At 60.8% G+C, this 57671-nt stretch carries 45 protein-coding genes and 4 pseudogenes (2 of these 49 only partly in view); 23 read left to right on the forward strand and 26 right to left on the reverse strand.

The features are described 5' to 3' along the window. On the reverse strand, positions 1-508 hold the 5' end (the start) of the coding sequence (locus tag BLU76_RS04565; RefSeq protein ID WP_092221602.1) for a non-ribosomal peptide synthetase. Its footprint begins 4967 nt before the window's first position; only the first 508 of its 5475 coding nucleotides appear in the window; the start codon lies at positions 506-508; its stop codon lies beyond the left edge, outside the window. Between the two features lie 38 nt (positions 509-546). Next, positions 547-6984 carry a non-ribosomal peptide synthetase gene (locus tag BLU76_RS04570; protein WP_092221604.1) on the reverse strand — a complete coding sequence of 2146 codons (6438 nt, stop codon included), beginning with the start codon at positions 6982-6984 and terminating at the stop codon, positions 547-549. Positions 6985-7292: 308 nt separating this feature from the next. On the opposite strand from BLU76_RS04570, the gene BLU76_RS04575 reads away from it, so the two are divergent. Genes BLU76_RS04575 through BLU76_RS04585 form a run of 3 tightly spaced genes read left to right on the forward strand, consistent with a single transcriptional unit; the run spans position 7293 to position 13449 of the window. Then, positions 7293-8177 (forward strand): ABC transporter ATP-binding protein, encoded by an 885-nt coding sequence (locus BLU76_RS04575; protein ID WP_092221606.1) that lies wholly within the window; start codon positions 7293-7295, stop codon positions 8175-8177. Then, entirely contained in the window at positions 8174-11269 is a 3096-nt protein-coding gene (locus BLU76_RS04580; RefSeq protein ID WP_092221607.1) for a hypothetical protein, read from the forward strand. Before BLU76_RS04575 ends, BLU76_RS04580 begins: the two co-directional genes overlap by 4 nt. 32 nt (positions 11270-11301) lie before the next feature. After that, positions 11302-13449 carry a TonB-dependent receptor gene (locus BLU76_RS04585; RefSeq protein WP_092221609.1) on the forward strand — a complete coding sequence of 716 codons (2148 nt, stop codon included), beginning with the start codon at positions 11302-11304 and terminating at the stop codon, positions 13447-13449. A gap of 26 nt (positions 13450-13475) precedes the next feature. Here the strand turns inward: BLU76_RS04585 and BLU76_RS04590 are convergent, their stop codons facing one another. Continuing rightward, the gene (locus BLU76_RS04590) at positions 13476-15521 is read right to left on the reverse strand and encodes a TonB-dependent receptor (RefSeq protein WP_256572635.1); all 2046 of its coding nucleotides are present in this window, start codon (positions 15519-15521) and stop codon (positions 13476-13478) included. 345 nt (positions 15522-15866) lie between these two features. On the opposite strand from BLU76_RS04590, the gene BLU76_RS04595 reads away from it, so the two are divergent. Both BLU76_RS04595 and BLU76_RS04600 read left to right on the forward strand, forming a co-directional pair. After that, complete coding sequence (locus BLU76_RS04595) at positions 15867-16745, forward strand: helix-turn-helix transcriptional regulator (RefSeq protein WP_256572636.1); 879 nt, start codon at positions 15867-15869, stop codon at positions 16743-16745. Positions 16746-17221: 476 nt separating this feature from the next. After that, complete coding sequence (locus BLU76_RS04600; protein WP_092221613.1) at positions 17222-17521, forward strand: Arm DNA-binding domain-containing protein; 300 nt, start codon at positions 17222-17224, stop codon at positions 17519-17521. Positions 17522-17730: 209 nt separating this feature from the next. Here the strand turns inward: BLU76_RS04600 and BLU76_RS04605 are convergent, their stop codons facing one another. Both BLU76_RS04605 and BLU76_RS04610 read right to left on the reverse strand, forming a co-directional pair. Next, the gene (locus tag BLU76_RS04605; RefSeq protein ID WP_092221615.1) at positions 17731-18087 is read right to left on the reverse strand and encodes a type II toxin-antitoxin system RelE/ParE family toxin; all 357 of its coding nucleotides are present in this window, start codon (positions 18085-18087) and stop codon (positions 17731-17733) included. 2 nt (positions 18088-18089) lie between these two features. Next, a complete protein-coding gene (locus tag BLU76_RS04610; protein ID WP_092221617.1) occupies positions 18090-18380 on the reverse strand; it encodes a type II toxin-antitoxin system ParD family antitoxin in 291 nt (96 codons plus the stop codon). A 485-nt stretch (positions 18381-18865) separates the two neighbouring features. Between BLU76_RS04610 and BLU76_RS04615 the strand changes: the two genes are divergently transcribed. The 3 genes from BLU76_RS04615 (at position 18866) to BLU76_RS04625 (ending at position 21504) form a co-directional block, all read left to right on the forward strand. Then, entirely contained in the window at positions 18866-19498 is a 633-nt protein-coding gene (locus BLU76_RS04615; RefSeq protein ID WP_256572637.1) for a TetR/AcrR family transcriptional regulator, read from the forward strand. A gap of 49 nt (positions 19499-19547) precedes the next feature. Then, positions 19548-20465: an oxidoreductase gene (locus BLU76_RS04620; RefSeq protein WP_092221621.1), complete on the forward strand. Its 918-nt coding sequence runs from the start codon at positions 19548-19550 to the stop codon at positions 20463-20465. Between the two features lie 67 nt (positions 20466-20532). Beyond that, positions 20533-21504: an SDR family NAD(P)-dependent oxidoreductase gene (locus BLU76_RS04625; protein ID WP_092221623.1), complete on the forward strand. Its 972-nt coding sequence runs from the start codon at positions 20533-20535 to the stop codon at positions 21502-21504. Between the two features lie 98 nt (positions 21505-21602). Here the strand turns inward: BLU76_RS04625 and BLU76_RS31790 are convergent, their stop codons facing one another. After that, positions 21603-21728, reverse strand: coding sequence for a hypothetical protein (locus BLU76_RS31790; protein ID WP_256572638.1), 126 nt, complete (start codon positions 21726-21728; stop codon positions 21603-21605). A gap of 151 nt (positions 21729-21879) precedes the next feature. Here BLU76_RS31790 and BLU76_RS32155 point away from each other — a divergent pair, with 151 nt between their 5' ends. The 3 genes from BLU76_RS32155 to BLU76_RS04645 all read left to right on the forward strand — a co-directional run bounded on the left by BLU76_RS32155 (position 21880) and on the right by BLU76_RS04645 (position 23032). After that, entirely contained in the window at positions 21880-22050 is a 171-nt protein-coding gene (locus BLU76_RS32155) for a hypothetical protein (RefSeq protein WP_218190192.1), read from the forward strand. Positions 22051-22128: 78 nt separating this feature from the next. After that, positions 22129-22494, forward strand: coding sequence for a helix-turn-helix domain-containing protein (locus BLU76_RS04640; protein WP_256572639.1), 366 nt, complete (start codon positions 22129-22131; stop codon positions 22492-22494). Next, positions 22382-23032, forward strand: a complete 651-nt coding sequence (locus BLU76_RS04645; RefSeq protein WP_092221629.1) for an alpha-hydroxy acid oxidase — start codon at positions 22382-22384, stop codon at positions 23030-23032. Before BLU76_RS04640 ends, BLU76_RS04645 begins: the two co-directional genes overlap by 113 nt. Here BLU76_RS04645 and BLU76_RS04650 read toward each other — a convergent pair. Both BLU76_RS04650 and BLU76_RS04655 read right to left on the reverse strand, forming a co-directional pair. Beyond that, entirely contained in the window at positions 23029-23754 is a 726-nt protein-coding gene (locus BLU76_RS04650) for a hypothetical protein (protein ID WP_170867273.1), read from the reverse strand. The two genes, BLU76_RS04645 and BLU76_RS04650, sit on opposite strands and share 4 nt — an antisense overlap. Positions 23755-24005: 251 nt before the next feature. Further along, positions 24006-25190, reverse strand: a complete 1185-nt coding sequence (locus BLU76_RS04655; RefSeq protein ID WP_092221631.1) for an aldo/keto reductase — start codon at positions 25188-25190, stop codon at positions 24006-24008. Between the two features lie 184 nt (positions 25191-25374). On the opposite strand from BLU76_RS04655, the gene BLU76_RS04660 reads away from it, so the two are divergent. Next, positions 25375-26340: an AraC family transcriptional regulator gene (locus BLU76_RS04660; RefSeq protein WP_170867274.1), complete on the forward strand. Its 966-nt coding sequence runs from the start codon at positions 25375-25377 to the stop codon at positions 26338-26340. A gap of 37 nt (positions 26341-26377) precedes the next feature. Here BLU76_RS04660 and BLU76_RS04665 read toward each other — a convergent pair whose 3' ends face one another. From BLU76_RS04665 to BLU76_RS04700, 8 genes are all read right to left on the reverse strand, one after another. Continuing rightward, the gene (locus tag BLU76_RS04665; protein WP_092221633.1) at positions 26378-26500 is read right to left on the reverse strand and encodes an OprD family outer membrane porin; all 123 of its coding nucleotides are present in this window, start codon (positions 26498-26500) and stop codon (positions 26378-26380) included. 410 nt (positions 26501-26910) lie between these two features. After that, the gene (locus tag BLU76_RS04670) at positions 26911-28506 is read right to left on the reverse strand and encodes a gamma-glutamyltransferase family protein (RefSeq protein ID WP_092221635.1); all 1596 of its coding nucleotides are present in this window, start codon (positions 28504-28506) and stop codon (positions 26911-26913) included. A 24-nt stretch (positions 28507-28530) separates the two neighbouring features. Further along, positions 28531-29403, reverse strand: coding sequence for an ABC transporter permease (locus BLU76_RS04675; RefSeq protein WP_092221637.1), 873 nt, complete (start codon positions 29401-29403; stop codon positions 28531-28533). Then, positions 29400-30347 (reverse strand): ABC transporter permease, encoded by a 948-nt coding sequence (locus BLU76_RS04680; RefSeq protein ID WP_092221639.1) that lies wholly within the window; start codon positions 30345-30347, stop codon positions 29400-29402. Before BLU76_RS04680 ends, BLU76_RS04675 begins: the two co-directional genes overlap by 4 nt. A 34-nt stretch (positions 30348-30381) precedes the next feature. Further along, entirely contained in the window at positions 30382-31884 is a 1503-nt protein-coding gene (locus BLU76_RS04685) for an ABC transporter substrate-binding protein (RefSeq protein ID WP_092221641.1), read from the reverse strand. Continuing rightward, on the reverse strand, positions 31881-32999 hold the full coding sequence (locus BLU76_RS04690) for an ABC transporter ATP-binding protein (RefSeq protein WP_092221643.1): 1119 nt from the start codon (positions 32997-32999) through the stop codon (positions 31881-31883). Before BLU76_RS04690 ends, BLU76_RS04685 begins: the two co-directional genes overlap by 4 nt. Further along, positions 32996-34000, reverse strand: a complete 1005-nt coding sequence (locus BLU76_RS04695; protein ID WP_092221645.1) for an ABC transporter ATP-binding protein — start codon at positions 33998-34000, stop codon at positions 32996-32998. The genes BLU76_RS04690 and BLU76_RS04695 overlap by 4 nt, the downstream gene beginning before the upstream one ends. Next, on the reverse strand, positions 33997-34734 hold the full coding sequence (locus tag BLU76_RS04700; RefSeq protein WP_092142572.1) for a FadR/GntR family transcriptional regulator: 738 nt from the start codon (positions 34732-34734) through the stop codon (positions 33997-33999). Before BLU76_RS04700 ends, BLU76_RS04695 begins: the two co-directional genes overlap by 4 nt. A 676-nt stretch (positions 34735-35410) precedes the next feature. Between BLU76_RS04700 and BLU76_RS04705 the strand changes: the two genes are divergently transcribed. Further along, positions 35411-35701, forward strand: a complete 291-nt coding sequence (locus BLU76_RS04705) for a DUF3144 domain-containing protein (RefSeq protein WP_092142569.1) — start codon at positions 35411-35413, stop codon at positions 35699-35701. A gap of 167 nt (positions 35702-35868) precedes the next feature. On the opposite strand, the gene BLU76_RS04710 is transcribed toward BLU76_RS04705, so the two are convergent. Beyond that, positions 35869-36678 (reverse strand): isocitrate lyase/PEP mutase family protein, encoded by an 810-nt coding sequence (locus tag BLU76_RS04710; RefSeq protein WP_092221647.1) that lies wholly within the window; start codon positions 36676-36678, stop codon positions 35869-35871. A gap of 406 nt (positions 36679-37084) precedes the next feature. After that, on the reverse strand, positions 37085-37804 hold the full coding sequence (locus tag BLU76_RS04715) for an SEL1-like repeat protein (RefSeq protein ID WP_256572640.1): 720 nt from the start codon (positions 37802-37804) through the stop codon (positions 37085-37087). A 570-nt stretch (positions 37805-38374) separates the two neighbouring features. On the opposite strand from BLU76_RS04715, the gene BLU76_RS04720 reads away from it, so the two are divergent. From BLU76_RS04720 to BLU76_RS32170, 6 genes and pseudogenes are all read left to right on the forward strand, one after another. Further along, positions 38375-39151: an EAL domain-containing protein gene (locus tag BLU76_RS04720; protein WP_092221649.1), complete on the forward strand. Its 777-nt coding sequence runs from the start codon at positions 38375-38377 to the stop codon at positions 39149-39151. Between the two features lie 132 nt (positions 39152-39283). Next, positions 39284-39769, forward strand: a complete 486-nt coding sequence (locus tag BLU76_RS04725) for a P-loop nucleotide/nucleoside kinase family protein (protein WP_092221652.1) — start codon at positions 39284-39286, stop codon at positions 39767-39769. Between the two features lie 383 nt (positions 39770-40152). After that, entirely contained in the window at positions 40153-41325 is a 1173-nt protein-coding gene (locus BLU76_RS04730) for an ABC transporter substrate-binding protein (protein ID WP_092221654.1), read from the forward strand. Between the two features lie 1294 nt (positions 41326-42619). Next, positions 42620-43669: pseudogene (locus BLU76_RS32160) on the forward strand (sensor histidine kinase); the annotation flags it as partial. Positions 43670-43879: 210 nt separating this feature from the next. Beyond that, a pseudogene (locus tag BLU76_RS32165) lies at positions 43880-44215 on the forward strand (response regulator transcription factor); the annotation flags it as partial. Positions 44216-44734: 519 nt separating this feature from the next. Further along, a pseudogene (locus BLU76_RS32170) lies at positions 44735-45076 on the forward strand (ATP-binding protein); the annotation flags it as partial. A gap of 25 nt (positions 45077-45101) precedes the next feature. On the opposite strand, the gene BLU76_RS04740 reads toward BLU76_RS32170, so the two are convergent. Further along, the gene (locus tag BLU76_RS04740; RefSeq protein WP_063321819.1) at positions 45102-45611 is read right to left on the reverse strand and encodes an Lrp/AsnC family transcriptional regulator; all 510 of its coding nucleotides are present in this window, start codon (positions 45609-45611) and stop codon (positions 45102-45104) included. A 199-nt stretch (positions 45612-45810) separates the two neighbouring features. Here BLU76_RS04740 and BLU76_RS04745 point away from each other — a divergent pair, with 199 nt between their 5' ends. From BLU76_RS04745 to mdeB, 4 genes are all read left to right on the forward strand, one after another. Continuing rightward, positions 45811-46827, forward strand: a complete 1017-nt coding sequence (locus BLU76_RS04745; RefSeq protein ID WP_072339314.1) for a 1-aminocyclopropane-1-carboxylate deaminase — start codon at positions 45811-45813, stop codon at positions 46825-46827. Positions 46828-46951: 124 nt separating this feature from the next. Then, positions 46952-47410 carry a transketolase gene (locus BLU76_RS04750; protein WP_092221658.1) on the forward strand — a complete coding sequence of 153 codons (459 nt, stop codon included), beginning with the start codon at positions 46952-46954 and terminating at the stop codon, positions 47408-47410. 46 nt (positions 47411-47456) lie between these two features. Next, positions 47457-47879: a hypothetical protein gene (locus tag BLU76_RS04755; protein WP_092142425.1), complete on the forward strand. Its 423-nt coding sequence runs from the start codon at positions 47457-47459 to the stop codon at positions 47877-47879. Beyond that, positions 47876-50572 (forward strand): alpha-ketoglutarate dehydrogenase, encoded by a 2697-nt coding sequence (gene mdeB, locus BLU76_RS04760; RefSeq protein WP_092221660.1) that lies wholly within the window; start codon positions 47876-47878, stop codon positions 50570-50572. Before BLU76_RS04755 ends, mdeB begins: the two co-directional genes overlap by 4 nt. A gap of 10 nt (positions 50573-50582) precedes the next feature. Here mdeB and BLU76_RS04765 read toward each other — a convergent pair whose 3' ends face one another. From BLU76_RS04765 to BLU76_RS04795, 7 genes and pseudogenes are all read right to left on the reverse strand, one after another. Continuing rightward, on the reverse strand, positions 50583-51737 hold the full coding sequence (locus tag BLU76_RS04765) for a M20 family metallopeptidase (RefSeq protein ID WP_092221662.1): 1155 nt from the start codon (positions 51735-51737) through the stop codon (positions 50583-50585). Further along, on the reverse strand, positions 51734-53158 hold the full coding sequence (locus tag BLU76_RS04770) for a M20 family metallopeptidase (RefSeq protein ID WP_092221664.1): 1425 nt from the start codon (positions 53156-53158) through the stop codon (positions 51734-51736). The genes BLU76_RS04765 and BLU76_RS04770 overlap by 4 nt, the downstream gene beginning before the upstream one ends. Continuing rightward, positions 53155-54143 (reverse strand): annotated as a pseudogene (locus BLU76_RS04775) (ABC transporter ATP-binding protein). Before BLU76_RS04775 ends, BLU76_RS04770 begins: the two are co-directional and overlap by 4 nt. Further along, positions 54140-55156 carry an ABC transporter ATP-binding protein gene (locus BLU76_RS04780; protein ID WP_092221666.1) on the reverse strand — a complete coding sequence of 339 codons (1017 nt, stop codon included), beginning with the start codon at positions 55154-55156 and terminating at the stop codon, positions 54140-54142. The pseudogene BLU76_RS04775 and the gene BLU76_RS04780 overlap by 4 nt, the downstream one beginning before the upstream one ends. A gap of 16 nt (positions 55157-55172) precedes the next feature. Next, a complete protein-coding gene (locus BLU76_RS04785) occupies positions 55173-56075 on the reverse strand; it encodes an ABC transporter permease (RefSeq protein WP_063321810.1) in 903 nt (300 codons plus the stop codon). 9 nt (positions 56076-56084) lie between these two features. After that, entirely contained in the window at positions 56085-57002 is a 918-nt protein-coding gene (locus tag BLU76_RS04790; protein ID WP_092142403.1) for an ABC transporter permease, read from the reverse strand. Between the two features lie 102 nt (positions 57003-57104). Further along, on the reverse strand, positions 57105-57671 hold the 3' end of the coding sequence (locus BLU76_RS04795) for an ABC transporter substrate-binding protein (protein ID WP_092142400.1). 954 nt of this gene lie beyond the right edge of the window; 567 of the gene's 1521 nt are visible here — the last part of the coding sequence; its start codon lies off the right edge, out of view; its stop codon occupies positions 57105-57107.

Genomic DNA, 57671 nt, shown 5'->3' on the forward strand with positions numbered 1-57671 from the left:
TGGCTTGGCGGATCTGTTGCACGGCGTGCTGACGCTGTTCGCCCGTGGCGTGACGCAGATCTGTGACGGCCACGCAATACGGGCCGACTTCGGCGAGGACACGTTGCGAGCCTTCACTGGCAATCACCGCGCGCAACATGTCGTGGCGCTCGATCAGACGGTTCCACGCGTTTTCCACCTGTTGCGGGTCGAGCGCCGGCCAGCTCAGTTCCAGGTAACCGTGGCAGGCCACGTTGCCGTAGCCAAATGAAGATTGACGGCCCAAAAGGTAGGCGTTCTGCACGTCGGTGAGCGGGAAGGGGGAGTGGTGGTTTGCCGGGTCAGCCTGGACCAACGGCCGTTCCTGTACTTCGAGCAGGTGCAGGATCTGTTCTTTGTGCTCGCGCAGTTGTGCCATTCGCTCGGCATTGAGCAGGCCTTGCGGGGCGCGGAATTTCAGTTGTCCGTCCTGGGGCCAGAGTTCGACGCCCAGGGACTTGAGTTCACTTAACAGTTTGGCGGCGGGCATGGATACAGCTCCTGGAGAAAAGGGAGGTTGTGCGGGCATCAGATGACACCCTCTTCAACGGTGTCCGAAGACGGCTGGCGCTCAAGGATTTGCGCCACCTCGGTCAAGGTGGCGGCGCCGAACAACTGGCCCATGGGCAGTTCAACGCCCAGGCGGGTGCGCAGCATTTCGAGAAAGCGCGTGGCCAGGAGGCTGTCGCCACCGAGGCGGAAAAAGTTGTCGTGGCGTGACACGCTCGGCACGTTGAGCAATTGCTGCCAGAGTTCGGCGATCACCCGTTCGTCCGGGCGCAGCGGTTGCTCGTCTACCACCGTGCGCGTTTGGGTGGCGTCGGCCAGGGCGGCCTGCAGCGCGCGGCGATCGACCTTGCCGTTGCTGCTCAGAGGCAGGTGTTCAAGCACCAGGATCTGCTCCGGGCGCATGTACCCCGGCAGGCATTGCTCCAGGTGTCGCGCCAGGGCCTGCGCCTCGGTGCTGGCGGTGACGGCGGCCATCAGCTGGTTATTGGCGACCAGTGCCACCGCTGTGTTTACGCAGGGGTGGCGGGCGAGGGCGGCTTCGATTTCGCCCAGCTCGATGCGATGGCCGCCAATCTTCACCTGGCTGTCAGCGCGGCCCAGAAACTCCAACAAACCGTCGGGGTGGTAGCGGCCCAGGTCGCCGGTGCGGTACCAGCCATCGACAAAGCGCTCGGCATTCAACTGTGGCGCGTGACGATAGCCGCGAGCGACACCGGCGCCACCAATCCACAGCTCGCCGGTGACCCAGTCCGGGCAGTCCCGCCCCAGGGTATCGACCACCCGGTAAGCCTGGTTCGCCAGCGGCACGCCGTAGGGGATCGAGCGCCAACCCGGCAAGGGTTGTTGCACTTGGAAATGGTTCGACCAGATCGCCGCTTCGGTGGCGCCGCCCAGGGCGATAAAGCGGCAGTCAGGGGCCTGTTGCCGCAAGCGTTGCGGCAGGTCGAGGCCAATCCAGTCCCCCGACAGCAGCGCCACTTTCAGGCCCAGTGGCTGGCGGTCGTGGGCGTTGGCTTCGAGCAGCATGTCCAGCAGGGCCGGCACGCTGTTCCACAGGGTCACGCCATGGTGTTGCAACGCCTTGAGCCAGGCCCGCGCATCACGGCGTTGATCCTCTTCGATCAACACCAGCGCACCGCCCACCGACAGCAGGCCGAACAAGTCGTATACCGAAAGATCGAAGTCCAGTGCTGACAGCGCCAGGGTACGGTCGCTGGCGTCGATGCCATAACAGCGGTTGATCTCGGTCACGGTGTTCATCGCCGCGCGGTGGGTGATCTCCACGCCCTTGGGCTGGCCAGTGGAACCGGAGGTGTAGATCACGTAGGCCAGTTCTGCGGCCGGGACGGCGAGCGGCGCCGACAGCGGTTCAGCTTCCAGCGCGCGGCTCGGATCGAGGTGTCTGACGCTCGACAGCTGCGGGTCGTGCCCGGCAAGCATCAGGCTCACACCGGCCTGTTGCAGAATGCGTTGGCAGCGCTGCAGCGGTTGGTCGACACCCACCGGCAGGTATGCGGCACCTGCGGCCAGAATGCCCAGCACGCTGGCGATCTGTTGCGGCCCCTTGGCCAATGACACGGCCACCAGGTCGCCCGGCCCGACGCCTGCGTCCACCAGGCTGCGAGCAATGCGCAGCGCCCGGTCGGCGAGTTCGCCATAGCTCAGGGTGCCATGCTCGCCCCACAACAGGGCCGGGCGTTGTGGCGCTTGGCGTGCGTGTTCGAAGAACTCTTGGTGTAAGGTCGGGTCACCCGGCACGCCCGGGCCCGGGGCATTGAGCCGGGCGCGCAGTTGCGCCTGGGCTTGCGGCAGCAGGTCCGGCGGCGGGTTGTCCCAGGCGTGCTCGGCCAGCCAGTTCAAGCTGTACAGGTAGGCGTCGAACATCGTTTCGACCAGACCTTCGGGGAACAGGCCGACCACGTAATCCCAGTTCAAGGCTACGCCGCCGTTGGCTTCGACCACCTGATGGTCGAGCCAGACCTGTGGCGTTTGAGTCAGGCCAAAGACTTGCCGGGCAAACGGCCCATCCACCGGCGCGGCCGTGCCATCCGGAACCCCGAGGGCACTGGTGAACACCACGGGCATGCTTACCTGCCGCTCGCCATTGCCCCGGGCCAATCGCCGCAACAAGCTGACCGAGCCGAGGCAACGATGTTCCAAAGCCTCGCCCAGGGTTTGCTGGGTACGCCGGGCACGGTCGATCCAGCGCTCGCCGGGCACCGGTACATAGCCAAGCAGCGTCAGGGAGGTGAAATCGCCCATGACCTGATCGATCTGGGGATGCAGCGCGCGACGATCGAACAACGTGAGGTTGAGGCTGAGGTCCGGGCGCGCACTCCAGCGGCCGAGGGTTTCGGCAAATGCGCAGAGCAGTACCGCCGATGCGGTGAGGCCGTGCTGTTGGGCCTTGGCCAGGATCGCTGCCCAGGCTTGGGCGTCGATCTGCCCTTGCAGACGGTCGAAGCGCGGTTGGCCAAGGCTGGCGGGGTCAACCGCCAGCGGCAATTGCGGATGCGCTGGCAGCTCGGGCAGGCGTTCCTGCCAGAACTGTTGCGCGGCTTGCAGCTCGGCCGCGTCCACGGCGGATTGCAATTGATAGTCGCGGAACGACAGTTCCAGGGGAGTCAACGTCAATTCGGGGTCACGGTACAAGGCATCGAGTTCTGCGTAGAAGCGCAGGATGCTCAGGGCATCGAGGATCAAGTTGTCCAGGCTGATGGCCAACCGCGTATAGCGGCCGTGGGCCACGGCCTGCACATCGAACAGCGGCCACTGGCCTGGATCGAACACGCGATGGGCACAGTGTTCGCGCAAGTCTGCGAGGTTGGCATAGCCCTGGCCGATCTTGAAGGATGGCAGCTGTTGCAAGGGCAGGATGCGGGCCTGGCCGCATTGATCGAACACGGCGCGGAGCATTTCGTGGCGCTCGATCAAGCGCCCTAGGGCGTTTTGCAGGCGCGGCAGGTCAAGGTCCTCAACGTCGTATTCGCGATAGAAGTGACAGCTCACGCCGCCCAGTACCAGGCTCGGATCGCGGCCCAGCCAATAAGCTTGCTGGACCTCGGTCATGGGGAAAGGCGCGTGGCGTTGCGGCAGGTCGGGCACAATCGTGCGCTGCGGTTCGGCCTGGGTCAGTCGATGCAAATCGGCACAAAAAAGCGCGAGCACCGGTTTGACAAAGACCTGGGCGATACGCGCGCCACCCAGCCCCTGTTCGGCGAGCAGGCGCACCAGGCGGGTGGCGCTCAGGGAGTCACCGCCCAGGGCGAAGAAATTGTCTTCACGGCAGACTTTGTCACAGCCCAGCAACTGCTGCCAGACACGCGCCACCTGCGTTTCGATGTCGCCGCAGGGAGGCGACAGATTGGCCGGTACGCGAGTGTTGTTCACGGCCAGCCAGGCGCTCAGCGCCTTACGATCCACCTTGCCGTTGCCGGTCAAGGGCAACTGCGCGCACCCCAGGATCGTGCCGGGAATCATGTAGGCCGGCAGGTGCTCGGCGAGATGCCGGGCAAAGCCCGGCGAGTCAAACCGAGTGGGCTCTTCGGGGCCATTTGTCAGGCGCACCACCGCCGCCAGTTGCTGGCTGGCCAGCAGCGCCACCGCCTGCTCGATGCCTGGCCAGGCAAGCAATGCGCTTTCGACTTCCCCGGCTTCGATGCGCAAGCCGTGCAGCTTGAGTTGGAAATCGCGACGCCCGAGGAATTCGACATTGCCGTCGGGGTGATAGCGCGCATTGTCGCCGGTGCGGTACCAGCGCAGGCCTTGATAGTCTACAAAGCGTTCAGCGGTGCGCACCCGGTCGCCGCGATAACCCTCGGCCACACCGGTGCCGCCGATCCACAGTTCACCGGCGACCCAGTCCGGGCAGTCGTGGCCGTGCGGGTCGACGATGCGCAGGTGGACATTATCCAGTGGCGTGCCATAGGGCAGGCAGTGCCAGGGCAATGTTTGGCCAGGCAGCACTTCGAACAGGGTCGAGTGGATGGCGGTTTCGGTGGCACCGCCCAGAGCCATGAAGCGGCAGCCGGGTGCTTGGGCCCACAGCCGTGGCGCCAGATTCGGAGCGACTTTGTCGCCGCCCAGCAACACCGCGCGTAGCGGCAGGCTGGCGTCGGCAGGGGCGCAACCGAGCAGCATGTCGAGCAATGCCGGCACGCAGTTGAGCACGCTGGCGCGATGCTGCAGGGCCAGTTCACGCCAGCGTCCGGCATCGCGCTGGGCCTCGGGCTCGATACCGATCACCGCGGCCCCCGTCGACAGCGCGGCAAACAGGTCGAACACCGACAGGTCGAACTCCAGCGCCGACAGCGCGAGGATTCGGTCGTCAGTGTTCAAGTGCAAGCGCCGTTGCAAGTCTTGCAGGGTATTGGCGGCCGCCTGATGACTGATTTCCACGCCCTTGGGTTCACCTGTGGAGCCCGAGGTATAGAGGATATAGGCCAGGTCGCTGATTGCTCCGGGCCGCGGAGCGTCCAGCGCGGTGCCGGTGGCGGGCAGTTCCGTGAGCAATAAGCGTGCACCCGATGACTCACGGATTTTCTGGCAACGCGCCGTAGGTTGATCGACGCTGATGGGCAGGTACGTGGCGCTGCACGCCAGGATGCCCAGCACCGCAATCACCTGCTCGGGCCCTTTGGGCAGTTGCAACGCCACCACATCGCCGCGCCGGACGCCTTGGCCTTCCAGGTAGGCCGCCACGCTCAGGGCGCGCTCGGCCAGCTGGCCGTAGTGGATGACGGGCTGATTGCCGTGCAACAACGCGGGCAGGTCTGGCGTCAGGCGCGCCTGGGCAAAAAAGGCTTCGTGCAGGCGCTGTTCCGGCAGGGGCGCGACCTGGCCTTGAACGCTGTTGCGGACCTCAAGTTGGTTGGCGGGGATCAGCGCCGGCGGCGGCAGATCCCAGGCCGAAGATTCAAAACACAGGCGCTGCAACAGGCCGATGTAGGCCTCGAACAAACCGTCCAGCACCCCGTCGGCGAACAGCCCCTCACGGGCATCGAGATTGATCAGGATGCCACCATCCAGTTCGGTAACCTGAGCGTCGAGCCACACCTGCGGGCCCTGGGAAATGATCCAGGCCGGTTCGCCGAAACACGCCTGCACGCCCTCGGCGAACAATTCCCCTAGCCCCAGGGCGCTGGTATACACCACCGGTGCCAGCACTTGCTCACCGCGTTGCCGCGACAGCTCGCGCAACACCTCCAAACCGGAAAACGCGCTGTGCGCCGCATCGCTGTGGAAGCGTCGTTGCAGGGCCGTGGCGCGAGCGGCAAAAGTGCCGGCGACATGACCGTCCCAAGCCAGCAGGATCGATGAAGTGAAATCGCCAACCAGGCGGTCGACATCGGCATGCAACGGGGTGCGGTTGAACAGCGGCAGGTTGAGCAGCAGCTCGGGCGTCTCGCACCAGGCACCAAGGGCTTCACAGAACACCGCCGCCAGGGCCATCGCCGGCGTGAGCCCCTGTTCCCGGGCGTGGCGCTCGAAGGCCTGGCGCTGAGACGGCGGTAGCCAATGGTGACGGCGCCGCACCTGGCGATCGTCGCCCTGGGTCTTGACGGGCAGGCGCGGGGCACCGGGCAACCGGTCCAGGCGCTGCAACCAGTAGTCACGGGCGTGTTGATGACGAGCAAGCTGCTCAGGGTCGGCCTGTTCATCGCGCAGGTCGGCCAGGTAACGGGCGAAGCTGTAGTCCAGCGCGGCCAGGGGCTGTTGGTGATACAGCTGCACCAGGTCGCCGAGCAAGATGCGCAGGCTCAAGGCATCGGCTGCGAGCATGTCGAGGTTCAAGTGCAGGCGAGTCCCGTCGGGCAGCAGCGACAACTGGATATCCAGTACCTGACCTTGTTCAACGGCCAATTGGCGGTGGGATAACTCCGCGCGCAACGCCTCCAGTCGTTGTTGCTGTTGATCGACGCTGGCCTGGCGCAAGTCATGCACTTTCAATCCTGGCCAAGGGCTCTGCGCGAGGATCCGCTGGCGGCCGTCGTCGAGAAACTGCGCGCGCAACATCGGGTGCCGCACCAGCAGCGCCCGAACGGCGGCTTCCAAGCGGGCGGGGTCAACGTCGCGGCCATCGAATTCGTTATAGAAGTGCGCCGCCACACCGCCCAATTGCTGGCCGGGCGCACGCCCGATCCAGTAGGCGTGTTGCATCGGCGCCAGTTCGAAGGGCTGCCCTTCGTCTACTTGCACAGTGGGCGCGGCGGGGGCAGGGGGCGCCACATCGAGCAGTGCCAGCCAGGCTGACAGGCGCGGGTCGGCGATCAACTCGGCGAAGCGCGCGGCCAGGCCCTGGCGGCGCCATTGGCCGGCGAGGCGAATCAGGGTGACGGAGTCCAGCCCCCATTCGATCAGGTTCGCCTCCAGGGGAATTTTCTCGGCGGGCAGATCGAGGGCTTGGGAAAGGGACTGGCGCAGCAGTGTCGCGGTTGAGGTGCTGGGAGTGGCCATGGCTCAACGTCTTCTCATTACTAGGGCCCGGACCGGGGTTGGCCCAGGCGCTGGGGGCAGGCAGATGCTTGGAGGAAGATGCTAGTCATTCTCATTTTGGCAACTACCCGGATCGAATCGTTTTTGCCCCGCATCCGCGTCTCGCTCACCGGTTGCAGTGGCGTGGTGGCTGCGCGCAATGCCGGTCGGTCGCAGGATGCGGTTGGAAAATGACTTGAATCGGGTAGAGCCCGACCATGGCCTTGATTACCGTCGCTCGCCGCCCTCTTGCAGGGCCTGTGTCCGTCTGATCTGGTCTGGAGTTGTGGATGTCTTTCGATTCGGGTTTACAAGTGCGCGGCCTGCGCAAGCGCTACAGCAACGGCGTCGAAGCGCTGCGCGGCGTGGACCTGAGCGTCGGGCCCGGCATGTATGGTCTGCTGGGGCCGAACGGCGCGGGCAAAAGCAGTCTGATGCGGACCCTGGCGACTTTGCAGCAACCAGACGCCGGTAGCATTCACCTGGACGGAGTGGATGTGCTGGCCGATGCCGATTATTTGCGCCGCCGCCTGGGCTATCTGCCGCAGCAGTTGAGCGCGTATCCGGGCGTAAGTGCACGGGATCTGCTTGATCGTTTTGCCTGGCTCAAGGGACGAACCGACAGCCGTCAACGCCGTGAGGAAATCGAGGGTCTGCTGGACAAGGTCAACCTCCGGCAGGCAGCCCATCGGGCGCTTGCCACTTATTCGGGCGGCATGCTGCGCCGGTTCGGCATCGCCATGGCGCTGGTGGGCTCTCCACGCCTGTTGATCGTCGACGAACCCACGGCAGGCCTCGATCCGGCGGAGCGCAACCGTTTTCATCGAGTGCTCGCCGATGTCGCCGCCGAATCGATCGTGTTGCTTTCGACGCACATCGTCGAGGACGTCGAGAACCTCTGCAGCCGGCTGGCGGTGCTGGCCGGTGGACAGATTATTGTCGAAGGGAGCCCGGCGCAGTTGTTGGGCGCCGAGCAGGGAAGATTGTGGGAAGCGTCCTTCGACCGTGGCGAGGCGCTGCCCGATGCCTTGCATGTGGCCGCCAGTCCTCAAGGCAGCCGCGTCATTGTGCACGGCGCATGTCCTGCCGACCCTCGCTTCGTGCCCCACGCGCCGCGCCTGGAAGACATCTATTACCTGGCCCTGGCCCGGGCGGGTGAGGCGATCGACGCATGAATACCTTTGCTCTGCTGATGCGTGAGGCCTGGGTTGAAGTGCGCGCCGGCCTGCGCAGCGGCATCCCGTTGCTGGTGTTCCTCGGCCTGACCGGCTATTTGCTGATGTCCCTGGCCAACGCCGACTACGTGCAGAAAATGGGCGCCAGCGATATCGCCCGCAATGCCCCGAGCCTGATCTACCTGATGTCGTGCGGCTGTATGTTCTTCCTGTTTTTTGCCTGGGCATGGGTCTTTGCCCAGCCGGCCCTGAGGGACCGCAAGGCGCAATTGGAAGAAGTGTTGCTGGCTTTGCCACTGTCGCTGCCGGCGCTGTTGTGGGGACGTTTCATCGGTGCAGCGCTGGTGGGTGGTTTACTCGCCAGTTCGTTGATCGTCGGGTTTCTGCTCAGCCCGGTGCTGGGGTGGCTCGGCTGGGTGCCAGCGGCGAGCATCGGCGCGCCAAACTGGTCGGCGCTGGGGTTTGCCTGGGTCGCGTTGCTGTTGCCGGTGAGCACCGGGATCGGTGCGTTGTATTACCTGCTGGCCTTGCGCAGCCGCGGCCTGGCCGCGCCGTTTGCTTTGGCAACGGTGCTGATGCTGCTGTGGATGTTCGCGGTAGTGGTGCTCAAGGGCGGGCATATCAACCCGCTGCTGGCCGCCAGCCTTGATCCGTCACTGTTTACCTTTGCCCAGGCCCAGGTGGAAACCTGGTCCGCCACGCAGAAATCCCGATCGCTGTTGGCATTGACGCCGGGGTTCTGGCTGAACCGGGCGCTGTGGTGTGGGTTGCCCTTGCTGCTGCTTGCCGTCGTCCTGGCCCGCACCAGCCGCCATGGTTTGATGGGCCGGCGCAGCGGCGCCATGTTGGCCGAGCCACCGATGCAGTTGGCGAGCCACGTGCGCTTGCCGGGTCCGTTATCCAGCAGCCAGTGGTCGTGGGCCTTGTGGCGCGAGGTTCGCTGGCAGGTGCGGCAGTTGTTTGCCCGGCGCCTCTGGTGGGCAGCCCTTGGGTTGCTGCTGGCCATGGGCATTCTTAGCGGGTTTGTCCATATCGTCTGGCATGCACGCGGGCCGATGGTGCCGCGGCCGGATCTGATCTTGCCGCTGTTATCGAGCGCGTCTTTCCTGGTGATCGCCTTTATTGTCGCAGCGCTGGTGGGGCTGGTGTGCCGGCGCGATGACGTCGAAGGCCTGGGCGCGATGCTGCAAGCGACCCCGGCGCCGGCATGGCTGCGCTTGTTGGGACGGGTGGCCTGCGTGCTGACGGCGACATCGGCCTTGGCACTGGTGCCGGGCATTGCCAGCCTGGTGATCAGCGCGATTGCCGCCCCCGGTAACCTGGCCCCAGGCTTTGTGCTGATCTATCAGGTACTGGTGTTCGCGCCACCGTTGCTGGAACTGGCGATGCTCACGGTGCTGGTGCATGCCTTGATCCGTCGCTCCGGCCTGGCGTACGCGACGTCGATGCTGCTGACATTTTTCCTGGTGCTCAACCATGAGTTGGGGCTGGTCAGTTATCCCGCCTATGCCATGGCGATTCCGGCTCACGTGGCGTTGTCGCAACTCACGGGCTGGGCGCCCTGGTTGCCTTATCTCGCCACCTTGACGAGCTGGAAACTGGCCGGCTGCCTGGTACTGGTCGCGTTGGCGGCGCTGGTCTTGCCCCGGGGGCCGGAACGGCGACGTCTCATCGATGTACGCCGCAGCCTGTGGAGTCTGCCCGGTGCTTTGCTGGTATTGGGGGCTGTCGGTTTGCTGGGCAGCGGCGTGCTGTTGCATCGGCATCTGGTAGTGCAGGGCGAGTACCGGTCGGTGGCCGAGGAACGGGCCGAGCACACCGAATGGGAACAGCGATGGCTGCTTGGGGCGGGCGCTTGGCAAGTAGCGCAAGGACGTTTGCGCTTGCGTATCGACAGCGTTGCGCGACGTGTCGAAGGCGAGTGGACACTGGGGGCTGTGACCGCTGCCAATCAGCGCCTGGACGCCGAACTGCCGCCGGGTTTGCACATCACGACGGTGAGCGTCATGGGGCGCCCGGTGATTTTCGAGCAGGCGGCCGGGCACCTGCGTGTGCCTCTGAATGAATGCGCGGCGAGCGGCTGCAGCATGCAACTGAACTGGACTATGGAAGCCGCCGGCTGGCCGTCCGAAGGTGACGCATTCTGGCTGGGACCGCGAGGGGTGTGGCTGCAGGCGCGCCGCGTGATGCCGCGCCTGGGCCTGGACCGCGAGCGCTTGCTGCGTGCGCCGGCGCAGCGTGTCGAAGCCGGTTTATCGGCTGAGGTGCCGAGTCTGCCAGCAGGGTCGACAGTTGCCGTAGACGCGGTGGCGCCGGCGGGGGCGTGGCAGTGGCTGATCGAGGTTGATGGCCAGGCTTTAATCGGACAAAGCGACGGGCCACTGGACTTCGCCTACCACATGGCCGCGACGCAAGACCTCGACGGCGTGAAGGTACTCGCCGATGCCGGCCGCCAGCAAACCGCCCGTGAAGTCCGCGAGGATCTGGAGCTCATGTCCGCTTGTGTGGCTCGGCGCCTGGGCCATCGCCCGACCGTCGAACACCTGAGCCAGTGGCCGCCCGGCATGGGCTCCAGCCAGTTGAGCCAGACCCATCTTTTGCTCGGTCAGGCGCCGGATTGGGACGTGGCGCCAGCGGGCGTCGGGCGCTGGACGCGCCGCGCGCATATCGCCGAACTGCTCGCACGCCGAATGCTGATCGACGCCAGCGACCTGCGGCAAGCCCCAGCCTACCTCTGGTTGAGCCAGGGCGTGGCGGGCGCGATCGGCCTGCTATGTGTCGGTGATGTCGACGGCGCTGATGCCCGCTCGGCCCTGGTGAAGTTGATGGGCGAAGACTTGACCCGTGCCTTGGGCAATGACGGCGAGCCCATCGGCACCTTGGCTGACGCCCGAGAGCAGGGCTGGGTTGCGTCTTATGCGCCCCTGGTCAGCCTGGATTGGGTGGCCGGACAAAGCGCCGGACAACTGATGGCGATGAGCACAAATATCCGAAACGGCCAGGGATGGCCCGCCGCAATGCAGGGCCTGCTGGGCGCGCCCTCCGATCAGGCAATCACCACGGCGCTCAAGCGCTGGGGGCCTGCGCAATGAATTCGAACCATCCCTGTTTTTTGGAGCTTCCCATGTCACCTGAGTTGTCTCTCCAACCGCTACGCCGTCCGCTTGGCTGGCGGGAAAACGTGTTGACCCAAACCCTGGCGCTGGCGTTGTCCAGCCAGGTATGCACGGCCTATTGCGCCGGCTATCAACCCTCCACCAGTGCGGAGGTCATCGAGTTGGCCCCGCTGACAGTCAGCGTCCGGTTGAACGAGGAAAGCGCCAAGGATATTCCCTTCGGACTTTCCGTGATCGATGGACAGACCCTCGAAGCCCGGCGCTTGCGCAGCCTGGAGGATGCATTGCGGACCACGCCGGGCGTGGATGTGAACTCCTGGGGCGGCGCCAACGATGCCAATGTGCGCATCCGTGGTGTCGGTTCGCTGAACCAGATGAGCATGGACGACGGCTCGGTGGTACTGAATGTCGACGGGGTTCCGATGTCGGTGCGCAACGCGGCGATGGCCACGCTTGATGTGCAGCAAGTGGAGGTGCTCAAAGGCCCCCAGGGCACACTGTTCGGGCGCAACAGCGAGGCGGGCGCGATCAATGTGACCACCCGCAAGCCGACCCGCGAACTGGAAGGTTATGTGCGCGGCGAAGTTGGCAACCAGGGCCAGTTCATGACCGAAGGTGCCATCGGCGGGCCGTTGACCGAATCCCTCGCGGGGCGTATTGCCGTGCGCCGTAGCGGCTTCGATAACTGGATCGACGACCAGCAGGACGGCGACCCGTTGACCAAACCTCGCGACCTAGCCCTGCGCGGCAGTCTGCTATGGGACAACGATCAGGGCACAACCGGCCTGCTGACCGCCGAGCGCCAGCGCGCCGATCATTATGCCGGCCTGGAAATGCTGCGCCCGTTTGGCAACCGTCGCAGCCTGGACTACACGCCCGGTACGTTCGATGACAACCAGAAGACCAACGAGCGTTATTCTTTCGAGCTCAATCATGACTTGGCGCAGTCGCGGATCACCTCGATCAGTGCCTACACCAGCACCGATTTCAATGCGGTAAAAGGCTATGACCGCAACATCACCGAGGCTCTCTACGGATCACCGTTCGAATACCTGATCGAAGATACTGCCAAGGAGCGCGTGTGGAGCCAGGATCTGCGCCTGGGCTCGCTGGAGGATGCCGAGGTGTTCTGGGTGACCGGGGTGAACCTGTCGCGCTCCGAGCGTAGCTTCGACTCCGACGACTTCACCAGCGGCGCCCGGCAGAGGCGCGATTTCGCCACCAACAGTTATGCGCTGTACGGCGAGATGACGTATCCGATCGCCGAAGACTGGAAGCTCACCACAGGCCTGCGCCACACCTGGGACCGCAAGACCTACGGCGCCGACTATTCAAGCGGGGGCAATAGTGTCGCCGACGATCGCCGGTTACGGAATGACTACAACACCGGGCGCGTGGCCTTGAGCTACGCGCTCACGCCGCAGACGAATCTGTATGCGGTGCTGTCGCGAGGCTATAAATCAGCGGGCTTCAACGATTACGCGACGTCGGTCAGGGACAGCGAACCTTACAAGGCGGCCAAGGTGAACTCCGCCGAAATCGGTTTCAAGCATGAAAGCGCCGAGGGTGCCGTGAGTCTGGAAGGTGCGTTGTTCATGACCCGTGTGCAGGACGACCACCTGCTGGGGTATGACTTCAACACCCTGGCGGTCAGTGCCGTGAATGCCGATACCCGCAGCAAGGGCGCCGAGCTGTCGAGCACCTGGCATGTCACTGATGAGCTGACCCTCGGCAGTGCGGTGAGCTACACCAACGCGGTGGTGACCTCTGATGCACCGGGCGTTTCCGGTGGCGATGTCGCGGCGGGGAATCGTGTGCCGGACGTGCCGCTGTGGAGCGGTAACCTCAGCATCGCCTGGCAGAGGAACCTGGGCGAGTTCATGGGCTTGCCTGCCCCGCGGCTGAACACGTTGCTCAACTATCGCGTGCAGAAAAATCGCCCCGCCGACCCACAGAACCACTACGACCTCAAAGGCTACGCCAAGCTGGACCTGCACGTGGGCCTGGAGAGTGGCGGTTCGGAAGTCTACCTGTGGGGCGATAACCTGCTCGATGCGCGATATGACTTGTATGGATCGTACTCAACTGATCAAGTGCTGACCGGCATGCCGGGCCGGGGGCGCTCGGCCGGCGTGGGGTACAGTTATTCGTTCTGAGTGCTCCTCATGGAGTCAAGGGCAGGTCAGAACTGATAGGTGTAGCCGAGACCCAAGGTGCGCCGCCGAGCCGGTGCACCATAGGCTACAGGGTCACTGTAGAAACCATAGGTGTCGTAGGTCTGGTTCAGCAGGTTGTCGGCGAAGGCATAGACTTCGCCGAAGCGGCTTTCGAGGCCCGCGCGCAGGTCGAGTTTTTCGTAGTTGTCCAGGTTGAAGTGGTTTTGTGGATCGGCTGCGCGTTCGCCCACCAGATGATAATTGAGGCTGGTGTTCAAGATCGTTTCGCCAAGGCTGGTAAAGCTGCCCAAGGGGTGTCGCCAGCCGATGTTGAGATTGCCGCTCCAGCGTGGAACATCCGGGGTACGGTTGCCGGCGGCGACGTCACCGGCCTGGATACCGTGTACGGCGCTGGTGATCCTGGCGTCGAGGTAGGTGGCGCTGGCGGTAACGGCCAGGCCATGGTCGAAGCGCCAAGCGCCTTCCAGTTCAGCGCCCCGGGTGCGGGTATCGGCATTGAACGCACTGGTGGCGAAGGTTGCAGCGTTGTAGCCCAACAGGTGGTCGTCGTGCACGCGGGTGTAGAACAGCGCACCGTTCAGGCTGCCACGGCGATCTTCGGTTTCACTTTTGAAGCCCAGTTCGGCGGCTCGGCTGACGGCGGCCTTGTAGGGCTCGCTGTCGCTGACCTGCGCGGCATAATCATTGAACCCGCCGGATTTATAGCCTCGCGCCAATTGCACGTAGACGTTGGTTTGCGGGGTGAGCGCATAGCTCAGGGCTACGCGGCCAGTGCCGTAGTGGTCAGTCAGCTTGCGTGAATCGTCCACGACGCTGGCGCCAGCGAAGTACTGGCCGTCGTAGGTCTTGCGATCCCATGAGTGGCGATAGCCGGTGGTGAGCTTCAGGCGCTCGGTGAGCGGGAAGGTGACTTCGCCGTAGCCGGCATACGTGGTGGTGGTGAAGTCGCGAAACCTGGCATCGGCGGTGCCATAGGTATTGCGCGGCGTGTCGTAGCTGCGCTCGTTGCGGCTGGCGGCAAGGCCGGCGATCCAGAACGTGTCGGCGTCGGGCAGCGAGCTCAAGTGCAGGTCCTGGCTCCAACTGCGCTCGAAGGATTTGTCCACCGCCCAGTACTCGCTGGGCGTGCCATACAGGGCGCCCATCAGTTTGCTGTCGTAGGCGACCAGGCCTTCGAAATCGGCGGTGGAGGTCGCGGTTGTCGACGTCAGGCGACTGTTGGCGAAGTCATGATCGAGCTTGACGGCGTAGCGCTCGGTGGTCTTGTAATTGTCATCGAACAGACCGGGCGTCAGGTCCAGGCTGGGGTCGCTGCCATAAGGTCGCAGCACCAACGAGTTGGTGGCGCGTTCGGTTTTCTGGCGTTCAGCGCTGAACAGCACATGGGTGTCATCGTTGAGGTCCCAGAGCAGGCTGGCGCGATAAGCCTCGTTGCGTGGCTCGGTGATCGGATCGTGGGTCTGATCGTTGTCGATCCAGCTGTCATAGCCGGCCCGGCGCACTGCCAGGCGGCCGCTGAGGCTATCGCTGATCGGTCCGCCGATGGCACCTTCGCTGAGGAACTGGCCCTCCTGACCCATCTCGCCGCGTATATAACCTTCCGGTTCGCGGGTCGGCTGCCGGGTAGTGATGTTCACTGCGCCCGCCTGGCCAATCGCACCGGACATCGTGCCCTGGGGGCCCTTGAGCACCTCGATGCGATCGATATCCAAGGTGCCGAAACCGAGACTGCGTGACGCGACTGGAACACCGTCGATGTTGAATGCCACCGAGCTGTCATCCATCGACATCTGGTACAGCGAGCCGACACCACGGATCAGCACGTTGAAGTCATTCGGGCCACCGGAAGAGTTGACGTTGACCCCGGACGTATTGCGCAGGGCGCTTTCCAGCGTGTCGAGCCGCTGGGTACGCAGTTGTTCGCCGCTGATCACGCTCAGGCTGATGGGCAGGTTTCGCGGATCTTCCTGCTCCATGCGCGCGGTCACCGTCGAGATGGGTAATTCAAAGGTCTCGTCAGTGGCGGCGAGTACCGGACTGGCCAATGTCAAAGTTAAAATTATTGTTATAGTATTACATTTGTAGCATGATCCAGGGGTAGCCGTCGTGTTGCGTCGTGCAGACATTGTAGGTCCTTGAGCGAGGATTCTGATCGGTGCGCGTTACGTTGGCTGCAACGAATTGGCGCAGAAATGGGGAGTGCGCCAGATGCTAATAATTATCAATTGCATAGATCCACCCCAATGTGATCTGATTCGAGCCGTATCCGGTCAACCAGGAGATTCACGATGCCAGTCGTTCAAGGAGGGGCAGGAGAGCCGATGCCGGTCTCGCGAATAATCACGGGAGAATATGGAAGTGATCTCGGGCCTGGGGCGCACTGTCGGGTCACGCGAATGAACCTGCAGGACGGCCTCGACATCGTGCGTTGGCAAAGCAAGTTCGAGCAGCCGATCGAATTACCTTTGCAGGACGATAGCGAATGTATCCATTTCAGTTTTACCAACCTGCTCAAGGGCAAGGCTGCCTGCAGCTTTCGTGATGGTCGTCGGCAGCGTCGCTACGTGATCGACGAAGGCGCCGGCTGCATCAGCTACGGGCGTCGTCGCCACGGTCTTTATCACCAGCACGGGGAGATCGACAACATCACGGTGATGATCCGTCCCGAGGTGCTGGTACAGTGGGAGTTGAAACTCGATCCGCTGCTGAACAAAGCACTGGCTTGCGATCATTGTTTTCTTGAGGGGCACCGCAGCGGCGAAATGAGCGCGACGGCGCATCTGTTGTGCACGGCGATGGACCAGGGGCCTGATTCACCGAGTAGCCAACCCCGAAGCGGCCTTTGGCTGTACGGTCAAAGCGTCACCCTGGTCAGCCTGTTCCTGGAGGCGCGCCACAATGTCGACTGCACCTGCCGCGTCAGCCACATCGATCGCCAACGCTTGCTTCGCGCACGTGAACGGCTGCTCGCGGATCTTGGCAAGGCACCAAGCCTGTCAGAACTCGCTCGCGAGTCCGGGATGAGCCAACCAAAGCTTACACGCGGGTTTCGCCAATTGTTCTTGAACAGCGTCTACGGCGTCTTCCAGCAAGCGCGGATGATCCAGGCCCGGAGTCGATTGTTGAACGGAGAAGAGTCGGTGATGAGAATCGCGTCGGACCTTGGGTATGCCAACGCGAGCCATTTCGCCACGGCGTTTCGCAAACAGTTCGGGATCAACCCTTCGCTTCTCAAACATGGCGGGAGGAGCAAGTTATCGATTTCGGTAAAGTGAGCGCTGTTCGTTAGGAAGAATGGTCTCTGCGTGGCGTATTAACGAACCTGGAGTCTGTTTTCTCCACGTCGCACTGCAAGCTTTCCAGAAAAAGCCACGCTAGCGCTGTCGAATGGAAAGACCTATTTTTTCTTCCTTGAAGCGGAATTCAAACAAGTCCTGAATCAAGTCTTTTCCTGCTCTAAAAAGAAAATAAACCCCTTAAAATTCAATGAGTCGGACACCAGATGCGAGTCTCGTTTCCCGCTCCAATTATTGTTCTACAGGCTTCTATTGAGGTCTGCATAAACTTAAAAAAGAGGCTTCGGCCTCTTTCTTCGTTCCAGTAAATTCCACTCGAAAACACTAGCAGCCACGTTTTCTTAGTACATTTTTTAGTACATTAATCCGGCGCTTGGTAGATCACTTTTTCGTGGGGCTCGCCTCTCTGGAAACCGTACAAATTTCCTCTATTCAAACGAGACGGAGATTGTACGATGGCTCTCACCAATACGGCAGTCCGGCACGCCAAACCCCGTGCCAAGGACTACACCCTCCCTGACTACAACGGCCTCGCCCTTTTCGTGAATACAAAAGGCGCCAAGTGCTGGCACTTCCGCTTTTCCTGGGCGGATAAGCAACCCCGTATTTCTCTCGGTACCTATCCTGAAATTAGCCTACGAGATGCTCGCGCTCTACGTGATGTAGCGAGGGCACTGGTCGCCAGGGGCATCGATCCGCGTGTCCATCGGCAGCTGGAGCGTAATGCCAGGCGCCTGGCCGCGGAAAACGCCTAAGAAGCGGTTGTTCAGCGTTGAAAGTGGTACGCAAAGTTGAGCATCGAGTTTCTGGTCGTGGGTCTCGATTAGTCCGGTCGGACCCAGAACCTCGCGCTTCCATTGGCCGCCGAGTCGGCTGGCAGCGAGGGTGCTCAGGTTGCGAAGTAGAGGGGGGCGCCTTACCTTCGCTGTTCATGGCCAGTTAAGCCTTTGGGTTAGGTCGGTGATCAGTCATTAGGCAAGTGCAACTGCACTTCCATGGCGTCATGAAAGAGCCGGACGACCTCGATCACGTCGTCGTTTGCCACACGATAGAACACGATATGACGAGGGCTTTTCACCGTTCCATGGGGTTGTTTTGCCTGCTGGCGTGAATAGATGAGGTGATAGCTGCGAAGGCCCGGTGCAAGCTCATCACGGTCGTGGCTGCCAATGCGATAAGGCGTGTCGGCAATCGCTTGCAGCGCCGCGAGGATCAGCGCCTGGTAGCGCTGGCGTGCTTGATCGCCGAATTGCGTCTGGGAGAGCCTGAGGATGTCGACAATGTCGGCGCGCGCCGCGTTGGAAATCCGATACTGCGGCATGCTCAGTGTTTTTCGCTCGCGGGGAGGGTGGCCTCCAGGCTCAACCCCTCGAGGTAGTGCTCCAGATCCCCTTCGTTCAACTGCGTGAAGCGCCCGTGCTCAAGGTCCATGATGCCGATCGAGGTCGCCTGACGCAGGGCCTCAATTTTGGCGGTGTCTTCGGCGACGCGTTGCTCCAATAGCCGCAAACCTTCTCGCATCACTTCGCTGGCATTTTGATAACGGCCGGACTGAACCAGGTCATGGATAACCTGTTCCTGGTGAGGGGTGAGCACAACGTTTCGCGTCGCCATAGTTAGCTCCAGCTTTGGGCAAACATGTTTTTCAATTATTGGCATATTATGCCATTTCCCCTCGGGAGCATAGCTTAGGGTCGTCATCCCGTGAGCTGGATTGTATTAATTCAGCTACATGTCGGAACGCGCCATCTTGATGCTTGCTTCAGGGGTTGAGGTGCCTGGGCAAGATTTGTCTTAGCGATGTTCACATGTTCAGTCACAAGCGTTTGGACGCGGGTAGCGCAGTAGCAGGAAGGCTGAATCGCCGGGCATCCTTGGATGCCCGGCGATCAGGTGATGGCTGACTCGGGGCCAATCAGCAAGGGGTCAAAGTGATCCACCCATTAATGATGCGGCCGTGGCGGCAGTTTTTCCTTATAGAGGGCTGCGCATCTGCTGTGGGCGAAGACTATGCCGAGCGGTTCCAGCGACTCCTGCGCCAGCATCAGTCCATCCATGTGGCTTGACTGAGGGAACTGACAACATCCCAATTGTGCCAGTTGACCACGAAGATTCTCGATGCAATAATTGAGCATCCACTCACTCAATATGAGATTCAGGCTATGGCTCGTCCTTTGAGCGAAGCGAAGCGTGAGGCCCTGCTCGTGGCTGCTTCAGACCTCATCGCCCAGCTCGGCACTGGCGCCTCTACAGCGAAAATCGCCAAGGTAGCCGGCGTATCTGAAGGGACGTTGTTCACGTACTTTCCGTCGAAGGACGATCTTCTGAATGAGCTGTTTATTGAGATAGAGGGTGGGCTCGCCGAGTCGATGCTGGCGCCATACCCGGTGGATGCGTCAGCACGCGACCGACTGTTCATGGTCTGGAGTCGACTGATCGAGTGGGGGCTGAATCATTCCACTGCGCGTAAGGCGCTACGCCAATTGAAGGTTTCGGATCGCGTGACTACAGAGAGTCGCAAGCGCTGTCACGCCATGTTCTGCGAAGCTCGTGCCATGGTGGAACAGTGTCTTGCAGGGCATTCTGACCCTGGACGAATCGCTTTTTATATCGACACGATCCTGTTCGATTTGGCAGATATCACTATGAACGCCATTGCCGCAAAGCCAAAGGAGCGTGAAGCGATTCGGCAGGCGGGATTCGACCTGTTCTGGAAAGGCTCCGCGGCCTGATTTTTTTGCCTGTTAAATGAGTGTGTAATTACTCAAATTAGGAGTTTGTATGTCAGTCCACAGAGGCTTTACCGAGGCAGATGTTCCTGACCAATCAGGGAAGTGCTTCATCGTCACAGGCGCCAATGCGGGCGTGGGGTTTGAGTTGTCCCGAGTCCTGGCTGCGCGGGGGGCGCGCGTGCTCTTGGGTTGCCGCGAAAAGGGGCGGGCGGAGGAGGCCATTGCCCGCATTAAACAGATCACGCCCAGCGCCAATCTCGCATGGTTGCCATTGGATCTGGGTGACATCGCGAATCTACGGGCGGCCGCCGCAAAAGCGTCGCAGGAGCCTCGCATTGATGCGCTCATCAACAACGCCGGCATCATGTACCCGCCCCTGACGCGCACCAAGCAGGGGTTCGAATCGCAGTTCGGGGTCAACCATCTGGGCGTGTTCGTGCTGACCTCGCTGCTGCTGCCCAAGTTGGCCGAGACGCAGGGCTCGCGCATCGTGGTGACTTCCAGCATTGCGCATTTGAAAGCAAAGATCGATTGGGACGATCTCAATGCCGAGCGCAGCTACTCCAAGGTGGCCCGTTATGGCGCCAGCAAGCTCGCGAATGCGCTGTTCTTCTTCGAGCTGGATCGCCGCCTGCGTGCGAACCGCTCGCCCGTCACGACCATTGGTGTCCACCCCGGTGTGGCAAACACCAGCCTGGGACGACACATGGGCCCGGCTCAGTGGGCCGGGCCGATCGTCGGCCTGATTCTCAACAGTGCAGACAAGGGAGCATGGCCGGCGCTGCTGGCTGCGACCGGTACCGTGAAGCCAGGAGGTTATTACGGTCCGACCGGATTCGGAGGGATCAGAGGTGTCGCAGGAGAGGCCAAACGCGCACCGCAGGCCGAAGATCCGGTGCTTGCCAGACGGCTTTGGGATGTCTCTGTCGCGATGACAGGGGTCGATCCCGGCTTGCCTGCCGTTTGACAGTACGGTCCGTTTCCATTCCCCTCAGCCGAGGCATTGCATCGGGCAATTAACCAGGTGATTTGGTATGACTGAAAAATTTGGAGCCACATCCACCACCGACGATGTTCTCGCAGGACTGGACCTGAAAGGCAAACGGGTTCTTGTCACGGGGACCTCGTCTGGGCTGGGCCTCGAGACCGCCCGAGCCCTCGTTGCTCACGGGGCTCATGTGGTGGGTACGGTGCGCGATCTAGACAAAGCATATGCAGCAACCGGAGCAATCCGCGCGGCCGCAGCCACGGGCGACGATTTCGACCTGATCGAGCTCGAACTAGGATCACTCGCCAGCGTCAGGGCTTGCACCGATAAGTTGTTGTTACAGGCCGAGCCGTTCGATGTCGTCATTGCAAATGCAGGTGTCATGGCAACCCACTACGGACATACGGCTGATGGCTTCGAGACCCAAATTGGAACCAATCATCTGGGTCACTTTGTCCTGGTCAACCGACTCGCTCCGCTTTTGCACGCGGGTTCGCGCGTCGTCGTGCTGTCATCCAACGCGCATCGAATGAGCGACGTTGATCTCGAAGACCTGAACTACGAGCGGCGAACTTATGACGGGCCGACTGCCTATGGTCAGTCAAAGACCGCAAATGCGCTTTTTGCTGTCGAGTTCGACCGCCGCCACAAGGATCGGGGCATCCGCGCTGTCGCGGTCCATCCAGGCGTGATCAACACTGGTCTGACCCGCAACGTTGATATCGAGATGCTGAAAGGCTGGATGGCAGGCATCAACAAAACACGTGCCCAGCAGGGCCTATTGCCGTTCGAACCGAAAACGGTTCCCCAAGGTGCGGCGACTTCGGTCTGGGCGGCTTTCAAGGCCTCCAGCGATGAGATCGGCGGCAGGTACTGCGAGGATTGCCATGTCTCGGTCGAGTTCAAGGCGCCGCAGGATGATGGCTTGTCGGAAGGCTATCTCGCCTACGCCCTCGACCCATTGCGCGCAGCTGCGCTCTGGCACCAGAGCGAGTTGCTCGTCGGCGAACGCTACTGAAGCGGCAGTGCTTGATCCCCTTCGCAATGACGCTCGCCCCGTGCGTGACGCCCATTGAGCATTTTTTTGAGGAATCAATCTTGTCCCCTTCATTTGGATCACAGTCCACCACCGATGAGGTTCTGGCCGGCGTGGATCTGTCTGGCAAACGCGTCCTGGTCACCGGCGTATCGTCGGGGCCGGGCGTTGAGACCGCTAGGGCCTTGGCGGCTCGGGGCGCTCACGTAGTGGGCGCCGCCAGGGATCCCCGTAGCCGAGAAATGAGAGCATTTGTATCACCTTGACGTAAAGTACAATTGTTTTTATGGGGGGCTGCGCTTAAGGCGCATCAAGGTTCCCGTAGGAATCAGGTCTGGATGCCCGCGAGTCATTGCCATGCGTTCATGGCATCAACTCATGTGCAGGCCGCCGTTCAGGGAGAAGTCGGCGCCATTGGCGTATCCAGACTCTTCGGACGCGAGCCAGGCACACATGGAGGCAATGGTGTTCGTGACGCAACCCTTCGCCGCTTCGATTCTTGCGCTGACCCTATTGGTGCTCTGGTGATTCCACCGCTGCTTCACGCACGTGGCATCAAGTTGCATGAAGATGATTAACGCTTTTCGGTGAAAAGCATTGGGCTCGATGTCAATCAGGAGTGAGTGGGTGCGATACGACATTACCAGCCTGGACCTGTTCATTTCAGTGGCAGAGGAGCGCAACCTGACCCGAGCGGCTCGAATCAAGCATCTGGCAGTGTCAGCCGTCAGTAAGCGCATTACCGAGCTTGAAGCACAGGTCGGCTCAGCGCTGCTGATCCGCAATGCCCGAGGCGTCGATCTCACGCCCGCCGGCCAATCGTTACTGTTTTACGCCCGTCAGGTGAAGCAGACTTCAAGTGTTCGACGACTATTTCCTGAGGCCCAATGTTTTGGTGGATGTATCAACCCGAGATATTTCCGTCGAGCTGTTTGGTCATCGCTACAGCGCGCCGGTAGGCATCGCGCCTAGGGGGATTGCCGCGCTGACTGGTTATCGGGGCGATCTGTCTCTGGCGCAGGCGGCAGCGGCGGCCAATGTGCCGTTCGTGATGAGTAGCTCCTCGCTGATACGCTTGGAAGAGGTGGTCGATGTCGCCCCCAATATCTGGTTTCAGGCCTACCTGCCCGGCGATACAGCACAAATTGCGCCGCTGATCGAGCGTGTGCGCAAGGCCGGTGTCGAGACCTTGGTCATTACGGTCGACACGCCAGTGAAGGCGAATAGGGAAAATAATGTGCGAGCAGGGTTCTCCACTCCTCTTCGGCCAAGCGTTGCGCTGGCTTACCAAGGGGTGACGCACCCGCGCTGGTTGTTTGGAACCTTCCTGCGCACGCTCGTGAAGCATGGAATGCCTCACTTCGAGAATAACTACGCGACACGCGGAGCGCCGGTCTTGTCTGCAAGCGTTGTGCGTGACTTCACTGACCGCGGCCACTTGAACTGGGAGCACGTACGCCAGATCCGCAAGCAGTGGTCCGGCGCTAGCCTCATCGAACTAACGAATTAAAGTTCACCTAAATCGCCATCTGCCTTCCAGTGGCTTCTAACTTCTAACAACGGTTTCAGGAAGGTATAAAGTAAAATGGCTGCAAGCGCGGCGGCCACTATCAACGTAAGCCACATAATGACCAACAGAGAGAGTGTGACACTGTTATTTAACTCACGAAAAATGCCGAAGGCAAAAGCCGTGTACCAAGACACACCCGAAACTGCACCGGAGGCGAGAAACAAGGCTGCTTTTTTGCGGGACACGCCAAAGAGCAGGGGGCGACTCATGTCGCGTAGTACTTCTGGCAACACAAACGCGTGAATGATGATTCCATTTAGGGTCAGGACGCTCACCACAATGACCTTCGCCCAGAGTTTAGGATTTTCAAACTTTCCCGGTGACTCTATCGCGTAAAGGGCAAGGAAACCAAGGCCTGAGAGCCACAGGAGGCATAGTCCAAGAGTGACCGCGTCGCTGATGAAGTGAAAAGTGCGTCCGATTTCAACGGGGAGGCTGCCCCTGCGCATCCAACGCAAAATCCAGAGGTCGAGCATCGTCGCCCCGCCGAGACCGAAGCACATGCCGAGCAGATGTATGCCTATAAGAACCGTCAGAACCTTTATCTGCGGGAATGGCTCAGGCAATGGAACGCTAAACGCAAGTGTGTCCGCGAATAAGTGACCACTGCTGGAGAACGCAAGTAGGCCGCCGACAATCATGAGAGACGTTCGTATGTTCATTTATTACGACCTTAGGCCCGCGTTCTTGTTTGAACGCGTGCGCAGTTTGTTTGCTGGAGAATAAGGTCCTTTAATTCTCAACGTTAGGGGTATAAGTGATTGCCGCGATAAGTCTTTCAAACGTGCTTCGGCAAAGCTCTAGTAAGGCTGGCTGCTATCTGCTTCGCTGAGGATAAGTTTGAAACCCGCCTCGGGTTCAATGAGGCTAGCGACGATAGCGTCACATCAGCAGGTAGCACGGGCGTAGACCCTTAGGAAGGAACCGGTGCTTGAGCATTGATCAAGCTTTGGCTCTTCAGCTCTTCCCAAAAGGCTGCTGGGATACCGACCTTCATCGCCTGCACATTGGAAACTATCTGTCCCGGCGAGCGGGCACCTGGAATGATCGCAGACACTTGCGGATGTGCTGCCGCGAACTGCAGGGCGGCAGTATGAATGTCGATGCCATGTCGGCTGGCAACCGCCATGATTCGCGCGCGCTTTTCCACCGCTCCGGCAGGTAGGTCCGGGCTGAAGTTATAGCGGCTGCGCCCTCCCAGAAATCCATCGTTCAGTGGTGTTCCAACCACGGCGCTGGTTCCCTTCCTGCTCAACGCCGGAAAGGTGTTGCGCAACGCCTCGCCGTGGTCAAGGAGGGAATACTGGCAGGCAAGCAACACGATGTCGGGAGTCGGGTCATAACCGGCTACTGCCTGAACCACGGCATTCGGCGTATTGACTCCGAAGCCCCATGCCTTGATGAGCCCCTCATCGCGCATTTTTTCCAGCTCAACCATCGCCCCTGTGCGCGCAATTCGATACGCCGTTTCCCAACCGCCTTCCAGTTCGGTGTTATCTGGCGAGATGTCATGGATAAAGACGATATCGATACGCGGCAGCCCCAGCCGCTGCAGGCTGTCTTCCACGGAACGACGCGCGCCTGCCGCGGTGTAGTCATATCGGTAGTTGAAGGGCGCCGGCGACTTCCAGATAGCATGGTCCGCGCGCTGGCCACCAGCGGCCGTCAATATGCGGCCGACCTTGGTGGACACCACATAGTCGTCTGGATTCTTGCCGCGCAGGAAGCGGCCTAGACGATATTCACTCAAGCCAAACCCGTAGAACGGCGAGGTGTCGTAAAGCCTTACACCTGCCTCCCAAGCTGCCTGCAGAACCGAACCCGCCTGCTCGTCGCTGATCGGCGCAAAGATATTGCCGATCTGCGTCCCGCCCATGCCAAAGCGTTGAGGCGTCATGTACCTCATTGTATGCGAGGGTAAATTGACGGGCAGGTCTGCGCGCACGATCCGTCCTTCGGTACGCATCACGCTTCCAGGCTCCTTCAGCGAAGAGGGCACCGGGGCCGTAGCCAGCGAACTTGCGATGCTCGATGCGGGCAGCAAAGCGGCTGCAACAGTACCCACTGCCGAATAGGTAAGAAAATCTCGTCTGTCCATCCAACTTTCCTTTCGCGACCAAGGTTTCACGGGATCATCGAAGCCGGTACGCGTAAAAGTTAGAACAACGAGGGTTGGCCGGGTGACCCTAATGCGCCATATCTTTTGCACAATCCTGCCGAACGCTTGTGCTGGTCACGCATTCTCAGCAGACTCGAACCTTCCGTAGATTGGGGGGCATGTGATGACGAGCGGTTCCTTCTCGCAGTTCGGTTTCAGCCGTGTGCATTCCCTGACCTTGCGCGATCCCGTGCAGTTCACCGAACGCTTCCAGGCGCTCCAACGGCTTATCGAAAAAGTCACCCTGCAGATTGGCTTGAGCGAGGTTTGCGAAACGTCGATTCCAGGCTTGAGCTTTTATCGAATAGCCGAGCTAGGTACGCCCACGTACTGCATTTATGAGCCTTGCGTGGCCATCATTCTGCAGGGGGCGAAGGAGATCTCGTTCGGCGAGGAAGCCTGTGATTTCGGGCAAGGGGCGTTTTTCGTCACATCGGTCGATATTCCCACACTGGCTCGCGTTACCGCGGCTAACGAGCAAACGCCCTATTTATCCGTTGTGTTGAAGCTCGATTTTTCCCTGCTCAATGAAGTGATCCTGACCCTCGAACCGCCAAAGCAGGAAATGGCTACTGAGGCGCGGGGCTTCGTATCCGGGGTGGCGACGAGCGAGATGCTCGATGCGTTCGCTCGACTCGCCACGCTGATCGAACGGCCGCTTGAAGCAGGCTTGATGTCGGGCCTTATCAAGCGGGAGATATACGGCAGGCTGCTGCTCAGTGAAGCGGGGGATTTGTTGCGTAGCGTCACTCGCGATGGTTACCGGGATAAGGGCATCGTGAGAGCCGTTGAATGGCTAAAATATCACTACGATAAACCGTTGCAGGTGGCCGACCTCGCCGAACGATCAGGCATGGCCAGCTCCACGCTGCATCACCGCTTTCGCAAGCTGACAGGCACAAGCCCCATTCAGTATCAAAAATCGCTACGGCTGCAAGCCGCGCGTAGCCTGATGTTGACCGAGCGGATAGACGTGAGCACCGCCGCGTTGCGAGTAGGTTATGAAAGCGTCGCCCAATTCAGCCGCGAATATGCCCGGCGCTTTGGAGCGCCTCCCTCGAGAGACATCAAGCGCGCACGGGAAAAATGAAAGGAACCCGGAGGTGACTGCCCCCGGGCCTTTCGTCTTACAGCTTAATCGGATACTGAGTGATGAACCTGACGTCGTCGACGTCGCCACTGAACGAGTTGCGATAGGTCGCCTGGCGCAGGCGGAATGACAGGTTTTTCAACGGTCCGTTCTGGATCATGAAATCCGCTAAGTTGCCATGAACGGCGCGAACTGGCACGTTCGGGCATGTCGCGTCACAGCGCCTGAGCAAAGCATCTAGAGCACCCCATTAAGCATCATCGGTCCTCGGCCTCTGCGCCGAGGCTGTTCAAAAAGATCAGCAACCAACTCTCAGGCTGTATCGGAGATTTCGTACCGCTTAAGCATCGCGCGCTCCTGCTTTCTATGGGTACGAACTCTACCGAATACGGCGGGCAAGTGCTGCGACAGCGCCTTAAGGTGGTTAGCTGCAATATCCAATGCAAGTTCGCCACAGTTCGGAGTCCCAGGCGAGAAAGCATGTTGGCAATAGCTTGCGGTGGGATGAGAGTTAGCGGTTTAAGAGAGTAATCCTACGCGCAACTAAGTTACGCGTAGGATCTTCGTATTTCAGTACGCGGCCACCAGACCATCCTTCCGTGGATCAGTGCCACCCACATAACCATGAGTGGTGCGCTGGATAATCTGCGCGCCGCCAAAGGCGAATACGCCGTTAGCTTCTTCGACATCTATGTCGTGGCCTTTGGCACGTAAGGCTTCGACCACCTGTGGGTCGAATGCACGTTCCACTACGACTTTCAGGCCAGATTCGAGCCTCCAGCGCGGTGCGTCTGCGGCGGCTTGCGGGTTCTGTTTGTAGCGCAGGATGCGCATCATCATCTGCAAGTGACCCTGTGCCTGCATCGGGCCGCCCATCAGGCCGAAGGACATCAACGGCGTGCCGTCGGCGTTCATCACAAAGCCGGGGATGATGGTGTGGAACGGACGTTTGCGCGGTGTAACGTAGTTGACGTGCTGCGGATCCAAGGAGAAGGCCGCGCCACGGTTTTGCAGGCTGATACCGGTGCCAGGCACCACGACACCTGAGCCGAAGCCCATGTAATTGGACTGGATGAACGAGATCATCATGCCGCTTTCATCGGCCGCCGACAGGTAAACGGTGCCGCCCGGTTTAGGCGAGCCATGCCCCGGATTGGCGGCCTTGTCGGTGACGAGACCGGCGCGCTCCATCAGGTAGGTTTTGTCCAGCAGATGCTCGGAAGGCACGCGCATGTGGTCGTTATCCGCCACGTGTTCGTTCAGGTCGGCAAGGGCCAGCTTCATGGCTTCCAACACTGGGTGCACGGTTTCCAGGCTGTCCACTGGATGCTCGCCGACGCCCAATGCTTCGAGCATAGTCAGGCCGGACAGGGTAGCGATGCCCTGGCCATTAGGTGGCAATTCATGAACCACGGCGCCGGCGTAGGGCACCGATAGGGTGTCGATCCAGTCCACAGTGTGGGTCGCCAGATCGTCGAGGCTCATGACGCTGCCATTGGCGTTGGCATGGGCGATGATGGCTTGGGCCAGTTCGCCGCGATAGAACGCTTCGCCTTTGGTTTGGGCGATCAGTTCCAGGGTGCGGGCGTGATCCTTGAGCCGGATTTTCTCCCCGGCCTGTGGTGCTTGGCCGTCGGGCAGGAAGCACTCGGCAAAACCCGGCTGATCCTTGAGCAGTTCAGCGCCGAGCTTCCACAGCCGGGCTATGACCGGGGTGACTTGGTAGCCATCCCGAGCATAGCCGATGGCCGGTTCAGCCAGGGTGGCGAAAGGCAGTTTTCCGTAACGCTCGGACAGCTCGACCCAGGCCGAAACCGCGCCTGGCACCGTCACCGCTGGCCAGCCGCGCTGGGGCATTTTGCTCTGCCCGGCGAAAAACTCAGGGGTCCAGGCTTGCGGTGCGCGACCGGAAGCATTCAGGCCCTGCAACTTGCTGCCGTCCCAGACGATAGCGAAAGCGTCGCTGCCGATCCCGCAACCGGTGGGCTCGACCACGGTCAGGACCATGGCGGCTGCGATGGCCGCGTCGACGGCGTTGCCGCCCTTGCGCAGCATGTCCAGCCCGGCCTGGGCGGCCAATGGCTGGGAGCAGGCGACCATGTTACTGCCCATCACTGGCGAGCGTGCCGAAGCGTAGGGTTGGCTGTAATCCAGATCATCAAACATTAGCGTTTCTCTTTGGCAGAAAAGTTAGCCCTTGGGGTCCAGCGCATCACGTAAACCATCCCCCAGCAGGTTGAAACACAGGACCGTGATGTAGATCGCCACGCCAGGCGCAATCGACATCCAGGGTGCCTGCTCCATAAAATTTTTCGCGGTGTTGAGCATCGATCCCCAGGAAGGTGAGGGCGGTTGCTGGCCCAGACCGAGGAACGACAGACTGGCTTCAGCCAGAATCGCCGAGGCGATGGTCAACGTGGCTTGCACAACCAATGGCGACATCACGTTGGGCAGCACGTAGCGCAGGATGATCCAGCGATCCTGCAAGCCAATGGCACGAGCACCTTCCAGGTAATCTTCGTGTTTGATGGTCAGCACCTGACCACGGGTCAGTCGGGCAAAGATCGGCATGGCTGACAGGCCGATAGCGATCATTGCGTTGGTCAGGCTCGGGCCGAGGAAGGCGCCCAGCGCAATCGCCAATACCAGAAACGGGCAGGACAACAGCGCTTCCATGACACGGGATATCACCGCGTCGAGTTTGCCGCCGAAATAACCGCCCAACAGGCCCAAAGGCACGCCGATGGCCATGGCGATGAACACCGAAACACCACCGGCCAGCAACGAACTGCGTGCGCCCCAGAGCAGACGGGAAAACAGATCGCGACCCAGTTCGTCAGTGCCCATCCAGTAGATCAGCGATGGTGCCTTGCGGACCGCGAGAAAGTTGGCTTTCAGCGGGTCATGGGGCGCAATCCAGGGCGCCAGCAAGGCCGCCAGGATAAACAGCAGCAACACCGCCGCGCCGAGTACCGCGCCTTTGTTGGCGAGGAATTTCTTCACGAACGGCGAGCGGCTGCGGGGTGCGATCACGCTAAGAGGGAGGCTGGAAATAGCGGTCATGAAGCAGTCCTCAGACGCGGATTAATCATCCGGTACAGCACGTCGGCGAGCAGGTTCAGCAGCAGGAAGCCAATTGCGATGCACAGCACCACGCCTTGCACCACGGCGTAATCACGATTGAACACGGCGTCGACAATCATCTTGCCGAAGCCAGGTATGCTGAAGACTTGCTCGGTCAGCACCGCGCCGCCGAGCAGTTCACCAAACAGCAGGGTTGTCAGGGTCACAATAGGCATCAATGCATTGCGCAGGGCATGCTTGAGGATCACCGTGCGCGGGCGCAGGCCCTTGGCCCGGGCGGTGCGCACGTAGTCGGTGCGCAACACTTCAAGCATGGCGCTGCGGGTATGGCGCATGAGAATCCCCGACAACCCTGCACCGAGCACGAAGGCCGGCAGGATCAAGGTCTTCAGGTTTTGCCCGAAGTCCTCGCCCATGGGCACGAAACCCGAGGCCGGCAGCCATTGCAGTTTCACGGCGAAGACCATGATCAGCAGGATCCCCAGCCAGAAGTGCGGAATCGAGATCCCCGACAGCGCGATGACATTGGCTCCGTAATCCACGACGGTGCCTTTGCGTACGGCCGAGATAATTCCAGTGGGAATGCCGATCAGCAGTGCGATCAACAAGGACAGCACCGCCAGCTCCACGGTCACCGGCAACTTGGACGCCAACAGCGTGGTCACCGGTTGTTCGGTGCGCAGCGAAGTGCCGAAGTCGCCGGTCAGCACATTGCCGACCCAGCTCAGGTACTGCACGGGGATCGGGTCGTTGAGTCGATATTTGTCGCGCAGGTATTCCATCACCGCCGGATCGCGCTCTTCACCAGCCATGGCCAGCACCGGGTCACCCGGCAACAGTTTCTGCAGGGTGAAGACGAAGAGCGAAACCAGGATCAGTGTCGGGATCGCACTAAGCAGGCGTCGCAGGATAAACATCAGCATACCGGCCCCTCGTTTTTGCGGCGATCATTCACAGTCATGGCTTGAACGCGACGTTGTTCAGACGAATCAGGCCATCCGGGTTTGGCACGAAACCAGTCACGTTGTTACGCATGGCCATGATTCGCGGATCGAAATACAGGTACGCGGTCGGCACTTCGTCAGCCAGCAAACGCAGGGCTTCGTTGTACAGGGCCTGGCGCTGGGCAACATCGTTGACAGTGCGGGCCTTGTTCAACAGCTCGTCGAGTTTGGCGTTGCAGTATTTGCCGTCGTTCTGGCCGCCCTTGCAGGTCACGAACTGGTGAATGTCGCCATCCGGATCAGGACGGCCCGACCAGGCGCTCATGCCGATCTGGAAGTTGCCGCTTTGCTGTTCGCTCAGCATGGTGGCGTATTCAGTGGCAATCAGATTGACCTTGAAACCCGCTTCTTCAGCCATGGCCTGAATGATCTGCCCGACCTGTTGTGCGATAGGGTTGTTGGCGACTTTCAGGTCCACTGCCAGTGGCAGCTTCACGCCTGCTTCGGCCAGCAAGGCCTTGCTCTTTTCCACATCGCGGGTCGGGATCGGCAGATCCTTGTCGTAGTACGGGCTGTTTTTCGGAAACGGCTGGGCGCTCGGCGCATACAGGCCTTCGAACACCACCTGGTTGATCGCATCACGGTCGATGGACCGCTCGAATGCCTTGCGCACACGCTTGTCTTTGCCCATCGGCGAGTTGGCCTTTTCGCCGTTGTTAATGTTGAACATCAACTGCATGTAGCCAAGTCCTGGCGTGTTATAGACCGCCAGCTTGCTGTCCGCCTTGGCGGTTTTCACGTCGGTGGGGGCAACCCGTTCGATGATGTCCAGGTCGCCGGAACGCAGGTTGGCCAGACGCACCGAGGTGTCCGGAATCGGCAGGAAAATCACCTTGTCGAAGTGATAAGCCTGCTTGTTCCAGTAGTTGTCGAAGCGCTCCAGCACAATGCGATCCTGCTGCACGCGCTGGACGAATTTGTAAGGGCCGGAGCACACCGGTTTGGAGGCGAACTCACCCTGGGCGGCCTTCGGCGCAAGCATCATTCCGGCGCGGTCCGAGAGTTGGGAGACCAGGGTGGCGTCCGCTTGCTTGAGTTTGATGGCAACGGTTTTGGCGTCTATCACTTCAACGCTGTCCACCGAGGCCAGCTCGCTCTTGCGCAGGGAGTCGGGCAGGGTGCGAGCGCGGTCCAGGTTGAACTTCACCGAGGCAGCATCGAACGCTTCGCCGTCGTGGTAAGTCACGCCTTCGCGCAGAGTCATGGTCAGGGTCTTGCCGTCTTCGCTCCAGTTCCAGGCAGTGGCCAGTTGTGGGGCGTAGGTCAGGTCCGGGTTCACATCCACCAGCTTGTCGCACAGTGCGGTATAGACCAGACGGCCCGAATAGGTACGCGAACGATGCGGGTCGAGCCCATCAGGATCGTCCTGAATGCCGATGCGCAGGGTGGATTCGGCAAAGGCGGCGTTGGCGGCCAGCAATAACAAGGTTCCTGTCATGACGCGTGAAATTTTCATGGCTGGCTCTCCACTGCAAGGGATTGATGGTTCTTGAACAGATTCAGGCGCTGGGTGTAAGCAGCGCTGGGTGTCGGCAAAATCAGGGTGCCTGCACCGGCATGGGCGATTTCACGCCAGAAGTGGCACGCCACCTGACGCTCGGCCTCGACGGTTTCCATCACCGGCACCACTTCTTTGCACAGCGCCCGGGCGTGCGGGCAGCGGGTATGGAAGCGGCAACCCGATGGCGGGCGACTCGGGCTCGGCATGTCGCCGCCCAGCAATGGGCGCGGCCGGCGCAGGTCCGGGTGGCTGACCGGCACGGCGGCCATAAGCGCCTGGGTGTAAGGGTGCAGAGGGTTTTCAAACAGGCCGTTGACCGGCGCCAGTTCGACGATTTCCCCCAAGTACATCACGGCTACCCGGTCGCTCATGTGGCGGATCACGGCCAGGCCGTGGGCGACAATCACCAGGGTCAGACCGAATTGATGCTTGAGGTCTTCCAGCAGGTTGACGACTTGCGCCTGCACCGAAACGTCCAGCGCGGACACGGGTTCGTCGCCCAGAATCAAACGCGGGTCAGACGCCAGGGCCCTCGCAATGCCGATGCGCTGACGCTGGCCACCGGAGAACTCGTGAGGGTGGCGGCCGCCGTGCTCGGGCGCCAGGCCCACGGTGCGCAGCAACTCGGCGACTTTGGCCTGGCGGTCGCTGCGGCTGGCATCGCTGTGCAGCCAGATAGGCTCACCGACGATGGATTCCACAGTCATGCGCGGATTGAGCGAGGCAAACGGATCCTGAAAGATGATCTGCAAATTACGCCGCACCTGGCGCAGCTTCTCCGGGGTCAGATTGGCCAGGTTACGGCCTTCATAAATGACGTCGCCCGCCGTAGGTTTGAGCAGGTTGAGCAGCAGGCGGCCGAGGGTTGATTTACCCGAGCCGGACTCGCCCACCAGCGCCAGGGTCTCCCCTTTGCGCACCGACAGATTGACCTGGTTGACCGCTTGCACCGGCGGCTTCTTGCGCTGGAACAAGCCGCTTTCCACCCCGAAGTGTTTGCTCAGGTCGATGCTTTCGAGAATGATCTCAGGGCTTGCACGCTCAACTATTTGGCGTTCAGAAAGGCTCACGCGCTGACTCCCATATGCTGCTCCAGTGGCGCACGAATGCACGCGGCGAAATGTCCGGGGGAGAGCTCAAGCAGCGGCGGGCGCGCCTCGCGACATGCCTGAATCACAAAAGGGCAGCGCCCGGCGAATCGGCAACCGGTGGGCATTTGCGCAGGCGTCGGGACGCGACCATTGATGGTTGCCAGACGACCTTCACGCGGGCCAATCGATGGCATCGAACCCATCAGGCCGATGGTGTACGGGTGCTGCGGGTCATCGAACAGGGTTTTTACCGGACCGCTTTCCACCACTCGCCCGGCGTACATCACCATCACGTCGTCAGCGACCTCGGCGACCACGCCCAGATCATGGGTGATCAGGATCATGGCCGTGCCGGTTTCAGCCTGCAGATTGGCGATCAGCGACAGGATCTGCGCCTGAATGGTCACGTCCAGGGCGGTGGTGGGTTCGTCGGCAATGATCAGCGCCGGATCGTTGGCCAGGGCCATGGCAATCATTGCCCGCTGCCGCATGCCGCCGGACAGTTCATGGGGGTAGGCGTCCAGGCGTTGCGCGGCGTCAGGCACGCGGACCTTTTCGAGCATTTGCAGGGCGCGCTGACGGGCGTCCTTGGCCGACAGACCCTGATGGCGGATCACGCTTTCGGCGATCTGCTCGCCAATGGTGAAGACCGGGTTCAAGGAGGTCATGGGCTCCTGGAAAATCATCGCCATGCGGTTGCCGCGCACATCCAGCAAGCGCTCGTCGGGCATGCCCAGCAAGGCTTCATCGAGCAGAGCGGACGTACGGGCGGCGATCTTGGCGGTGTCGGGCAGCAAGCCCATCAGCGCCATGGACGTAACGCTTTTACCACACCCGGACTCTCCGACGATGGCCAGGGTCTTGCCGCGCTGGACCGCGAACGAGACGCCGTCCACGACATTGGCGGGTGCGCCTGCAAAGCACACGGTCAAGTTGCTGACACTCAATACCGTGTCGGTGGCCTGAGTTGTGGTGCTCATAAACTTGCCTCCAGATCTTGATTGATGACGTTGTCCAGCGCCTGTTGCAGCGCGCGCAAATGGCCACGCATGGCCGTGGCGGCCTTGATCGGATCACGGTTTTCGATAGCGTCGACAATGTCGTTGTGGTCGTGGCTGTAGGCGTCGAGGCGGTCGGCGTTGCGAGCCCGCTGACGCAGGTCACGCCAGGCCGGGTCGAGCCGGATCGCATCGAGCATTTCAAAGATATCCAGCATCAGGCGATTACCTGCGGCCTCGGCGATCCCGCGGTGTAGGGCGCTGTCCCACAGCTCAATGCCCTCGGCATCGGCAGGCTCGGCGGCCTGTTGGTGTCTGGTGCGTTCGGCAAGGCGGCGCAAAATTGCTATCTGGTCGCCGTTGGCTCGAACCGCCGCCAGGGACGCCAGTGCAGGCTCCAGATGCAGGCGCGCTTCCATAACCTCGCTGAAGTTAGTCCGCCCGGATAACCGGGCAAAGCTCATGGCCGCACTGGGTGGAGTAGGGCCGACGAAGGTTCCTTTGCCCTGGCGCCGCCAGATCTGCCCTTCGGCTTCCAGCACCGCCAGCGCCCGCCGGATGGCCCGGCGACTGAGGCCAAAATCGGCGGCCAGGTCCCGCTCGGTCGGCAATGCCCGGTGCGGGAAGGCAGCATGTTGCGCAACCATCTGCCGCAAGGCATCCAGCGCTAGTTTCGAAGTGTTGTCGATGGGTGTGTCAGGGTCGAACCTTTGCATCGTGGTACTCGCGCCAGAGTATAAAAAACGGCTCCGAGCTGACTGTGGGCAGGAGATCGAGGCAAAAGGGTAAGTGCAAGCGTGATGCCAATTGAAATTGGTTCGCCTCGGGATTAGCGCTATGTGCGTAGCTATTACTCAGGAGCAGCGGCGGCGGGGGCCGATAAGCAAGGGTTCGTCGGGTTGGTTCAGGGGATTAAAGAGGATTGGTTCGTGGATCATTGAACCAATTTCCGCTGCTTATGCAGATTGTGCATCGATTCGTGCGTAGTGCGCCGGGGTGGTGCTTGGTATTGATCTGTTAATACCTAAACATAGACTTCGCAATGCAACTGTCCGCCATGCACGTCCCCTTTTAAGCTTTCACACAGTGCGCAAAAATTGTGCGAATGGGGATAGATCGACTTTAAACATCAACGTTTCCGGGGAATGCTCAGCCGCGAAGGTAAGGTTTGGCTCGACACAGCAACGGGTGACCACACCAGTGAACACCAAATTAGTAATGCCCACTCGGCCGCTTGGGTTGGCCGCGAAAGGGGTGCCAATGTCTGGCCGGTATCGGGCTTAAACGATCAACGCTCGCACTGATGAGCGATCAATACCTCTTGAGGCATCTGCAATCCTGCCGGCGGTTATGTTCCAATGACGCCCCTCATTTGCTTACCGGAGCTTTACCATGGCCGACGCTACGGACCACGCCTTCTATGACCGCGCAGACGCCCATATTGAGTTGTCAAACGAACAGCTTAAAACCTATGGGAACCTCGGTGAGATCAGCGCCTCGATGATGTTTGGCACATCACGTTTCAACGCATGGGCCAGTGCGCAGAACTTCAATTCCGGTGCCGAAATGGCCGATGCGAGGGAGGCATTGCTGAAGTATTTCTGTGATCAGTATCGGATGATGCTTGAGGATAATTTGGATGATCACATCAATAATTTCGGTCAGTACAGGCTGGGCAAGTAGGCCGTCGGGACGGAAACCAATAACCATACGCTGTGGGTCTCCTGAATCCTTCCCGTCAGCCCCTGGAATCGATCAGTGCAACACACGGGTTAGGTGGGGTATGGCCAGAAAAATCGTTGACCCATCGGGCGAGTAAACGAATTGTGCCCCTCGTCCGCAGGACAGCATCACTCGGTTTTAACCGCCATCAAAGCGTTCAATTCGCCGTATGTGTGGGCTTTCAAGGTTTGGGTGTCGAGTTGGCCATTGTCCAGGAAGCTGCGGACCAATGCTCCCATGGCGCCGTGCAGAAACTCGGCGATGCTGGAGCCCGCGCTGAGTCGTCTGACGCCCAGGCGCTTCAATTCGTCAGGGTAGGGCAGTCCGTCCCGGGACAGCAGGTTGACGGGTAGTTTGGTCTCCTGACAGAGGGTGGCAATTTCGTTCGGATCGACCACGCCAGCGGCAAACAGGCCGTCCGCCCCGGCGCTGGCATACAGTGCGGTGCGCTTCAGGAGTTCCTCCAGGCGTTGTTCGGCGGGGAAAAGGTTCTTCAGGTAGACGTCGGTCCGTACGTTGATGAACAGCTTGACGCCCGCCTGGTTTGCCACCTTTCTCGCGACATCAATCTTGCGAACAAGCAGCTCTGGAGAGCCCAGGCCGTCTTCGATGTTGATCCCGACCGCCCCGGCGGCGATGACTGTGTTGATTACTCGGCCGACCTGCTCCAGGTCATCGGAGTAGCCGCCTTCGATATCCACCGTGAGCGGTACGCTGAGCACCCGTGCCATCGACTTGACGGTGGTGCTCAGGAGGTCGAGAGGCAACTTGTTGCCATCCTGATAACCGTGGGACCAGGCCATGGCCGCGCTGCTGGTCGCTACCGCCTTGCCGCCCAAGCTTTCGACGATGCGCGCACCGCCCGCATCGGCCACATTGGCCAAGACCAGCAGTCCGTTCTGATGCAGATTGTGAAAAGCGGTATCCAGTGCAGTCATGACAATCCAATTCCTTTGAAAGTTGTGCCTTTAATGGCGAGGGACGGTGTGTTAGAGGCCGGTTGTGCAATGCACGTTGCTTAAGTATGGGGCATCTGTGACGTAAGCATGCCACTTCGGGGAGGGTTGGAGTTAAAAACGCAAGGTCCGGCGGGGAGCGATCTACGACTCGCAGCTGCTTTCCAATACCTCAGCATTTCCTTGAGGTGATTTTCTGTAGGCGCAACAGCAGATTTACCCTCCATTGTGTCTTCTCCTCGGGTAACAACCGCATTGGGTCAGCAGGAGTAATAGTTCAATCGGTGGGCGCGCGCTTTTCTGGAGAGCGAAAGGAGCGCAAAAGGTCCCACGACCCTCGCCCTTGCCTCTGAGCAACCGCCATGCATTGGAACCAGCAATAGGGGGACTATTTAAGATATTCCATGCGTCGTTTGGCCCTGTAACAGTCATTGATATCGATAGCTTTCTGGTAATACTCCAAGCGACGCGCACGATTGCTGTCGCCCTGTAGGCGGTAGATTTCAGCTTGATAATCACGACCGTTGCCCCATTGCATGGCGAAACCCACAGGTTCCTCAGGCTTGCATTCAAGCCGGACAACTGGTTGTGGAAAATACTTTTCGTAGAGTGGCATGCTGGTTTCTATGGCCTGCAAGGTTTCTTGGTACTCGGGCGTATCGGTAAACGCCAAGCACCAGGAGGCAATTTCAAGTGCTGGAGGGGCAAAACCCTGGGCGAGGCTTCGTTCGAACAAGGGGCAAGCTTTCTCTTTGATCACTTCGCTCGGAGACAGCATCGCGTAAATCAAACCGAGACGATATTGGGCTACGGGATGATCAAGGGCCGCTGCTTGTTCAAGCAAGGTAAAGGCAGGTTGGAGTAGCGCACCTCCTTCTTCGGCTAGGGTTAGGGAGCGCTGTCTCTCCTCTTCGCTTGTTGTTGGGGTATCAGCTGTCACTGCTTCGAGCTTGGCATTCGCTTGTAGTAGGTATGGAACAGCTTCTTGGTAAAGGCTCTCGGCACGAGGATCTATATGCAGTGTGCTGGCCAGGCTCAACTGTGGCAGCAGACAAGTTAGTAGGGTGTAGCTCCAACGATGTAGGTACACAAATTGGCCTTCTTGCATCAGCTATTGGGGGGCGGTCTAGACAAACTGCCTGGCGGTTTTTTGGCCGGCCGCCGGCTAGTATCGGCCGGTTCGGTTGAAAAATTAGCTCCGGGTTACGTCATACGCCATCACCACACGCGGCGGCCAGGAAGAGGCGCGCCGAATCGTGACGCGCTTCGATAAACTCGCGAAAAGCTACGCTGCCATAGTTTCACTGGCGTTCCATGCAGTGCGTGCGAAATCTCTTTTCGTGCAGGGCTTGGTGCACAGGCATCAAGTCAACCCAGCCTTAATGCCGCCAATAATGTTCCATTAATGCCAATGCCTCTTCTTTGTCGCGAGCGATAAGTGCATCAGCGATTCTAGCGTGCAAACGTTTGATTCGTTCGACCACTGCATTTCGATGAGAGATTGCCGCGTCAATGTCTGACCTGGTCAGGGGGCGCGCGCCCGTGGAGCGGAACCAAGGTGAGCGGTGGGGCCGGCCGATAGTGTTTCAGAAACTTCGGCCCGCGCCGACTCAGGTGGTGTCGGCTACAGTTCCTTGTAACCGCAGGAATGTATCACGACCGCCACGGAATATTGATCATGACGAAATGCCCTCCGTTCCAATCGCTTGGCTGCGCCGAATGCCGCAACCACGAGGCGTTGGGGTTTGATTTCACTATGGCCTTCCAGCCTATTTTCAACGTTCGGACACACGCTGCGTTTGCTTATGAGGCATTGGTCAGAGGCGTCAATGGCGAATCGGCTGGCCACATCCTGGGGCTCGTGAACGACAGCAACCGCTACCGATTCGACCAGGCCTGCCGGGTGAAAGCCATCGAGGAAGCCGCAAGGCTGGGCCTGCTGGAGATTCCCGATTGCTTGTTGAGCATTAATTTCCTGCCCAACGCCGTATACCGGCCGGAGACATGTATCCGGGCCACCCTGGAAGCGGCGCGCCTGACCCATTTTCCGCCAGAGAGGCTCATGTTCGAAGTGACCGAAGGCGAGAAGGTGGTAGACCCCGAGCACCTCAAATCGATTTTCGTGGAGTACGAGCGCCAAGGTTTCATTACCGCCGTCGACGATTTTGGCGCGGGCTATTCGGGCCTTAACCTGCTGGCCATGTTCCAACCGCAGGTGCTGAAGATTGACATGGCACTGACCCGAGGCATCGATCAAGATTCGGTCAAACAAGCGATCGTCGAAGGCATCATCCTGGTCGCCAGGCGCTTGGATATCCTGGTCATCGCCGAAGGTGTCGAGACGCGTGAAGAAAGCTCGACGCTTCTAGGCATGGGGATCGAGCTCATGCAGGGATACTTGTATGCAAGGCCCGAGGTCGGTCATCTCCCGGCTGGATGCTTTGACTTGGGTTGATGTGTCCAGGCCCTTCATCATGTTTCCTGATGGGTGTGAACACTGCGAGTCCGTTGCCCATTCGCCATTCACCGCATTGTGCCCATGATATTCGATGGGCCATTATCGGACCTCGACATAAGGACACGTCCCATGCCCACACCTGTACTCCACCTCTTGTGCGGTAAAATCGCTTCGGGAAAATCCACGCTGGCCCGATCGTTAAAGGCTGAGCATTCAGCCATTTTGTTGAGCGAAGATCACTGGCTTTCAAGGCTCTACCCTGATCAGATCAAATCGGTAGCGGACTACATCCTGCATGCGCAGCGGATCCGGGATGTCCTGGGGCCGCTGGTCATCGACATGCTCTCGACGGGGGCTCCCGTGGTTCTCGATTTTCCTGCCAACACTCCGGCAGATCGTCATTGGCTACGCAGCCTGGCTGACGCTGCGAAAGTCCCTCACCGTGTTCACTACGTCGAGGTGGACGATGACACCTGCCGTCGCAGGCTGCACCACAGGAATGCCCGTGGCGAGCATGACTTCGCAGCCACTGATGCTGAATTCGACCTGATCACGAGCTACTTTCGTGCCCCCGACCAGGCGGAAGGGCTGGATGTTGTCATGCACCGAGTTTGATCCGTTGAACATGTCGGGGCATTAAAGGTGGGTTTGCAGCTCGCGAAATACAGGGCATCGAATCCATAGGTTCGCTACGGCAGGCGTGCTTCACGATGCCATCCAGTTATCCAAGAAATCCGTGAGTATGTCTGTGGATAACCGAGCAGATGCCCGATAGGCAGGGCGTTTTAACGGGCGCTCAAAAAATGTACAGGCAGGTTGGCATCACCCTCCCGCCATAGGCCATTCAATCCTGCTAAACGTGAACTGCGTTGTGAGGCACTCAGTTGGCTGAAATCCTTCCATGGCCGCGCGCGAAGCGGGCACGTTGAGACTATGCTCATTGCCACTGCAGGCAATGTACTGGTTTCACTTGTCGCCCACTAAGGAAAGGAGTCTGTATGTGTCTGGTTCTTCATGCCTGGTTCTATTACCTGAATGGTCGAATGCGCAGTCTGGTAACGCGTGTCCATCGGCGTATTTCGAACACTCACCAAATCTTCTGGCGCTTGGCCGGCTTCGTGACTGGGCTGGCGCTGGTTGCTGTCAATCCAGCCCACGCTGCCGACGGTGGCATCGCCGGCGGCCCTACCGCGAGCTATAGCATTGCCTTCAGCAACTCCTACGCGGGCAGCGATTTCCGCAAGGTGATGGTGCGCAACTGGCAGGAGATTGCGGTCCAGGCGCAAAAGGATGGCTTGATCCGCGAGGCTCCGGTGGTCAGTGCCAATAACTCGGCCTCGGAACAAGCGGCCCATATCCAGGACATGATCGTCAAGGGTGCCAACGCCATCGTCATCCTGGCCGCGTCCGACACGGCTCTCAACGGCGTGATCCGCGATGCTTGCAACGCTGGCATCGTGGTGGTCGTCATGGCCAGCCTGGTCACCGAACCCTGCGTCTATACCGTGGACTACAACTGGTCCGCCATGGGGCGCGTGGAAATGGACTATATCGCCGGGCGCCTCAAGGGGAACGGAACGCTGCTGGAGATTCGCGGCATTGCCGGCGATGCCACCGATAAAAACATCAGCGACGGCATCCGCAAGGCCGCTAGCGACTATCCGGGCCTGAAGTTCGCCAAGACGGTATACGGGAACTGGACGGCTTCTGTCGCACGCAAGGAGGTGGCGTTGGCGCTGCCGTCGCTGCCCAGTATTGATGCCGTCGCGACTCAGGGGGGCGACGGTTATGGCGCGGCCATGGCGTTCAAGGCGGCGGGACGCCCTTTGCCAATCATCGTGATGGGGAACCGTCAGGACGAACTCGCCCTGTGGAAACAGGAGCGCGATGCCAATGGCTACGAGACCGTCTCTGTCTCCGCTTCCCCGAGCGTCTCCCAGGTGGGTTTCTGGGTGGCCCAGCAGATTCTGGCGGGCAAGCAGGTGCCGAAGTTCGTCGAAGTGCCGCTGGTGCGTATCGATGGGAAAGACCTGGACGCCTGGCTCGCCACGATGCCGGTGGGCGGCGCCGCCAATCCTTCCTATGACCAGGCTTCCGTTGCGGCGATGATTGACGCAGCCATCAGCAATACGGCGCCGCCGACGCCTTTGCCGGAGGTGACGAAGCAGTAGTGGCAGGCGTGGAGCGGGGAGGCGAGGCGCCATGTTGACATTCAAATCCTCCACAGACAGGCCCATCGCCGTCAGGATTGGCCTGGCGGTCGCCGCGCTGGTGTTCCTGATGCTGGTGGTATCGCTGGTGAACCTCTATGGCCTGCGAGGCATGGTGCGTGCGGTGGATTCCGCCAGCCATTCCGCGGAAATTCTGGCCTCGGTCAACGGGGCCACCGGGCGGGTGGAAAACTTCATCGCCACCCGCGACCAGGAAAGCCTGTCCCAGGCCGAAGGTATGGTGGCGACGGCTATCGCCGGCCTCACCGCCATTCCGGTGGCCGAGGCGCAATCGCTCAAAGGCAGTCTGGAAAGACTCGCCGCGGCAATCGCCGCCTTGCGCGCGGCGACCCTGACCATGGATGGCGAAACGGAGAACATGACAGCCCACTACGGGCGGATGCGAGAGGCGACGATCCTCGTCGAACAGGGCATCGCTGATGGGATGAAGGGGCTTGAGTCCCGCACCGCTGCGCACGAGGCGCGGGTGAGCAACATCGAAAGCGCCCATCGCATCCTGGATATCCTGCGCAACGGCGAACGGATCATCACCGCCAACGTGGCCAGGATGCTGGTGACTGGTGACGGGACGGCTGCCACCGCGGCACGGAACGCCAGCGCGGCACTCCGCCCCGTGGTCGAACAATTGCGCGAGTTGATGGGGGCACCGCAGGAGAGAGAGGCCCTGGACCAGTTGGCCACGGCGCTCGACGCTGCCAGCGTGGCGGTCGAGCATCTTGGCGAGGCGCCCAAGCTCCGGGGAGGTGAGGCTTTGCGGCATCTCGCCGCCGCCGGGGATGCGGCCGAGCGCCTCGAGACAATGTTGGAGGAAGTGGAAGGGCATGTTGACCATGACGCCAGCGACATTCAGGCAGCAACCGGTTTACTGCGAAATGCCGCCGCGTTGTCCAAGCGTTTCGCCGAGCGTGTGGCCACCCTGGAGGCGCAGACCTTGTCGTTTCGCCTGTCACCGTCGGCCGAGGTCGCTGGCTCTGTCGGCCACATCCTGGACGAGCTCTCCCGGCTCGCTCGGGTTCTCCCTGCGTCTGTGGGGTTGCAAGCCAAGACGGCGCCCTTGACAGTCAGCGAACAGATCGCCGGCTACCGGGCGGCGTTCGCCAGGTTCCATCAGGCGAGCAACGCCTTGGGCGACGCGCGCGACCAGGTTCGCAACGAGGCACGCAGCGCCGGACTGTTAGTAGCGCGCTTCGCTGGTCAAGCGCGCTCCGACGCCTTGGTCCACAATGATCGCGGCATGCTTGCGACGATCGTTGCGGGTACCGTCGCCATCCTGCTGGCCGGCGCCATCGCCTGGAGCACATCGCGATTTGTCGCGCAGCCCATCGTGGCCCTGGCCTCGGTCATGCGCCGGCTGGCGGCTGGCGACCTGAACGCCGAGATCGCCAGCGCCGAACGCGGCGACGAGATTGGCATCATGACCCGCGCCGTACGGGTGTTCCAGGAGAATGCCCTGCGCATCCGGGTGTTGGAGGCCGAGGCCGAAGCCGAACGACAGCAAGTCCAGGCCTCTTTGGAGAGAATGGTCGCTGAACGGACCGACGCGCTGCACCACCAGACCGAGGTGCTGGAGGCACAGGCCATCGAACTCATTCAGGCGCGCAACCAGGCCGAGACGGCTAACCAGGCAAAGAGCGATTTCGTGGCCACGGTCAGCCACGAACTGCGCACCCCCCTGACCCTCATTCTCGCTCCGTTGGAGCAACTCAGGGCGGCGACGACCCCGCCGGCGGACTGGCATGTGCAAGTCGACCGCGCCCAACGCAACGCGCTGCGCTTGATGAACCGAGTGAACGACATCCTCGATTTCTCCAAGGCCGAAGCGGGCAAGTTCGAGTTGTGTCCGATGCCCGTGGACTTGAACAAGACAGTGGGTGTGCTGGCCGAGGATGCCGCCATGGTGGCTGAGGGCAAAGGCTGCACCTTGACCTGCAGCATCGATCCCGCGCTCGGCACGGTGTTCCTGGACCCCCGGCACTTCGAGAAGATTCTCCTCAATCTGGTGAGCAATGCCATCAAGTTCACGCCCGCTGGCGGCACCGTGCACGTGGCAGTGACCGCGATTGATGGCGAGCGATTCGAGCTCGCGGTGCAAGACTCGGGGATTGGCATTGCGCCTGACAAACTGCCGTTGCTGTTCCAGCGTTTTTCCCAGATCGACAATTCCGCCACGCGCCATTACAGCGGCACCGGCATCGGTCTCGCCCTGGTCAAGGATCTGGTCAAATTGATGGGGGGCGAAGTCGGCGTCAATAGCGAGCCCGGACGGGGTTCGTGCTTCTTTGTTCGACTTCCGCTGGGGGCCGAGCAAGACACTGTACCGGGCGAAACCAGCAATATGCACGAGCGATCGTCACTGAGCACAGCAAGCACAACCGAGCAGCGCCACCTGCATTTCGACGACGGCCGCCATGGCAGTCGCAATGACCGGGCGCCGATGGAAGACGCGGTCGAGCAGCACTCGGAACACGCCTTGCGATCCAAAGTGCTCGTGGTAGACGACAGCCCGGAAATGCTTAGCTATCTGCGCGAGCTGTTGCGCGATGACTACAGCGTCGCCACCGCAACTGATGGAGAGCAGGCCTGGGCACTCCTGCAGCGTCGGCCCATCGATGTCGTCGTCTCGGATGTGATGATGCCAAAGCTCGACGGCTTTGGCTTGACGGCCAGAATCAAGGCCAGCGCCGGTTTCGCCCATTTGCCCGTGATCCTGGTGACCGCTCGCGGCGGTAGCGAGGCTTGCGTCTCCGGGCTGGAGAGTGGCGCCGATGACTATATCGCCAAACCCTTCTCGCCGCTGGAGCTCAAGGCTCGCGTACGCGCGGCGCTACGAATGGGCCAGGTGCAAACCGAACTGAATGCTAAATCTCGTCAGGCGGGCATGGCCGAAATCGCCACGACTGTGCTGCACAACGTCGGCAACGTCCTCAACAGCGTGAACGTATCGGCAGAACTGGTCAGCAGCCAGATGCGCACCTCCAAAGCCCAGGGGCTGGGCAAGGTGGCTCAACTGCTGAGCGAACACGTCCATGACCTGAGCGATTTTCTCACCAGGGACCACAAAGGGAAGATGCTGCCCGACTACCTGCTCAGGTTGGCGAAAGTGGTGACGGAGGAGCAACAGGGCATCATCGAAGAACTTGGGCAACTCACCAAGGGCATTGACCACATCAAAACCATTGTCGCAGCCCAGCAGTCCTATGCCGTTGCCGTCAGTATTGTCGAGACAGTGCCGGTCGCAGAGTTAATCGACGATGCCTTGCGCATGAGTGCTGGATTACTGGCGCGCCAGGAGGTGACGATGGTCAAGAACATTGCCGACTTGCCCCTGCTGGCGCTGGATCGGCACCGGGTGCTGCTGATTCTGGTGAACCTGATCGGCAATGCCAAGCAGGCGTTGGACGGCGTGATCGATCGCAGCCCATGCGTCACGTTCAGCGTGTCCCTCGTTGAAGGGTCAGTATTGCGTATCACGGTGGCCGACAACGGCAATGGGATTGCGCCTGAGCACCTGAAGCGTATTTTTACCCATGGCTTCACGACGCGCAAAGACGGTCACGGTTTTGGCCTGCACAGCTGCGCGCTGGCCGCGCAGGAAATGGGTGGCAGCTTGACCGTGCACAGCGACGGGGTTGGACAGGGCGCAACCTTTACCCTCGATATTCCTCTTGATGCTTCGCTGAGTAAGCAATGAAGAGCTGCCCAGCCTGACTGGCGCCTCAAAGGGGAATGTGGGTGGTCGACAAGACCTGGCGCAACCCCATGAACGAGCGAATCTGGCGAACCCCGGGCAGGTAAAGTAGTTGCTCCGCGTGGAGCCGGTTGAAGCTGTTGCTGTCCTTGGTTCGTATCAACATGAAGTAGTCGAACTCCCCGGTCACCACATGGCATTCCATGCAGCCGGACACTTTTTGCGCGGCCGCTTCGAATGCGGCGAAGGACTCCGGTGTGGAACGGTCCAGCACCACGCCGATCAAGACCACCATCCCCGCATCCAGCGCTTCATTGTCCAGCAGTGCGACGATGTGCTTGATCAGGCCGGCCTGCTTGAGCCGTTCGACGCGTCGCAGGCAGGCTGGCGCGCTCAGTTTGACCTTCTCTGCCAGCGCCACATTGGAGATGGAGGCATCTCGCTGCAGGGCCTTGAGAATGGCGCGGTCGGTTCGATCCAGCGGCTGCGGCGTCGAGGCTGTTTCGGTCGGCTTCTTGCGAGTGTTTATTGCGCTCATATGTATTTCTACGCAGTAAAAGTATGTTTGATGGTTTTTTCTGAAAATTATGTTTCTTTAATTGCTAATAATTTGCAATACATATTTTTCGATTTCTTCTTAGTATTGAACTCATCGAAGCCCCCGTGGAAGAGCCTGGAATGCAGCCCTTTGCTTCTCGGCCTGGCGCTTGGATATTCAATAATCGAGGAGCAGAGTCATGAACCTGAATCGTTTTAAACGTTATCCGTTGACCTTCGGTCCTTCTCCCATCACGCCCTTGAAGCGTCTCAGTGAACACCTGGGTGGCAAGGTCGAGCTGTATGCCAAGCGTGAAGATTGCAACAGTGGCCTGGCTTTCGGAGGGAACAAGACCCGCAAGCTCGAGTACCTGATTCCCGAAGCGATCGAGCAAGGCTGCGATACGCTGGTCTCCATCGGCGGCATCCAGTCGAACCAGACCCGCCAGGTCGCTGCCGTCGCTGCCCACTTGGGCATGAAGTGCGTGCTGGTGCAGGAAAACTGGGTGAACTATTCCGACGCGGTGTATGACCGGGTGGGCAACATCGAGATGTCGCGCATCATGGGGGCTGACGTACGACTGGACGCGGCAGGTTTCGATATTGGTATCCGGCCAAGTTGGGAAAAGGCCATGAGCGATGTCGTGGAGCAGGGTGGCAAGCCGTTCCCGATCCCGGCGGGTTGTTCCGAGCATCCCTATGGCGGCCTCGGGTTCGTCGGCTTTGCCGAGGAAGTGCGCGAGCAGGAAAAACAACTGGGCTTCACGTTCGACTACATCGTGGTCTGTTCCGTGACTGGCAGTACCCAGGCCGGCATGGTCGTCGGTTTCGCCGCGGACGGCCGCTCGAAGAACGTGATCGGCATCGATGCCTCGGCCAAGCCAGAGAAAACCAAGGCACAGATCCTGCGTATCGCCCGGCATACCGCAGAACTGGTGGAGTTGGGCCGCGAAATTACCGAAGAGGACGTGGTGCTCGATACGCGGTTTGCCTATCCGGAATACGGTTTGCCTAACGACGGCACGCTGGAAGCAATTCGCCTGTGCGGCAGCCTGGAAGGTGTGCTGACCGATCCGGTGTACGAAGGAAAATCCATGCACGGGATGATTGAAATGGTCCGCCGTGGCGAGTTCCCCGAAGGCTCGAAAGTGCTTTACGCGCATTTGGGCGGGGCGCCGGCGCTGAATGCCTACAGCTTCCTGTTCCGCAACGGCTGATTCACGCCAGTGACCTGTAGGCGAGCGCTTGCTCACGAGGCGGTGGCTTAGTCGGCATCAATGTTGAATGTCAGGATCGCCGCTCGGAGCAAGCCGCTGCAACCCAACCGCCGGGAGTACCGCCATGCATGGGATATCGCAATCCGCAGTCTGGATCAAGGAGCCTTCGGCGGATGCCGGAGTGGTCATCGTGACCAGCGCCGCGTTACCCAAATACATGATCGACAAGCTGCACGTGACGATAGATGACTGGGACCAGGTGGCTTATCTGGCCGTCACGCAATCCGAGGCGTTGTTGGTCGACTGGTTGCGGGTCGGGTCCAGTCCGGAGCCGTCTACCGGGGGCGACGCGTGTTATGCCCGCCAACTTTTGCGCTGCGTCCCCCACGGCAGCTTTTTACTGGAAGTCGGCACGGTGCCTGGCCTGACCTGGCTGGGATCCGTCTGCGGCCATCCGCTGCGCGTCCTCGAACTGGGAACGATAGCCTCATCCACTGCGGCGATGGACCGACAGGTGGAAGAAGTGTTATCGGCGACCCGGAGCCTGGCCAAAAGCGTGCTGCAGGCGCGTGGCGTCATTTAACCCAGTCCTCGTCAATTCGCCAGTTGAAACCAGAAAGGCAACGCTTATGAGCCGAACCGCCGAGGGTCGTATCCATGCAATGAAGTGGATGCGCGAGCCTTCCAGTTGTACGCGTATCGTGGTCATCGTGAGCGGACTCGATAGCGACCATATCGCTTTGATCCATCAGGGGTTCAGCTGTTTTGACAATGTTGCGCTGATCCATGTCGATACGGTGAATACCGTGAATGGCAAGCTGGTTGGCGTGCAAGTGGCCAAGAGTGACTACTGTTTTGTGGTGCTCGGTGAACTGGATGAGCGCTTCTTGCACGACCTTTCCATTGATCAGCCATGCCTCTATCCGGTCGCACCGGACGAGGCGGGCGAACGCTCCGTCATTGCGGCGGTAGAACAGGTAAAACGCCTCGCCCGAGTGAGCCACTCGCGCCACCTTGAAGCGATACCCGACACCAGCAGGAGTTGCCTATGAACCTGTCCAATCCCCATGCCCAGTGGCCGGCCCGGGCTGTCGAGGATGAAGAAATGGCCGAGTGGCGTGAGGCCTTGCTGTCGGTCGCCGCCCACGGCGGCACGGGCCGGGCCAAACAGATCCTCGACATGCTGCTGGCCGTGGCAAGCACTTCGGACATCGGCTGGCGACCCAGCCATGGTACCCCTTACATCAATACCATCAGCGTTGAGCAGCAACCGGCGTTTCCCGGGGATCTGGCCATGGAGGAGCGTCTGGCATCGATCATGCGCTGGAATGCCCTGGCGATGGTTGCCCGGGCCAATCACGCCTATGGCGAATTGGGCGGACACATCGCCAGTTATGCCAGTGCGGCGGATTTGTTTGAAGTGGGCTTCAATCACTTCTTCAAGGCGCGCACCCCAACCGGCGGCGGTGATCTGGTGTTCTACCAACCTCACTCGGCGCCAGGCGTCTATGCCCGGGCTTTCCTCGAGGGACGCCTGGAAGAAAAGGATCTGCAGTACTATCGACAAGAGATCGGCGCACGCGCCAATGGCGCCCGGGGGTTGTCGAGTTATCCGCATCCCTGGTTGATGCCGGACTTCTGGCAGTTCCCGACGGGCTCCATGGGGATCGGTCCGATCAGCTCGATCTACCAGGCGCGTTTCATGCGGTACCTGGAGCACCGCGGCCTGCAAAAGACCTCGGGGCGCACCGTCTGGGGCGTGTTTGGGGACGGTGAAATGGATGAGCCGGAAAGCATGTCGGCGCTGACCCTGGCGGCGCGCGAAGGGCTGGATAACCTGGTCTGGGTGGTCAATTGCAACCTGCAGCGCCTGGACGGCCCGGTGCGTGGCAACGGTCGCATCATCGACGAGCTCGAGGCGTTGTTCGGCGGTGCGGGCTGGAACGTGATCAAGCTGGTCTGGGGTTCCGACTGGGACAGATTGTTTGCCCGAGATAAGGACGGCGTGTTGGTCCGGGCCTTGTCGGCCACGGTCGATGGCCAGTTCCAGACGTTCGCGGCCAAGGATGGGCGCTTCAACCGTGAGCATTTCTTCGGCCAGGACGAAGCCCTGGCGCATTTGGCCGAAGGCCTGACCGACGAACAGATCGACCGCCTCAAGCGCGGTGGTCATGATCTGGTGAAGATTTTTGCCGCGTATCAAAGCGCAATGCTCGAGGGCAAGAAACCGACGGTTATCCTGGCCCAGACCAAGAAGGGCTTCGGCATGGGCGACGCCGGGCAGGGCAAGATGACCGTGCACCAGCAGAAGAAACTCGACAGTGAGGCGTTGATCGCGTTCCGCAATCGTTTCAACCTGCCATTGACCGATGAACAGGCCACCTCGCTGAGCTTCTTCAAGCCGAGCGACGACAGCGCGGAAATGCGCTACTTGCATGCACGGCGCCGGGCATTGGGCGGCTACATGCCTGCTCGATCTTCGGCCTGCGCGTCATTGGCCGTGCCCGACGTAAACAGCTACGCCGGGTTTGCCATCGCCGCCCAAGGCAAGGAAATGTCCACCACCATGGCCTTCGTGCGGATGCTCAGCGGCTTGCTCCGGGACAAGCAACTGGGGCCGCGCATCGTGCCGATCGTGGCGGATGAAGCGCGTACCTTCGGCATGGCCAGCCTGTTCAAGCAGATCGGCATCTACTCCAGCGTGGGGCAGCGTTACGAGCCGGAGGACATCGGTTCGATCCTCAGTTATCGGGAAGCCCTGGACGGGCAGATTCTCGAAGAGGGCATCAGCGAGGCGGGGGCGATCAGTTCCTGGGTGGCAGCGGCGACCAGCTATTCGGTGCATGGCTTGCCGATGCTGCCGTTCTACATCTACTACTCGATGTTCGGCTTCCAGCGCATCGGCGACCTGATCTGGGCGGCGGCGGATCAACGGGCTCGTGGTTTTCTGCTGGGCGCCACCGCGGGGCGGACAACCCTGGGGGGCGAAGGCTTGCAGCACCAGGACGGTAACAGTCACGTGATGGCGTCGATGGTGCCCAACTGTCGCGCCTATGATCCCGCGTTCGCGGGTGAATTCGCGGTGATCCTGGATCACGGCATGCGCCAGATGCTGGAGCGCCAGGTGGACGAGTTTTACTACGTCACCCTGATGAACGAGAACTACCCGCAGCCCAACCTTCCTGAAGGTGTCGAACAGGCCATTATCCAGGGCATGTACCTGTTTGCCCGGCATGAAGTCGAGGATGCGCGTGGGCGTGTTCAGTTATTGGGTTCCGGCGCCATCCTGGGCGAAGTGATTGCCGCCGCCGAGTTGCTGGCGAGCGATTGGGGTATCGACAGTCAGGTCTGGAGCGTGACCAGCTTCACCGAGTTGGCCCGGGATGCGCGTGAAGTGGAGCGCTGGAATCGCCTGCACCCCGGACAACCTGCCAAATGCAGTCATGTTCAGGAATGCCTCCACGACTCGACGCCGATCATTGCCTGTACCGATTACGTGCGCGCCTTGCCCCAGTTGATCGCCAGTTATCTCGATGGCCATTACACCGTACTCGGCACCGACGGGTTTGGCCGCAGCGATACCCGCCACCAACTGCGCAGGTTCTTCGAAGTGGACCGCCACCAGATCGTCCTGAGTGCGCTGACCTCCCTGGTGCATGAGGGGCGTCTGGACGCCAGTGTCTGTGCCGAGGCCATTGAACGCTACGCCATTGACGTTGACGCCGTGGCCCCTTGGGAGGCTTGAAGCCGGGCCATCAACCGCTTTCACCGACAGCCAGGATGGTCGCCACCAATGCTTGGGCGCGAGGCACCAGCGTGTCCAGCTCCAGGTATTCACGATCGGTGTGGACCTTGCCCCCCACCGGCCCGAGGCCACACAGGGTTGGGATGCCCAGGCTGGCGGTGAATCCGGAGTCGGCACAACCGCCGGTGAACTCGCCTTCGACGCTGAAACCCAGCGCCAGGGCTTTTTGTTGGTAGATGTGCAGCAATCGTTCGCTGTAACGGGCCTCCATCGGCAGAAAGGTGGTCGCTTCCTTGAGGATGGCGTGGGTGCCGATCAGTTCTTCTTCGGCGACGATGGCCAGGATTGCGGTAAGGATTTGATCCCAGTGCTTGAGTTCGATGAAGCGCACGTCCAGCCGCGCGCAGGCGCTAGGCGCGACGGTGTTGCTGGACGTGCCTCCGGATATCAGGCCAACGTTAGTGGTGATGCCTGCCGAGTAATCGGTCAAGGCATGGAGCTTGACGATCTTGCGTGCCAGGGCCTCGATGGCGCTGGCGCCGTCGGCATGATTGACCCCGGCATGCGCCGCGCGCCCGCTGACTTCGATGATCAGCGTGGCGCCGCCTTTGCGGGCGCTGACCACGTTGCCGCTGGCTCGACCGGGTTCGGTATTGAGCACGGCGCGGGCGGCACGGGCGGCGTTTTCGATATGGGTTCTGGCGCTGCCGGAGCCGATTTCTTCGTCACCGGTGTACAGGACCTGCACCGGATAGGGCAACGAACCGGCGCGCTTGAGTGCCTTGAGGGCGAAGCAATTGAGCACCAGGCCGCCTTTCATGTCGGCGACACCGGGGCCATAGGCGAGGTTGGCGTCGCGGCTGTAGCCGCGCGTCGTGGTGGTGCCTTTGGGGAACACCGTGTCGCGATGGCCCAGCAACAGCACTGGCTTGCCAGGTTCGCCTGGCACTTCGGCGAGTAGCACGTCGCCAAAACCCTCGACCGGCATGCGCTTGAGCAGGATGCCGTCGGCTTCCAGTTCAGCCGCGAGCAGCGCGCCCACGGCGTCGACGCCGGCCTTGTCGTAGCTGTTGGAGTCGGTATCGACGATGCGCTGCAGCAGCGCTTCCATGGCTGGGCGCTGGTCAGCCAGCCAGTCCAGCGCCTGTTGTGCAGTGGCACTCATTGCGCCTGCTCCCGCAACTGATGTTCCTGGGTCAGGCGTGCTGCGTCGTTGCCCAAGTCCCAGAACAGCCCGGCCATGATTTGCAGGCTTTCCTTGACCACCGGTGCCAGCAGATGTTCGTTCGGCGCATGTTGCGAGCAGGCCGGGTACGAGTGTGGCACCCACAAGGTTGGCAGGCCGAGCACGTCGGCGAACACATCGTTGGGCAGCGAGCCACCGAGGTTTGGCAGCAGTGCAGGTTTTTTGCCGGTGGTCTGTGCCAAGGAGCTGAGCGCCCAATTGACCCATGGGCTTTGCGGGTCCAGCCGCGTGGCATGCATCACGTCGATGCGGCTTTGCTTGACCTCGACATTGCTGAAACCATGGGCATCCAGGTGGGCACGCACCGCCGGGATAAAGGTCGTGTAGTCGCTGTTCACCACGAAACGGATATGGCAGTGGGCATTGGCCTTGCCGGGGATCGCATGCACGGGGGCGTCCGGGTTGCCGGTCTTGAAGGCGATGACATCGAGGGTGTTCCAGCCGAACACTTTTTCGCTCAGGGATAGCTCCGGGTTACCCCAGTTGGCGTCGATGTCCGGATCGCCCGGTCCGCCACCGACGTCAATATCGGCCAGTGCCTGGCGAACCGGCTCAGGCAGTGATTCAGGCATCAGGCCCGCCACTTTCACCCGACCGTGTTCATCGACCATGCTCGCGATGGCATTGGCCAGGATGATGCCTGGGTTGGCCAGCAATCCGCCCCAGTTGCCGGAGTGATGAGCGCCTTCGCGCAGATTGACCACCAGCTCGAAGTTGAACACTCCGCGTGAACCGAGAAAAATCGTCGGTCGTGAGGCCGCCAGGCGCGGGCCGTCCGAGGCGATGAAAACATCCGCGGCGAGCTCTTTACTGTGGGCGGCACAGAATGCATTCAAGCCTGGCGAGCCTTCTTCTTCGCCCATTTCCAGCAGCAGTTTGACGTTGAAACCCAGCTTGCCGTCGCGCGCCTTGAGCGTTTGCTCCAGCGCGGTCAGGTTGATCAGGTGCTGGCCTTTGTTATCCGCCGTGCCGCGGCCGTACCAGCGATCGCCTTCGGCAATGACTTGCCACGGCGACAGGCCTTCACGCCATTGCGCTTCATAGCCGCGTACCACATCACCGTGGCCGTAGCTGAGTACGGTCGGCAGTTCCGGATGTTCAATGCGCGTGGCGATCATGAAGGGGCCGCGCTCTGCCACTGGGTTGTCATAGATCTTGACGCTGAAGCCCATCGCCTCGACATGCGGGGTAATGAAGTCATGGAGGTAGCGATACAACTCGGGCCGGCTGTCCGTTGCCTGGCTTTCGGTGTGCAAGGCGACGCTGCGTTCAAGCAGGTTGAAAAATGCGCCGTTATCGAATTGCTCGGTGGTGTTGCTGATGGCCAGTGAACGACTCATGAGTGGACAAGCTCCAGTGTTTGGGCGGGACTGTCGTGGAGGTGGCAACGCACGTTGCCGCCGATAATCGGATCATTGGCCGGGTAGGCCGTTTTGCAGGGGGCGAAGCAGCTCGGGCAGCGCGGGTGAAAAGCGCAACCGGAGGGCGGTGACATCGGATTGGGAAAGGTGCCGTGCAGGCCGATTTCGGGAATGCCCAGGCGCGGATCGGGCGTGAGCACCGAATCCAGCAAGGCACGGGTATAAGGATGGCCGGGTTTAGCGAACAACGCTTCGCGCGTACGTTCCTCAACGATGCGCCCCAGGTACATCACCGCGACCCGGTCGGCGAGGTGTTCGATGACCGCCAGGTTATGGCTGATCAGTAGATAGGTCAGGCCGAATTCGCGCTTGAGGTCTTGCAGCAGGTTGAGAATCTGCGCCTGCACCGAAACGTCCAGTGCCGAGGTGGGTTCGTCGCAGATCAACACGTCAGGGCGCATGATCAACGCTCGGGCAATGGCCACCCGTTGCCGCTGGCCGCCGGACAGTTGGCTCGGATAGCTGTCGATGACCCGCTTGGGCAGGCCGACCACATCAAGCATTGCTTCGGTCTTCTTGCGCCGCTCGGCCGGGCTACCGATGTCATGCACGATCAGCGGCAGGGTAATGATTTCGCGCAGTGTCTTGCGTGGGTTCAACGAGGAGTACGGGTCCTGGAATATCGGCTGGATGTGCCGGGCCATTGCCTTGCGATCCGTCGCTGCCAGATGTTTGCCATTGATCAGCACATCGCCGCTGGTTGGCGCCAACAGACCGAGCAATAGCTTTGCCAGGGTACTTTTTCCGCACCGGACTCACCTACCAGGCCGAGGGTCTCGCCACGCATCAGGCGCAGGGAAACACCATCCACGGCTTTCAGGGTGGCGGCGGGTTTGAAAAAGCCCTTGTTGATCCGAAACTCGCGACGGATGTCGCACAGCTCCAAGGCAATGTCTTTTTTCATGACCGAGCCCTCTCTTGAAGGCGAATCGGCGCCGGGGCCGGTGCGGCGAACAGGCAGCGCGCCATGTGGCCGTCCTGTTCGATTTCGGGGATGTCTTGCGCGCAGGCCGTTATCGCCTGGGCGCAACGATTGCGGAACGCACAACCTTGCTGTTCGCCCACCAGGCTTGGTACCAGCCCTGGAATCGAACCCAGTGCCTCACCCGGTTTGGTCCGGCCAGGGATTGGGATACTGGCCAGCAGACCACGGGTGTACGGATGCTGCGGATTCTCGAACAATTGCAGGGCCGGGGCGGTTTCGACTATTTCCCCGGCATACATCACTGCGACCCGATCGGCGATCCGTGCCACCAGCCCAAGGTCGTGGGTGATGAAAATCACCGCCAGGCCGAACTCTTTCTGAATGTCGCGGATCAAGCGCAGGATCTGCGCCTGGATGGTCACGTCCAGGGCCGTGGTGGGTTCATCAGCGATGATCAGGTCCGGCTCGCACATCAACGCCATGGCGATGATCACCCGCTGGCGCAAACCGCCAGACAGTTGATGCGGATACTGGCGCAAGCGCTCGGTGGCATTGCTGATTCCGACTTTCTCCAGCATCTGCGCGGCGCGCGCCAGGGCATCCTTGCGTGACACCTTGCGATGCTGGGTCAACACTTCGCTGAGCTGGTCGCCAATGCTGTAGGCCGGGTTCAGCGAGGTCATCGGTTCCTGGAAAATCATCGCCAGACGATTGCCACGCAGGTCGCACATGCGCCGCTCGCTCTGGCCGAGCATGTCGATGCCGTCCAGCGTCAGCCGGGACGCGGTGCGTCTGGCCTTGCGTGGCAACAGGTCCATCAGCGCCAGCGAGGTCAGGGATTTACCGCAGCCGGATTCGCCGACGATACACAGCATTTCACCGCGCTCGACTTCAAAATCCAGACCGCGCACGGCATGCAGCATGTCATCCGGCGTCGGGCTGTTGCCCATGGGGATGTCCACGCGCAGGTTTTCAACATGGAGTAGTGCCATGTCCGGACTCCTCTATTCAGTTGCGACCGTCGGGCAGGATCAGATCGCGCAGGCCATCGCCGACCAGATTGATGCCCAGCACCAGAATCATCAGGGCGACGCCGGGAATGGCGATGACCCACGGGGAAAAGAACATGTAGGGCTTGCCTTCGGCGATCATCAAACCCCAGGACGGCGTCGGCGGTTGCACGCCAACCCCGAGGAACGACAGGGCCGACTCCAGCAGGATCGCGTGGGCCATTTCCAGGGTCGCGACGACGATCAGCGCGCCGACCAGATTGGGCAGGATTTCACTGACCAGAATGCGCAGGGTCGAGCAGCCGAGCGCCTGGGCCGAGGCCACATATTCAGCATCGCGAATCTGTTGCACCGAAGCCCTGACCACCACCGCGAAGCGATCCCACAACAGGCAACCGAGCAGCACGATCACCACTTTCAGCGAACCGCCCATCAGCGAGGCCGAGGCCAGCGCGACCATCACGACCGGCATCGCCAGCCGGGTGGTGATCAGGTAGCTGATAAACGCATCGACCTTGCCGCCGTAGTAACCGGCCAACAGCCCCATGACGGTGCCGATAAAGCCGGAAATCAGTGCCGCCGCGATGCCGATGAACAGCGAAATCCGTGCGCCGTAGAGCAAGCGCGACAGGTAGTCACGGCCCAGCTTGTCGGTGCCGAGGACGTACTCCCAGGTGCCGTTGGCCATCCACACCGGCGGTTTCATGCGCAGCATCACGTCTTGCGCATAAGGGTCGTAAGGTGCCAGCCACGGGGCGAAGAGTGCACCGGCGAAGATGATCAGCAACAACACCGCGCCGATGGCGAAACCACGATGGCGAAAGCTCTTGCCAAGGACTCGGCTCAGGCTGCTCGGGGGTGGCAGGTAGTCATTGATCGCGAGGGTCGTGGGGGTGCTCATGTAAGCCTCCTAGCGCACGCGAATACGCGGGTCGAGCAGTGCGTTGAGCACATCGGCCAGCAAGGTGAGGATGATGTAGATCACCGCAATCAGCAGGACCACGGCCTGTACCACTGGAAAGTCGTCACGGGCGATGGCGTCCCAGGCGAGTTGTCCGATGCCTTGCAGGGAAAACACGGTTTCGATCACCACCGAACCGCCGAGCATGAAGCCGAACTCCACCGCCGCCAGGGCGACGACCGGAATCAAGGCGTTGCGCAGTGCGTGCTTGAACAACACGCGGGCAGGGCGCAAGCCCTTGGCGCGGGCCGTGCGGATGTAATCGGAACTGAGCACGTCAAGCATGCCTGCACGGGTCAGGCGCATGATGGCCGGCGTCGCGTAGTAGCCCAAGGCAATGGCCGGCATGACGAAGTGCAGCAGGGTCGAATTGCCGGACACCGGTAGCCACTTGAGCGTCACCGCGAACACCACGATCAACATCAGCGCGAACCAGAAACTGGGCATCGCCTGGCCCAGCACCGCGATGCTCAAGGCCAACCGGTCAATCCAGGTGTCGCGTTTGACCGCCGCCAGCACGCCCAGTGGAATCGCCACCAGCAAGGCGATGCCCAGCGCCATGGCCCCTAACCCGAGGGTGATCGGCAAGCGGCTGGCGACGAGGTTGTAGACCGATTCCTGAAAGAAAAAAGAGTCGCCCAGGTCCAGCCGCAGCAAATCGCCCAGCCAGTTGAAGTACTGGGTCGGTAGCGGTTTGTCCAGGCCGTATTGCACGCGGATCTGTTCGATCTGTTCGCTCGTGGCTTCCGGTCCGCCAATGGCCGTGGCCAGGTCGCCGGACAGGTGCAACAGAGAAAAGCTGATCACCGACACGGTAATGGCCACGCAAATAGCAATGCCCAGCCGGCGCAGAAGGAATCCAAGCATGGCAAGTTTCCTCGTATCCAATGGATGACATGTCAGGTGGTGTCCGTGGTGCGGGTTGGTCCGCAAGCCACGGCACCTCTCGATCAATCCGCTGGGTGCGGATTATTTCCAACTGGACTGAACGAAACGCGGCAGCTCGTCCGGGTACGGCGTGAACGCGAGGTCGGCGGTGTAGGCGTAGTTCATCGAGTAGTTGAACATCGGCGCCCAATACGCCTGTTCGCTGATGCGCTGCAACGCCTTGCGGTAGTTCTCCTTGCGCACTTGCGGGTCGAGGGCGTTATCGGCGGTCTGCAGCCAGCCCTGGACTTGCGGATCCTTGATGTTGTCGTCCGGATTGCCCTTGAACCAGGTGCCGGCCGACGCCGAGGTGTCGAGGATCGAGAACGAGCCCCAGGCCTGAAACGACATGGGCACCTTGCCGCCACGCTGCTGATCGCGCAGGGCGGCGTACTTCAAGAAGCGCAGCTTGGCGTTGATGCCCACGGCGCGCAGGTTGCCGATGATGGCTTCGACGTAATCACGGTCGCGATAAGCGAAGATTTCGGTCTCGAAGCCATTGGGGTAACCGGCTTCGGCAAGCAGCGCCTTGGCCTTGGCCGGGTCATAGTCGTAGACCGTGGCCGCGGTGGTATCGCAGCCGAACTGGCCTGGATAACAGGCCACCTG

The organism is Pseudomonas sp. NFACC08-1 (genome assembly GCF_900106735.1).
GTDB lineage: Bacteria > Pseudomonadota > Gammaproteobacteria > Pseudomonadales > Pseudomonadaceae > Aquipseudomonas > Aquipseudomonas fluorescens_Q.

Excerpts from the sequence above, each read along its gene's own strand:
- BLU76_RS04785 (WP_063321810.1), bottom strand. The coding sequence starts at position 56,075 with ATGAGCACCCCCACGACCCTCGCGATCAATGACTACCTGCCACCCCCG.
- BLU76_RS04610 (WP_092221617.1), bottom strand. The coding sequence starts at position 18,380 with ATGGCGACGCGAAACGTTGTGCTCACCCCTCACCAGGAACAGGTTATC.
- BLU76_RS32155 (WP_218190192.1), top strand. The coding sequence starts at position 21,880 with ATGCGTTCATGGCATCAACTCATGTGCAGGCCGCCGTTCAGGGAGAAG.
- BLU76_RS04620 (WP_092221621.1), top strand. The coding sequence starts at position 19,548 with ATGTCAGTCCACAGAGGCTTTACCGAGGCAGATGTTCCTGACCAATCA.
- BLU76_RS04570 (WP_092221604.1), bottom strand. The coding sequence starts at position 6,984 with ATGGCCACTCCCAGCACCTCAACCGCGACACTGCTGCGCCAGTCCCTT.
- BLU76_RS04685 (WP_092221641.1), bottom strand. The coding sequence starts at position 31,884 with ATGAAAATTTCACGCGTCATGACAGGAACCTTGTTATTGCTGGCCGCC.
- BLU76_RS04605 (WP_092221615.1), bottom strand. The coding sequence starts at position 18,087 with ATGCCGCAGTATCGGATTTCCAACGCGGCGCGCGCCGACATTGTCGAC.
- BLU76_RS04745 (WP_072339314.1), top strand. The coding sequence starts at position 45,811 with ATGAACCTGAATCGTTTTAAACGTTATCCGTTGACCTTCGGTCCTTCT.
- BLU76_RS04755 (WP_092142425.1), top strand. The coding sequence starts at position 47,457 with ATGAGCCGAACCGCCGAGGGTCGTATCCATGCAATGAAGTGGATGCGC.
- mdeB (WP_092221660.1), top strand. The coding sequence starts at position 47,876 with ATGAACCTGTCCAATCCCCATGCCCAGTGGCCGGCCCGGGCTGTCGAG.
- BLU76_RS04730 (WP_092221654.1), top strand. The coding sequence starts at position 40,153 with ATGTGTCTGGTTCTTCATGCCTGGTTCTATTACCTGAATGGTCGAATG.
- BLU76_RS04600 (WP_092221613.1), top strand. The coding sequence starts at position 17,222 with ATGGCTCTCACCAATACGGCAGTCCGGCACGCCAAACCCCGTGCCAAG.
- BLU76_RS04660 (WP_170867274.1), top strand. The coding sequence starts at position 25,375 with ATGACGAGCGGTTCCTTCTCGCAGTTCGGTTTCAGCCGTGTGCATTCC.
- BLU76_RS04625 (WP_092221623.1), top strand. The coding sequence starts at position 20,533 with ATGACTGAAAAATTTGGAGCCACATCCACCACCGACGATGTTCTCGCA.
- BLU76_RS04715 (WP_256572640.1), bottom strand. The coding sequence starts at position 37,804 with ATGCAAGAAGGCCAATTTGTGTACCTACATCGTTGGAGCTACACCCTA.
- BLU76_RS04790 (WP_092142403.1), bottom strand. The coding sequence starts at position 57,002 with ATGCTTGGATTCCTTCTGCGCCGGCTGGGCATTGCTATTTGCGTGGCC.
- BLU76_RS04765 (WP_092221662.1), bottom strand. The coding sequence starts at position 51,737 with ATGAGTGCCACTGCACAACAGGCGCTGGACTGGCTGGCTGACCAGCGC.
- BLU76_RS04655 (WP_092221631.1), bottom strand. The coding sequence starts at position 25,190 with ATGGACAGACGAGATTTTCTTACCTATTCGGCAGTGGGTACTGTTGCA.
- BLU76_RS04680 (WP_092221639.1), bottom strand. The coding sequence starts at position 30,347 with ATGCTGATGTTTATCCTGCGACGCCTGCTTAGTGCGATCCCGACACTG.
- BLU76_RS04575 (WP_092221606.1), top strand. The coding sequence starts at position 7,293 with ATGTCTTTCGATTCGGGTTTACAAGTGCGCGGCCTGCGCAAGCGCTAC.
- BLU76_RS04780 (WP_092221666.1), bottom strand. The coding sequence starts at position 55,156 with ATGGCACTACTCCATGTTGAAAACCTGCGCGTGGACATCCCCATGGGC.
- BLU76_RS04585 (WP_092221609.1), top strand. The coding sequence starts at position 11,302 with ATGTCACCTGAGTTGTCTCTCCAACCGCTACGCCGTCCGCTTGGCTGG.
- BLU76_RS04650 (WP_170867273.1), bottom strand. The coding sequence starts at position 23,754 with ATGAACATACGAACGTCTCTCATGATTGTCGGCGGCCTACTTGCGTTC.
- BLU76_RS04670 (WP_092221635.1), bottom strand. The coding sequence starts at position 28,506 with ATGTTTGATGATCTGGATTACAGCCAACCCTACGCTTCGGCACGCTCG.
- BLU76_RS04705 (WP_092142569.1), top strand. The coding sequence starts at position 35,411 with ATGGCCGACGCTACGGACCACGCCTTCTATGACCGCGCAGACGCCCAT.
- BLU76_RS04720 (WP_092221649.1), top strand. The coding sequence starts at position 38,375 with ATGACGAAATGCCCTCCGTTCCAATCGCTTGGCTGCGCCGAATGCCGC.
- BLU76_RS04725 (WP_092221652.1), top strand. The coding sequence starts at position 39,284 with ATGCCCACACCTGTACTCCACCTCTTGTGCGGTAAAATCGCTTCGGGA.
- BLU76_RS04750 (WP_092221658.1), top strand. The coding sequence starts at position 46,952 with ATGCATGGGATATCGCAATCCGCAGTCTGGATCAAGGAGCCTTCGGCG.
- BLU76_RS04640 (WP_256572639.1), top strand. The coding sequence starts at position 22,129 with ATGTCAATCAGGAGTGAGTGGGTGCGATACGACATTACCAGCCTGGAC.
- BLU76_RS04595 (WP_256572636.1), top strand. The coding sequence starts at position 15,867 with ATGAACCTGCAGGACGGCCTCGACATCGTGCGTTGGCAAAGCAAGTTC.
- BLU76_RS04770 (WP_092221664.1), bottom strand. The coding sequence starts at position 53,158 with ATGAGTCGTTCACTGGCCATCAGCAACACCACCGAGCAATTCGATAAC.
- BLU76_RS04580 (WP_092221607.1), top strand. The coding sequence starts at position 8,174 with ATGAATACCTTTGCTCTGCTGATGCGTGAGGCCTGGGTTGAAGTGCGC.
- BLU76_RS04700 (WP_092142572.1), bottom strand. The coding sequence starts at position 34,734 with ATGCAAAGGTTCGACCCTGACACACCCATCGACAACACTTCGAAACTA.
- BLU76_RS04740 (WP_063321819.1), bottom strand. The coding sequence starts at position 45,611 with ATGAGCGCAATAAACACTCGCAAGAAGCCGACCGAAACAGCCTCGACG.
- BLU76_RS04695 (WP_092221645.1), bottom strand. The coding sequence starts at position 34,000 with ATGAGCACCACAACTCAGGCCACCGACACGGTATTGAGTGTCAGCAAC.
- BLU76_RS04665 (WP_092221633.1), bottom strand. The coding sequence starts at position 26,500 with ATGATCCAGAACGGACCGTTGAAAAACCTGTCATTCCGCCTGCGCCAG.
- BLU76_RS04710 (WP_092221647.1), bottom strand. The coding sequence starts at position 36,678 with ATGACTGCACTGGATACCGCTTTTCACAATCTGCATCAGAACGGACTG.
- BLU76_RS04675 (WP_092221637.1), bottom strand. The coding sequence starts at position 29,403 with ATGACCGCTATTTCCAGCCTCCCTCTTAGCGTGATCGCACCCCGCAGC.